60 protein-coding genes and 1 pseudogene (1 of these 61 running past the window's edge) are annotated in these 53,961 nt (G+C 60.5%); 27 read left to right on the forward strand and 34 right to left on the reverse strand.

What is annotated here, in order from left to right:
• The 4 genes in view from cysS to ACIPZC_RS16080 are tightly spaced (at most 50 nt apart) and all read right to left on the reverse strand, a layout consistent with a single transcriptional unit that may run on beyond the window.
• Positions 1 to 68, reverse strand: the beginning of a protein-coding gene (gene cysS, locus ACIPZC_RS16065; RefSeq protein WP_400628044.1) for a cysteine--tRNA ligase. The gene continues 1,363 nt to the left of window position 1, outside the view; the window shows 68 of its 1,431 coding nt (coding positions 1-68); its start codon is at positions 66 to 68; its stop codon lies off the left edge, out of view.
• Positions 61 to 972, reverse strand: coding sequence for a GTP cyclohydrolase FolE2 (gene folE2 / locus ACIPZC_RS16070; RefSeq protein ID WP_400628046.1), 912 nt, complete (start codon positions 970 to 972; stop codon positions 61 to 63). Before folE2 ends, cysS begins: the two co-directional genes overlap by 8 nt.
• A 50-nt stretch (positions 973 to 1,022) precedes the next feature.
• Entirely contained in the window at positions 1,023 to 1,160 is a 138-nt protein-coding gene (locus tag ACIPZC_RS16075; RefSeq protein ID WP_400628048.1) for a hypothetical protein, read from the reverse strand.
• A 46-nt stretch (positions 1,161 to 1,206) separates the two neighbouring features.
• Positions 1,207 to 1,608: a Fur family transcriptional regulator gene (locus ACIPZC_RS16080; protein ID WP_400628050.1), complete on the reverse strand. Its 402-nt coding sequence runs from the start codon at positions 1,606 to 1,608 to the stop codon at positions 1,207 to 1,209.
• 127 nt (positions 1,609 to 1,735) lie between these two features.
• On the opposite strand from ACIPZC_RS16080, the gene ACIPZC_RS16085 reads away from it, so the two are divergent.
• The gene (locus ACIPZC_RS16085) at positions 1,736 to 2,902 is read left to right on the forward strand and encodes an N-acetylmuramoyl-L-alanine amidase (RefSeq protein WP_400628051.1); all 1,167 of its coding nucleotides are present in this window, start codon (positions 1,736 to 1,738) and stop codon (positions 2,900 to 2,902) included.
• Positions 2,903 to 2,921: 19 nt separating this feature from the next.
• On the opposite strand, the gene ACIPZC_RS16090 is transcribed toward ACIPZC_RS16085, so the two are convergent.
• Positions 2,922 to 3,908, reverse strand: coding sequence for a helix-turn-helix domain-containing protein (locus ACIPZC_RS16090; RefSeq protein WP_349975460.1), 987 nt, complete (start codon positions 3,906 to 3,908; stop codon positions 2,922 to 2,924).
• Between the two features lie 131 nt (positions 3,909 to 4,039).
• Between ACIPZC_RS16090 and ACIPZC_RS16095 the strand changes: the two genes are divergently transcribed.
• Positions 4,040 to 5,245 (forward strand): S-(hydroxymethyl)glutathione dehydrogenase/class III alcohol dehydrogenase, encoded by a 1,206-nt coding sequence (locus tag ACIPZC_RS16095; RefSeq protein WP_400628053.1) that lies wholly within the window; start codon positions 4,040 to 4,042, stop codon positions 5,243 to 5,245.
• Between the two features lie 53 nt (positions 5,246 to 5,298).
• On the opposite strand, the gene hemB is transcribed toward ACIPZC_RS16095, so the two are convergent.
• Positions 5,299 to 6,318 (reverse strand): porphobilinogen synthase, encoded by a 1,020-nt coding sequence (hemB, locus tag ACIPZC_RS16100; RefSeq protein WP_400628055.1) that lies wholly within the window; start codon positions 6,316 to 6,318, stop codon positions 5,299 to 5,301.
• Positions 6,315 to 6,749: a DUF4440 domain-containing protein gene (locus ACIPZC_RS16105; protein ID WP_400628057.1), complete on the reverse strand. Its 435-nt coding sequence runs from the start codon at positions 6,747 to 6,749 to the stop codon at positions 6,315 to 6,317. The genes hemB and ACIPZC_RS16105 overlap by 4 nt, the downstream gene beginning before the upstream one ends.
• A 97-nt stretch (positions 6,750 to 6,846) precedes the next feature.
• Here ACIPZC_RS16105 and hisI point away from each other — a divergent pair, with 97 nt between their 5' ends.
• From hisI to ACIPZC_RS16125, 4 genes are all read left to right on the forward strand, one after another.
• Positions 6,847 to 7,260, forward strand: a complete 414-nt coding sequence (hisI, locus tag ACIPZC_RS16110) for a phosphoribosyl-AMP cyclohydrolase (RefSeq protein ID WP_400628059.1) — start codon at positions 6,847 to 6,849, stop codon at positions 7,258 to 7,260.
• Complete coding sequence (locus ACIPZC_RS16115) at positions 7,257 to 8,603, forward strand: dihydroorotase (RefSeq protein WP_400628061.1); 1,347 nt, start codon at positions 7,257 to 7,259, stop codon at positions 8,601 to 8,603. Before hisI ends, ACIPZC_RS16115 begins: the two co-directional genes overlap by 4 nt.
• Positions 8,604 to 8,639: 36 nt before the next feature.
• Positions 8,640 to 9,044, forward strand: a complete 405-nt coding sequence (gene dksA / locus ACIPZC_RS16120) for an RNA polymerase-binding protein DksA (protein WP_241806957.1) — start codon at positions 8,640 to 8,642, stop codon at positions 9,042 to 9,044.
• A 294-nt stretch (positions 9,045 to 9,338) separates the two neighbouring features.
• Positions 9,339 to 9,611 (forward strand): PepSY domain-containing protein, encoded by a 273-nt coding sequence (locus ACIPZC_RS16125; RefSeq protein WP_241806958.1) that lies wholly within the window; start codon positions 9,339 to 9,341, stop codon positions 9,609 to 9,611.
• Positions 9,612 to 9,763: 152 nt separating this feature from the next.
• On the opposite strand, the gene ACIPZC_RS16130 is transcribed toward ACIPZC_RS16125, so the two are convergent.
• The 5 genes from ACIPZC_RS16130 to ACIPZC_RS16150 all read right to left on the reverse strand — a co-directional run bounded on the left by ACIPZC_RS16130 (position 9,764) and on the right by ACIPZC_RS16150 (position 15,506).
• A complete protein-coding gene (locus tag ACIPZC_RS16130) occupies positions 9,764 to 11,743 on the reverse strand; it encodes a response regulator (protein WP_400628063.1) in 1,980 nt (659 codons plus the stop codon).
• Between the two features lie 109 nt (positions 11,744 to 11,852).
• On the reverse strand, positions 11,853 to 13,355 hold the full coding sequence (locus ACIPZC_RS16135; RefSeq protein ID WP_400628065.1) for an ATPase domain-containing protein: 1,503 nt from the start codon (positions 13,353 to 13,355) through the stop codon (positions 11,853 to 11,855).
• Positions 13,356 to 13,598: 243 nt separating this feature from the next.
• The gene (locus ACIPZC_RS16140; RefSeq protein ID WP_400628067.1) at positions 13,599 to 14,102 is read right to left on the reverse strand and encodes a CinA family protein; all 504 of its coding nucleotides are present in this window, start codon (positions 14,100 to 14,102) and stop codon (positions 13,599 to 13,601) included.
• 101 nt (positions 14,103 to 14,203) lie between these two features.
• The gene (locus ACIPZC_RS16145) at positions 14,204 to 14,896 is read right to left on the reverse strand and encodes a DUF421 domain-containing protein (RefSeq protein ID WP_400628069.1); all 693 of its coding nucleotides are present in this window, start codon (positions 14,894 to 14,896) and stop codon (positions 14,204 to 14,206) included.
• A gap of 184 nt (positions 14,897 to 15,080) precedes the next feature.
• The gene (locus ACIPZC_RS16150) at positions 15,081 to 15,506 is read right to left on the reverse strand and encodes a hypothetical protein (RefSeq protein ID WP_400628071.1); all 426 of its coding nucleotides are present in this window, start codon (positions 15,504 to 15,506) and stop codon (positions 15,081 to 15,083) included.
• Positions 15,507 to 16,572: 1,066 nt separating this feature from the next.
• On the opposite strand from ACIPZC_RS16150, the gene ACIPZC_RS16155 reads away from it, so the two are divergent.
• From ACIPZC_RS16155 to ACIPZC_RS16170, 4 genes and pseudogenes are all read left to right on the forward strand, one after another.
• Entirely contained in the window at positions 16,573 to 17,355 is a 783-nt protein-coding gene (locus tag ACIPZC_RS16155) for an EAL domain-containing protein (protein WP_400628073.1), read from the forward strand.
• 198 nt (positions 17,356 to 17,553) lie between these two features.
• A complete protein-coding gene (locus ACIPZC_RS16160) occupies positions 17,554 to 17,880 on the forward strand; it encodes a hypothetical protein (protein ID WP_400628075.1) in 327 nt (108 codons plus the stop codon).
• Between the two features lie 76 nt (positions 17,881 to 17,956).
• Positions 17,957 to 18,047, forward strand: a pseudogene (locus tag ACIPZC_RS16165) (IS5/IS1182 family transposase); the annotation flags it as partial.
• A gap of 204 nt (positions 18,048 to 18,251) precedes the next feature.
• The gene (locus ACIPZC_RS16170; protein ID WP_400628077.1) at positions 18,252 to 18,722 is read left to right on the forward strand and encodes a hypothetical protein; all 471 of its coding nucleotides are present in this window, start codon (positions 18,252 to 18,254) and stop codon (positions 18,720 to 18,722) included.
• Here the strand turns inward: ACIPZC_RS16170 and ACIPZC_RS16175 are convergent, their stop codons facing one another.
• On the reverse strand, positions 18,723 to 19,628 hold the full coding sequence (locus tag ACIPZC_RS16175; protein ID WP_400628079.1) for a polyprenyl synthetase family protein: 906 nt from the start codon (positions 19,626 to 19,628) through the stop codon (positions 18,723 to 18,725). It abuts the gene before it with no gap.
• A gap of 203 nt (positions 19,629 to 19,831) precedes the next feature.
• Here ACIPZC_RS16175 and fni point away from each other — a divergent pair, with 203 nt between their 5' ends.
• The 5 genes from fni to ACIPZC_RS16200 are packed head-to-tail and all read left to right on the forward strand — an operon-like array spanning position 19,832 to position 25,800.
• The gene (gene fni / locus ACIPZC_RS16180; protein WP_400628081.1) at positions 19,832 to 20,887 is read left to right on the forward strand and encodes a type 2 isopentenyl-diphosphate Delta-isomerase; all 1,056 of its coding nucleotides are present in this window, start codon (positions 19,832 to 19,834) and stop codon (positions 20,885 to 20,887) included.
• Positions 20,884 to 22,158 (forward strand): glycosyltransferase, encoded by a 1,275-nt coding sequence (locus ACIPZC_RS16185; protein ID WP_400628083.1) that lies wholly within the window; start codon positions 20,884 to 20,886, stop codon positions 22,156 to 22,158. The genes fni and ACIPZC_RS16185 overlap by 4 nt, the downstream gene beginning before the upstream one ends.
• On the forward strand, positions 22,155 to 23,321 hold the full coding sequence (gene crtY, locus ACIPZC_RS16190; protein WP_400628085.1) for a lycopene beta-cyclase CrtY: 1,167 nt from the start codon (positions 22,155 to 22,157) through the stop codon (positions 23,319 to 23,321). The genes ACIPZC_RS16185 and crtY overlap by 4 nt, the downstream gene beginning before the upstream one ends.
• A complete protein-coding gene (locus tag ACIPZC_RS16195; protein ID WP_400628087.1) occupies positions 23,318 to 24,808 on the forward strand; it encodes a phytoene desaturase in 1,491 nt (496 codons plus the stop codon). Before crtY ends, ACIPZC_RS16195 begins: the two co-directional genes overlap by 4 nt.
• Positions 24,805 to 25,800: a phytoene/squalene synthase family protein gene (locus tag ACIPZC_RS16200; RefSeq protein WP_400628089.1), complete on the forward strand. Its 996-nt coding sequence runs from the start codon at positions 24,805 to 24,807 to the stop codon at positions 25,798 to 25,800. The genes ACIPZC_RS16195 and ACIPZC_RS16200 overlap by 4 nt, the downstream gene beginning before the upstream one ends.
• Here ACIPZC_RS16200 and ACIPZC_RS16205 read toward each other — a convergent pair.
• The 6 genes from ACIPZC_RS16205 to ACIPZC_RS16230 all read right to left on the reverse strand — a co-directional run bounded on the left by ACIPZC_RS16205 (position 25,688) and on the right by ACIPZC_RS16230 (position 31,995).
• Positions 25,688 to 26,224, reverse strand: a complete 537-nt coding sequence (locus tag ACIPZC_RS16205) for a sterol desaturase family protein (RefSeq protein WP_400628091.1) — start codon at positions 26,222 to 26,224, stop codon at positions 25,688 to 25,690. The two genes, ACIPZC_RS16200 and ACIPZC_RS16205, sit on opposite strands and share 113 nt — an antisense overlap.
• 325 nt (positions 26,225 to 26,549) lie before the next feature.
• Entirely contained in the window at positions 26,550 to 27,752 is a 1,203-nt protein-coding gene (locus tag ACIPZC_RS16210; protein WP_400628093.1) for a zinc-dependent alcohol dehydrogenase, read from the reverse strand.
• Positions 27,753 to 28,858: 1,106 nt separating this feature from the next.
• Positions 28,859 to 29,035, reverse strand: a complete 177-nt coding sequence (locus ACIPZC_RS16215) for a hypothetical protein (RefSeq protein ID WP_400628095.1) — start codon at positions 29,033 to 29,035, stop codon at positions 28,859 to 28,861.
• A gap of 536 nt (positions 29,036 to 29,571) precedes the next feature.
• Positions 29,572 to 30,507, reverse strand: a complete 936-nt coding sequence (gene catA / locus ACIPZC_RS16220; protein ID WP_400628097.1) for a catechol 1,2-dioxygenase — start codon at positions 30,505 to 30,507, stop codon at positions 29,572 to 29,574.
• A 52-nt stretch (positions 30,508 to 30,559) separates the two neighbouring features.
• A complete protein-coding gene (gene catC / locus ACIPZC_RS16225) occupies positions 30,560 to 30,850 on the reverse strand; it encodes a muconolactone Delta-isomerase (RefSeq protein WP_014756783.1) in 291 nt (96 codons plus the stop codon).
• A gap of 23 nt (positions 30,851 to 30,873) precedes the next feature.
• Entirely contained in the window at positions 30,874 to 31,995 is a 1,122-nt protein-coding gene (locus tag ACIPZC_RS16230; protein ID WP_267815933.1) for a muconate cycloisomerase family protein, read from the reverse strand.
• Between the two features lie 148 nt (positions 31,996 to 32,143).
• Between ACIPZC_RS16230 and ACIPZC_RS16235 the strand changes: the two genes are divergently transcribed.
• Together ACIPZC_RS16235 and ACIPZC_RS16240 are read left to right on the forward strand one after the other, a co-directional pair.
• The gene (locus ACIPZC_RS16235) at positions 32,144 to 33,016 is read left to right on the forward strand and encodes a LysR family transcriptional regulator (RefSeq protein ID WP_400628100.1); all 873 of its coding nucleotides are present in this window, start codon (positions 32,144 to 32,146) and stop codon (positions 33,014 to 33,016) included.
• A gap of 186 nt (positions 33,017 to 33,202) precedes the next feature.
• Positions 33,203 to 33,373 carry a hypothetical protein gene (locus ACIPZC_RS16240; RefSeq protein WP_400628102.1) on the forward strand — a complete coding sequence of 57 codons (171 nt, stop codon included), beginning with the start codon at positions 33,203 to 33,205 and terminating at the stop codon, positions 33,371 to 33,373.
• Between the two features lie 35 nt (positions 33,374 to 33,408).
• Here ACIPZC_RS16240 and ACIPZC_RS16245 read toward each other — a convergent pair whose 3' ends face one another.
• The 3 genes from ACIPZC_RS16245 to ACIPZC_RS16255 all read right to left on the reverse strand — a co-directional run bounded on the left by ACIPZC_RS16245 (position 33,409) and on the right by ACIPZC_RS16255 (position 34,879).
• The gene (locus tag ACIPZC_RS16245; RefSeq protein ID WP_241803414.1) at positions 33,409 to 33,678 is read right to left on the reverse strand and encodes a DUF6555 family protein; all 270 of its coding nucleotides are present in this window, start codon (positions 33,676 to 33,678) and stop codon (positions 33,409 to 33,411) included.
• A gap of 265 nt (positions 33,679 to 33,943) precedes the next feature.
• Entirely contained in the window at positions 33,944 to 34,156 is a 213-nt protein-coding gene (locus tag ACIPZC_RS16250) for a general stress protein (RefSeq protein WP_046786214.1), read from the reverse strand.
• Positions 34,157 to 34,327: 171 nt separating this feature from the next.
• On the reverse strand, positions 34,328 to 34,879 hold the full coding sequence (locus ACIPZC_RS16255) for an ATP-dependent Clp protease proteolytic subunit (protein ID WP_400628105.1): 552 nt from the start codon (positions 34,877 to 34,879) through the stop codon (positions 34,328 to 34,330).
• A gap of 208 nt (positions 34,880 to 35,087) precedes the next feature.
• Here ACIPZC_RS16255 and ACIPZC_RS16260 point away from each other — a divergent pair, with 208 nt between their 5' ends.
• Genes ACIPZC_RS16260 through ACIPZC_RS16280 form a run of 5 tightly spaced genes read left to right on the forward strand, consistent with a single transcriptional unit; the run spans position 35,088 to position 39,403 of the window.
• Complete coding sequence (locus tag ACIPZC_RS16260; protein WP_400628107.1) at positions 35,088 to 36,005, forward strand: DUF72 domain-containing protein; 918 nt, start codon at positions 35,088 to 35,090, stop codon at positions 36,003 to 36,005.
• Positions 36,002 to 36,787, forward strand: coding sequence for an endonuclease/exonuclease/phosphatase family protein (locus ACIPZC_RS16265; protein ID WP_400628109.1), 786 nt, complete (start codon positions 36,002 to 36,004; stop codon positions 36,785 to 36,787). Before ACIPZC_RS16260 ends, ACIPZC_RS16265 begins: the two co-directional genes overlap by 4 nt.
• The gene (gene clsB, locus ACIPZC_RS16270) at positions 36,784 to 37,986 is read left to right on the forward strand and encodes a cardiolipin synthase ClsB (RefSeq protein WP_400628111.1); all 1,203 of its coding nucleotides are present in this window, start codon (positions 36,784 to 36,786) and stop codon (positions 37,984 to 37,986) included. The genes ACIPZC_RS16265 and clsB overlap by 4 nt, the downstream gene beginning before the upstream one ends.
• Complete coding sequence (locus tag ACIPZC_RS16275) at positions 37,986 to 38,945, forward strand: lysylphosphatidylglycerol synthase domain-containing protein (protein ID WP_400628113.1); 960 nt, start codon at positions 37,986 to 37,988, stop codon at positions 38,943 to 38,945. Before clsB ends, ACIPZC_RS16275 begins: the two co-directional genes overlap by 1 nt.
• A gap of 29 nt (positions 38,946 to 38,974) precedes the next feature.
• Positions 38,975 to 39,403, forward strand: coding sequence for a hypothetical protein (locus tag ACIPZC_RS16280; RefSeq protein WP_400628115.1), 429 nt, complete (start codon positions 38,975 to 38,977; stop codon positions 39,401 to 39,403).
• 83 nt (positions 39,404 to 39,486) lie between these two features.
• Here ACIPZC_RS16280 and ACIPZC_RS16285 read toward each other — a convergent pair whose 3' ends face one another.
• Complete coding sequence (locus tag ACIPZC_RS16285; RefSeq protein WP_400628117.1) at positions 39,487 to 39,717, reverse strand: metallothionein; 231 nt, start codon at positions 39,715 to 39,717, stop codon at positions 39,487 to 39,489.
• Positions 39,718 to 39,719: 2 nt separating this feature from the next.
• On the reverse strand, positions 39,720 to 40,172 hold the full coding sequence (locus ACIPZC_RS16290) for a phosphotransferase system, HPr-related protein (protein WP_349975358.1): 453 nt from the start codon (positions 40,170 to 40,172) through the stop codon (positions 39,720 to 39,722).
• Positions 40,173 to 40,323: 151 nt separating this feature from the next.
• On the opposite strand from ACIPZC_RS16290, the gene ligD reads away from it, so the two are divergent.
• The 5 genes from ligD to ACIPZC_RS16315 are packed head-to-tail and all read left to right on the forward strand — an operon-like array spanning position 40,324 to position 45,898.
• Positions 40,324 to 42,831 carry a DNA ligase D gene (gene ligD, locus ACIPZC_RS16295; RefSeq protein WP_400628119.1) on the forward strand — a complete coding sequence of 836 codons (2,508 nt, stop codon included), beginning with the start codon at positions 40,324 to 40,326 and terminating at the stop codon, positions 42,829 to 42,831.
• On the forward strand, positions 42,828 to 43,874 hold the full coding sequence (locus tag ACIPZC_RS16300; RefSeq protein WP_400628121.1) for an acyl-CoA dehydrogenase: 1,047 nt from the start codon (positions 42,828 to 42,830) through the stop codon (positions 43,872 to 43,874). The genes ligD and ACIPZC_RS16300 overlap by 4 nt, the downstream gene beginning before the upstream one ends.
• Complete coding sequence (locus tag ACIPZC_RS16305; RefSeq protein ID WP_400628123.1) at positions 43,871 to 44,626, forward strand: PIG-L deacetylase family protein; 756 nt, start codon at positions 43,871 to 43,873, stop codon at positions 44,624 to 44,626. The genes ACIPZC_RS16300 and ACIPZC_RS16305 overlap by 4 nt, the downstream gene beginning before the upstream one ends.
• Positions 44,627 to 44,636: 10 nt before the next feature.
• Positions 44,637 to 45,236, forward strand: a complete 600-nt coding sequence (locus ACIPZC_RS16310) for a class I SAM-dependent methyltransferase (protein ID WP_349975355.1) — start codon at positions 44,637 to 44,639, stop codon at positions 45,234 to 45,236.
• Entirely contained in the window at positions 45,233 to 45,898 is a 666-nt protein-coding gene (locus ACIPZC_RS16315) for a glycosyltransferase (protein WP_349975354.1), read from the forward strand. The genes ACIPZC_RS16310 and ACIPZC_RS16315 overlap by 4 nt, the downstream gene beginning before the upstream one ends.
• Before the next feature lie 104 nt (positions 45,899 to 46,002).
• On the opposite strand, the gene ACIPZC_RS16320 is transcribed toward ACIPZC_RS16315, so the two are convergent.
• From ACIPZC_RS16320 to ACIPZC_RS16365, 10 genes are all read right to left on the reverse strand, one after another.
• Positions 46,003 to 46,851 (reverse strand): Ku protein, encoded by an 849-nt coding sequence (locus ACIPZC_RS16320; protein ID WP_267815965.1) that lies wholly within the window; start codon positions 46,849 to 46,851, stop codon positions 46,003 to 46,005.
• A 10-nt stretch (positions 46,852 to 46,861) separates the two neighbouring features.
• Positions 46,862 to 46,999, reverse strand: a complete 138-nt coding sequence (locus ACIPZC_RS16325; protein WP_241803428.1) for a PSPA7_2676 family Cys-rich small protein — start codon at positions 46,997 to 46,999, stop codon at positions 46,862 to 46,864.
• 122 nt (positions 47,000 to 47,121) lie between these two features.
• Positions 47,122 to 47,712 carry a nucleosidase gene (locus ACIPZC_RS16330; protein WP_400628127.1) on the reverse strand — a complete coding sequence of 197 codons (591 nt, stop codon included), beginning with the start codon at positions 47,710 to 47,712 and terminating at the stop codon, positions 47,122 to 47,124.
• A 99-nt stretch (positions 47,713 to 47,811) separates the two neighbouring features.
• Positions 47,812 to 48,765, reverse strand: a complete 954-nt coding sequence (locus tag ACIPZC_RS16335; protein WP_400628129.1) for a methyltransferase — start codon at positions 48,763 to 48,765, stop codon at positions 47,812 to 47,814.
• On the reverse strand, positions 48,765 to 50,096 hold the full coding sequence (locus ACIPZC_RS16340; RefSeq protein WP_400628131.1) for an iron-containing redox enzyme family protein: 1,332 nt from the start codon (positions 50,094 to 50,096) through the stop codon (positions 48,765 to 48,767). Before ACIPZC_RS16340 ends, ACIPZC_RS16335 begins: the two co-directional genes overlap by 1 nt.
• Positions 50,097 to 50,114: 18 nt before the next feature.
• Positions 50,115 to 50,312, reverse strand: a complete 198-nt coding sequence (locus tag ACIPZC_RS16345; RefSeq protein ID WP_241803432.1) for a hypothetical protein — start codon at positions 50,310 to 50,312, stop codon at positions 50,115 to 50,117.
• A 60-nt stretch (positions 50,313 to 50,372) separates the two neighbouring features.
• Complete coding sequence (locus ACIPZC_RS16350; protein WP_241803433.1) at positions 50,373 to 50,591, reverse strand: general stress protein; 219 nt, start codon at positions 50,589 to 50,591, stop codon at positions 50,373 to 50,375.
• 110 nt (positions 50,592 to 50,701) lie between these two features.
• Positions 50,702 to 52,021, reverse strand: coding sequence for an NTP/NDP exchange transporter (locus ACIPZC_RS16355; RefSeq protein ID WP_400628133.1), 1,320 nt, complete (start codon positions 52,019 to 52,021; stop codon positions 50,702 to 50,704).
• A 4-nt stretch (positions 52,022 to 52,025) separates the two neighbouring features.
• On the reverse strand, positions 52,026 to 52,934 hold the full coding sequence (locus ACIPZC_RS16360) for an aldo/keto reductase (protein ID WP_400628135.1): 909 nt from the start codon (positions 52,932 to 52,934) through the stop codon (positions 52,026 to 52,028).
• An 86-nt stretch (positions 52,935 to 53,020) separates the two neighbouring features.
• Positions 53,021 to 53,902, reverse strand: coding sequence for a Dyp-type peroxidase (locus ACIPZC_RS16365; RefSeq protein ID WP_400628137.1), 882 nt, complete (start codon positions 53,900 to 53,902; stop codon positions 53,021 to 53,023).
• Positions 53,903 to 53,961: the final 59 nt, after the last annotated feature.

Below are 53,961 nucleotides of genomic sequence, written 5' to 3' on the forward strand. Positions count from 1 at the left end.
GGGCTTGCGGTGCGCAGCACTTCCTTACGCCGGGTAAGCGTGTTGTGCAGGTAGATCGGTTCAGTCATGTGCAGCGGCCTGCGGGGCGGACCAAGCCGAGGCATCGTGCGGGTGCAGGCTTTCCAGGTGGCGAACATGCACTTGGCTATCGCGGTAACCGTGCAGGCTGACCTGAATACGCCGCGCAGCGTCCTCGACGAACATCAGGTTCTGCCCGTTGAGGGCTGCGAACGCCTGTTCGTCAGCCCGCTTCACGGCGGTCTGAACCGGGGTGCGCAGGGCGCCTTCGACTTGGTCGATGAGGGCCAGCAACCCCAGATCAGGGGCATCGGCAGGCACCGCGACGCGCACCCGGGCTTCGCTGCGTTGGCTGTGCGGCGTGGCCAGCGATGCGTTGCTGCGCAGCCACTGCGCGACGGCGCTGGCTTCGAGCAGTGGCTGGTCTTTGAAGGCTCGCACAAAGCCGTCCTCGATCAATTGCCGGGACAAAGCGGCCGAGCAGGGGCACGTCGAGGAGTAGCCGATCCTGACCTCGATGCTCAGGTTCGGCACCCCACCGACCTTCGTGGCGAGCACATGAACCGGGTACGACTTCCAGCCAGAGAGGCCCTCGGTGACCAGTGCAGGGCGGCGAACCAGAAGGTCGAAATCCAGGCGCAACCTGGCATTGCGGCTTTCGCAGTCGTGATGGCTATCGATCATGTCCTGCAACAGCGCAAACAGGCTTGCCGGCGACACCGCTGCAGCCTCCCCCCAGGCGTCCAGCAGGCGGTACAGCCTGGACATGTGAATGCCTTTGACGTGCGGTGCTGGCAGGTCGACCTGGACATCCGCCCGGGCGTGCAGCTCGCGCTGGTAGGCCGGTTCTTCGATCCTTAGCGGCAGGTCGATACCTTGCATCCCGACCCATTGCAGCGGGCTGAGGGTAGGGGCGAGGTCGGTGACGGAAACGTCGGGTAATGCTGAGCTCATCATGTATATCCAGTGGTGGGAGCCTTGCACGTTGCAGCAAGGCGTATGAATCAGGTCCCGCGGGTAAACGGGTTGGGCAGCTTCATCCAGCCTTGCGGTCCCTGGGCCATTTCCTCATCGGTCAGCAGGCAGGCATCGACGCGCGGGCGCAGCGCGGCCTCGTTGCTATCGGGGATGGGGGTGCTCATCGGGACGCCTCTTGATAAAGGGTGGTGCGCATGCGTGCGGCTCTGCTCAGTCCTCGCCTGCATCACGGCGAGTGCAGAGGGCACATGTACCGTGCAACTCGATGACCGAGCTGCACAGCGAAAACACGTTCTGTTTCATCCAGAGCCCCAAGGCCTGGCTCAGGTGCGGCACGTTGAACTCATCGACGTGGCCGCAGCTATCGCAGATGGCGAACGCTCTGAAACCTGCTTCGCACTGGCCTGGGCAGGTGCAACTGACATAAGCGTTCAAAGACTCCAGCCGGTGAATCAAGCCGTGCTCGGCCAGGTGGCCCAGCGCGCGGTAGATCTGCGTCGGCGCCCTGACACCTTCATTGCGCAGGCTGTCCAGGATGGCGTAGGCACTGAGCGGCTTGTCGGCTTGCCGAAGCGCCGTCAGGACACGTTGCTGATTGCTGGTCAGTTGCATGCAGGCCTCCTTGCGTTTGGCAGGCAGTCTTCATTTTTATCTGGAAGTAGGATGTTATAAAGTAACATTTATAAAATGGCCAGCTAAATTGCCCGGGCCGCTGGTTCGCAGGACAACAGGAGTACGTATGGATCGACGCAGAGTGCTGAAATTAGTGCTTGCCTGCCTGGCATTGCCGCTGCCTCTGGCGGCGCAAGCCGGGCAGGCGGTGAAACGGGTCCGGGTGAGCCGGGCGGGCAGCGTGACCAAGGTGTCGCTGGAGTTGACCGGGCCGGTAGCCGCGAAGCACTTCAGCCTCACAGCGCCTGCGCGATTGGTGCTTGATCTTCCTCATGCCACGCTCGAGGCGTCACTGAACGAGCTCACCCTGGACGGCACTGCGGTCACGGCCGTGCGCAGTGGCATTACCGCCACGGGTGACTTGCGTATCGTGCTCGACTTGGCCGACTCGGCGGTGCGCAGCGAAGTGCGCTCGCTCAACACAGCGAGCCATGGCCTGGAGTTGCTGCTCACTCAGCCAGCGGTGGCCGTTGTGCCAGCGGTTGCCAAGCCCTCGCTGCGCCAGCGCGACCTGTTGATCGTGGTAGATGCCGGGCATGGCGGTAAAGATCCCGGCGCGCTGGGCGCCAAGGGGGAGCAGGAAAAACGCGTCGCGCTACAGATCGCCAGTTTGCTGGCCAAGCGCATCGATGCGCAGCCGGGCTACAAGGCGCGCTTGGTACGACGTGACGATGTATTCATTCCGCTGCGCAAGCGTGCCGAACTCGCTCAGCGGCTGAACGCGGACTTGTTCGTTTCGGTACACGCCGATGCTGCACCGCGGCTCACGGCGTCGGGGGCATCGGTGTTCGCCTTGTCGCAAGGCGGCGCTACGTCGTCGATGGCACGCTGGATGGCGCAGCGCGAAAACGGTGCCGACAGGGTCGGCGGGGGATTACCGATCAAGCTGCGCGAGCACGACCCTATGGTCGCGGGCGTGCTGCTGGACATGTCGATGAACTCGACGATCGCCACCAGCCTGGATCTCGGTCATCAGGTGCTCGCCCAGCTTGGGCAGGTGTCGGGCCTGCATCAAACGCGGGTGGAGCAGGCGGGCTTCGCCGTGCTCAAGTCAGCGGCGGTACCCTCGATCCTGGTCGAGACCGGTTTCATTTCCAATGCTGGAGATTGCCGGCGGCTGCATGATGTGCGCCATCAACGCAAGGTGGCGCAGGCGATATTCGACGGGCTGGACAGCTACTTCCGCCAGAAACCACCGGCTGGCAGCCTGATCGCGGCCAGGGGGCAGGCGTGATCCTTCATTGGCTCAGACGTCATTGAGCGCGGGATTGCTCCCTATAGCGCCGAGGGGTCAGCTTGAGGTTGCGCTGGAACACCCGGCGCATCTGTTCTTCGGAGCCGAAACCGCACTGGTCGGCAATGCGCTTGAGTGCAGTGTCCTCGTCCACCAGTAACCGCCTTGCCTTCTCCATCCGCGCCCGCTCGATGAATACCAAGGGTGAGCAGCCCGATTCCCTGTGGAACAACCGGCGCAAGTTCCGACTGCTCATGTTCGCGCGCTCGGCGAGCAACTCCAGGCTCAGCGGCCGATCAAGGTTCTGCAGGATCCACAACCGTAGGCGCCTGATCGCGGAGTGCGGGGTCATCTGGCTGTCCAGGTGCTGGCTGAACTGCGATTGGCCACCCGGGCGCTTGAGGAATACCACCAGTTCGCGGGCAATTTGCAGGGCCATTTCCTGGCCGAGGTCTTGTTCGACCAGCGCCAGGCTCAGGTCGATGGCAGCTGAAACGCCAGCACACGTCCATATGCGCCCCTGCTCGATGAAGATGGCATCGGAGTCGACATTGACCAAGGGGAAATCACTGGCCAGCTTACTGGCGACGCTCCAGTGGGTAGTGACATTCAGGCCGTCTACGACTCCCGCTTGGGCAAGAAAAAAGGCCCCCGAGCAAACGCCGACCAGCCGCTCGATGCGAGAGGCGGCCTGCCTGCACCAGTCGACGATCAACCGCTGCTCGACTATCGCCGTGCCAATGTCACGTGCGCCGACAACCAGTGCGGTGTGCGGGCGTGGGCTGCTACGAAGGTCGTCGGCTTGCAGGGTGACCAAGGTGTCCGAACCTACAAGCCCCGGTTGTGGTGCCACCAGATGCAGGCTGTAGGCCGCAGGTAACCCTTCGGCCGCCTGGCGTTTGTTGGCGTAGTCGAAGACGGTGAGGGCACCTACAGCCTCGATTGATTTGAAACCGGGGTAGATGACTATGTGCACCCTGCGTTCAGAAGAGGCTTGGTCAGACATTCGCGATCGAACTCCATGGGCGCTTGCGGACAGATTTCGTACGGATCCGGCCACTTTTGGCCGGGTGATCTGGCGCACGGAATCACGCAGGTTAATGTTCTCAAGCGTTATAACATTACATGGAGAGCCACATGAAAACACGTGCCGCTATCGCCTGGGGGCCCAATCAACCGCTTGAGTTCGAAGAGGTCGACTTGCAGGGGCCCAAAGAGGGCGAGGTGCTGGTTCGCATCGTCACCACGAGCCTTTGCCACACCGATGTATTCACCCTGTCCGGTCGTGACCCGGAAGGGAAGTTCCCCTGCATCCTCGGCCATGAAGGCGTCGGTATCGTCGAGGACGTTGGGCGGGGGGTGACCACGGTCAAGCCGGGCGATCACGTGATCCCGCTCTATACACCGGAAGATCCGAACTGCCCGTTCATCAAGTCCGGCAAGACCAACCTTTGCCAGACCATTCGCAAAACCCAGGGGGAGGGGCTGATGCCCGACGGCACCAGCCGCTTCTCCTACAAGGGGCGCACGATCTTTCATTACATGGGCACGTCCACATTCAGCGAGTACACGGTCCTGCCGGAAATCGCCGTGGCCAAGATCGACCCTGCGGCACCGTTGGCCAAGGCCTCGATCATGGGCTGTGCGATTCCTACCGGGATCGGTGCCGTGCGCAATACCGCCAAGGTACGCCCCGGTGACACGGTCGCGGTATTCGGCCTGGGCGCCGTCGGTATGGCGGTCATTCAGGGGGCGGTGTTACAGGGGGCGGGGCGGATCATCGGGATCGACGTCAACCCGAATAAGTTTCCGTTGGCCCTTTCCCTGGGGGCGACCGAATGCGTCAACCCAAGGGATTTTCGCGAGCCGCTGCAGAACGTGATCATCGATATGACCAACGGCGGCGTGGATTTTTCGTTCGAATGCGTCGGTAATGTGGAATTGATGCGTGCAGCCCTTGAGTGCTGCCACAAAGGGTGGGGCGAAAGCATCATCATCGGCGTGGCAGGGGGCGGGGAGGAGATCGCCACGCGGCCGTTCCAGCTGGTTACCGGCCGCGTCTGGAAAGGCAGCGCGTTCGGCGGGGTGCTGGGGCGTTCCGAGTTGCCGGGGATGGTGGACGAGTGGTTGCGCGGGGAAATAAATGTCGACCCCTACATCACGCATAACATGGACCACGAAACGCTGAATCACGCGTTCGATCTCCTCAAGCGCGGTGAAGCGATTCGCTCGGTCATTCATTATCGGGAGCATGAGACCCTGAGCCACGATTTGCCTGGGGTGATCCTTGACCGCGGCGGGCGCGTGATTGCCAAACCAGCGGTTTCCACCCCTTTGATATGAAGCGCTGAACGGACGCATTCACATCACCGATGTGAATGCGTCTATCAAGGCCGTCACCCCCGCCGCAGTCGCGTGGCGGCCTCCAGGGCGAAGTAAGTCAAAATGCCGTTGCACCCTGCACGTTTGAACGCCATCAATGCCTCCAGGATGACCGTGTCCGGATCCAGCCAGCCCTGGTTGATCGCGGCCTTGAGCATCGAATACTCGCCGCTGACCTGGTAGGCGAAGGTTGGCACGGCAAAGGTTGCCTTGACCCTTTGAATGATGTCCAGGTAGGGCATGCCGGGCTTGACCATCACCATGTCGGCGCCTTCTTGAAGGTCCAGCGCGACTTCACGCAGGGCTTCGTCGCTGTTGGCCGGGTCCATCTGGTACGAGCGCTTGTCGCCTTTGAGCATGGCCGCCGAGCCCAGCGCATCGCGGAACGGGCCGTAGAAGCCGGACGCGTACTTGGCGGCATAGGACATCAGCCGCACCTCGTTGAACCCGGCCAGGTCCAGCGCTGACCTGAGCGCGCCGATGCGCCCGTCCATCATGTCCGAGGGTGCCAAGGTGTCGATGCCGGCCTGAGCCTGGACCACGGCTTGAGCCGCCAGCATCTGCAAGGTCTCGTCGTTGGCCACGCGGCCTTGGCGCAGCACCCCGTCGTGGCCATGGTCGGTGTAGGGGTCCAGGGCGACGTCGCCGATCAGGCCAAGGTTGGGGAATGTGGCCTTGAGCAACCGGGCGGCGCGGCAGATCAGGTTGTCCGCGTCGAGGGCGTGGCTACCCTCACTGTCCTTGCGCTGCGCCGGGGTAGCGGGAAACAGGGCAATGGCCGGAATGCCCAGCTCGACCGCCCGGCCTACATGATCCGGCAGTTCGGCCAGGCTCACCCGTACCTGGCCCGGCATGGCGCTGATCGCCTCGCGTGTACCTGAGCCTTCTTTGAGAAAGACCGGCCAGATCAGGTCATCGCAAGACAGGCTGTTTTCAGCGACCAGACGACGCGTCCATTCGTCAGCGCGGTTACGCCGCATGCGCGTAGCCGGGAAAGCGCCCGTTGAGTGCGGGAAGTGGGCCACGGCCTTCATGCCTCGATGGAGGAATGGTGGCCGGTGATCAGCCACTGCTGCTCGATTCGTTCGAAGGTGAACAAAAAGCGCGCTGGCACTACCCGTTGCTCGCCGTCTTCACGGTAGACGAAGGTGTACTGGCCGCCGACCACCACGGTGCCCAGCTTGCGGCTGACGCGCTTTTTGAACAACTGGATGTCACAGACCAGCCCGTCGTTGGCGAGGAAATTTTCAAAATAGTTGCGACGGCTGTCGTCGCAGTCACGCACTTGGTTGGACAGGGTCGGCACCAGGATCGCATCCGGTGCGTACAGTGCCAGTACCTGATCAACATCACGGGTAGCCACGGTAGCGGCCCAATGGTAGAGCGCTGCTTTGGCACCTGCCAGGCAGGCCAGTTCGGTGTCGGCGTAGGTTTCGGTGCAAGGGCTGGTGCGTGTTTCGGTCATGGCGTTTTACCTGCGCGAGTCGAAAAGATGAACCGTAGGGGCGTTATCTGCTACGTTAACAGTGTTATAACATAACATTTACAGTAGGTCGCAAATCATGTTCCTTACCCTTGAGCAGGCAGTAGCGGATAGTCGCTTTGCCTTGACCGATGTGCTTCGCCACATTCCCTGGAGCCCCCAGGGGCTGATTCCCGCCATCACTCAGCAGCATGACAGCGGCGAGGTGCTGATGTTGGCCTGGATGAATGAAGAGGCGTTGCTGGAAACCCTCGAGACCCGGCGGGCCTGCTATTGGTCGCGTAGCCGCGGACGCTTGTGGCGCAAAGGCGAAACCTCGGGGCATGTGCAGCATGTCCATGACGTGCGGCTGGACTGCGATGGCGACGCGCTGTTGGTGTTGGTAGACCAGAAAGGGGCCGCTTGTCACACGGGGCGCCGTAGCTGTTTCTACAACGCGATCCAGGGTGATCAGGTAGTGGTGACGGGCAACCCGGCGCAGGTGGGCGCATGAGCCGGATCATCATTCGCAACGCCCGCCTGGTCAATGAAGGGGCCATACAGGAGGCCGATGTTCTGGTCGCCCATGGCCGTATCGAAAAAATCGCCCGCAGCATCACGGGCGTCAATGCGCCGATCGAAATCGACGCCCGTGGCCAATGGCTGCTCCCCGGCATGATCGACGACCAGGTGCATTTTCGTGAGCCTGGCGCTGCGCACAAGGGCAGCATGGCCAGCGAGTCGCGCGCCGCCGTGGCGGGCGGTATCACCAGCTTCATGGACATGCCCAACACCAACCCTGCCACGCTGGATCTTGCCGCCCTGCAGGACAAGAAAGCCCGCGCCGCCGCCACCTCGGTTGCCAACTACGGTTTTCATTTCGGCGTGAGCAAGGACAACCTCGATACCGTGGCGGCCCTCGACCCACGTGAGGTCGCCGGGGTGAAGGTGTTCATGGGCGCCTCCACCGGTGACATGCTGGTGGATGACCCAAGGGTGCTGGAACGGCTGTTCGCCAGCGTGCCGACTATCCTCCTGGCGCACTGTGAGCACACCCCGTCGATCCTCGCCAACGAAGCGCGCATGCGTGAGCGCTACGGCGACTTCATCCCGCCGGCCATGCACCCGATCATTCGTGATGCCGATGCCTGCCTGCGCTCTTCGAGCCTGGCCGTGCAGCTTGCCAAGCAGTTCGGCACACGGCTGCACGTGCTGCACCTGACCACCGCCCAGGAGCTGAAGTTGTTCCAGCCAGGGCCTTTGCAGGGCAAGCAGATCACCGCTGAAGTGTGCGCACATCACCTGCTTTTCGATGACCGCGACTATGCCAGGTTAGGCCACCTGATCAAATGCAACCCTGCCATCAAAAGCAGGGAAGACCGGGACGCCCTGCGTCAGGCGCTGCTGTGCGACCGCATCGATGTCATCGGTACCGATCATGCACCCCACACCTTGGCAGAGAAACAACGCCCGTATGCCTCGGCGCCTTCAGGTTTGCCGTTGGTACAGCATGCACTTGTGGCCCTCTTCGAGCTGGTGGAGGAGGGCGTGCTGACCGTTGCCCAACTGGTGCGCAAGACCAGCCACGCCGTCGCGGACCTGTTCGCCATCGCAGAACGCGGTTACCTGCGTGAGGGCTACTGGGCGGACATGACGCTGATCGAGCGTTTGCCCGAACCCCGCGCTGTCAGCCTCGATCCAGTCCTGGCGCACTGCCAGTGGACGCCGTTCGAGCACCATCGTTTCCATCATCGAGTAGCCACGACTTTGGTCTCCGGGCAACTGGCCTGGCATGAAGGCCGGCTAGTCGAGGGCTGCCAAGGCTTGCCTCTGGCCTTCAACGCACGACGCGGCTGAGCCCCATTTCTTTTCATTGACTTGAGAACACCTGCAATGACCGAACAAGAGCTGCTATCCCAACCTGCAGACGCTTACATGGACGCTGCGCAGCAACGTTTCTTCCGTGAGCTGCTGCATGCCCAGCGCAAGGAGCTTCAGCAACGCATCGCTGAAGAGTTCGAAGTGATCCGCGACTTCGAACCCACCAGCGATCCTTCCGATATCGGCACGGCGGAGGAGCATCGTCAATGGCAATTGAGGCTGCTGGAGCGGGAGAAAAAACTGCTGGACAAGATCGACGAAGCGCTGGAGCGCATCGCCCGTGGCGAGTATGGCTGGTGCAAGGAAACCGGCGAACCGATCGGCCTGCAGCGTTTGCTGCTCAGGCCAACCGCCACCCTGTGCGTGGAGGCCAAGGAACGCCAGGAGCGCAATGAGCGTCATATGCGCGACGATTGAGGGGGGCCACTGCTGCTAAAGCACCTCGACCGGCTTCACTCAGAAGTTTGCGAAAGGGTGTTCACCACCCTTTATTGCTCGAATGGGCGGGTGGAGAGCCTGGTTGGCTTCGATGAGCTGAGGGGCGCTGTAGCACCCAGTGCACAGCATCCTCATTTGCCTTGCGGGCACGCGCTTCTGCCGGAGCTCGTGCACCTTGATGATTTCTCAGTTTCAGTACAGCCCCCACACCAAGTGAACCCCGAGATCAGCGCCGGGGTCGGAACGGTAACTGTCACGAAAAAGGAAGGTAGCATGAAAGCGATGACTCGAGTGTTCACAGGCCTCGCCATGGTTGGCGCACTGGCAAGCTCTGCAGCATGGGCTGACCAGCCTGGCGCTGATTGGAAGGTGACCAAGGATCAGGCTGAAGCCACGTTGAAGGGCGCCGGCTACACGCAGATCACCAAGATCGAGGCCGATGACGGTCATTGGGAAGGTGAGGGCATGAAAGCTGACGGGAAGCAGTATGAGTTCCAGGTTGACCCGCACGACGGCAAGATCATCAAAGACGCGCTGGATAACTGATCATCCGGCATATGGAGGAGCCCGCGCTATAGGCGGGCTTTTCCAATCTTGGGAAGATATCTCAGATCTCGAAAGAAGCCATTGCTGGGTAGAACCACAGTCCTTAGCTAGCTGCTGGCTCCCCCTGCGGGAGAGGGGCGGCGTCGTGAGACTTAGTTATCCCTGGTGTTCGGCTCCAGCATCAAACTTACATTTTCAGCGAGCGCCTGTAGCGTGAAGGGTTTGGTCAGTAACCTCATGCAGGGGCCTAGAAACGCCTCTCTGTCAGATGCAGCCTGGGCATAACCTGTCAGGAAGAGCACTGGGAGGTTGGGATACCTCTGCTGCACGATCTCCGCCAATTGCCTACCGTTCATGCCTGGGAGCCCCACGTCGGTGACCAAAATGTCGACGCTCTCCAGGGTCTTGAGCACGTGCAATGCCTCTTCGCCATGGCTCGCAACGAAAATCTCATAGCCCAACTCGGTGAGCACCTCCTGATTCAGCATCCGGACTGACTGATCATCTTCAACCAGCAGCACTATCTGTCCGGTTCCGTGATTCGCTGCATGGGGTGTTTCAACAGGCTGATGAAGCTGGCCGTCAGCGGTTGGGAGGTACAAGGAGATCGTGGTTCCCTTATGTGGAATACTCGATATCTCCATTTTCCCGCGGCTTTGCTTGGCAAAGCCATACACCATCGAAAGCCCCAGACCCGTACCCTGGCCGATAGGCTTAGTGGTGAAGAACGGTTCAATCACTTTTGGCAGGAGATCAGCGCTGATCCCCGTCCCGGTATCCTCCACATCAATCCGGATATACTGCCCGGCTGCGAGCTCATCGGCTTCTGAGGACGCCTGCGCGACGATCACTTCGCGTGTCGATACTGTGATCGTTCCCCCATCCGGCATAGCATCGCGGGCATTGATGACCAGATTGAGTATCGCGTTTTCCAGTTGGTTGGCATCCGCCATGGCGTAGGGGAGGTGGTCGCCGAGTTTCATCAATACCCTGATCTGCTCGGTCGCCGAGCGCTTCAGGAGATCGTACAGGCTGACGATGAGGTCATTGGCTGAGAGCGGTCTTGTATCCAACGATTGCCTGCGGGAGAACGCGAGTAAGCGTTCCGTGAGGGACGCTGCGCGTTTTGCAGAGGTTTGAGCCGCATCGATATAGCGCTCCAGTGCGTCTAGGTTGCCCTTTTTGAGCCTCAATCGAAGCAGGTCGAGAGCGCTTAGAATCCCCGTCAGCATGTTGTTGAAGTCGTGGGCAATTCCGCCAGTGAGCTGTCCAACGGCCTCCATTTTCAGGGATTGTCGCAGTTGATCTTCAGCTCGCTCCCGCTCTGTGCTTTCCCGGTGGAGTTGCTCGACAGCTAGGGCAAGCGCTTGGGTGCGGCCAGCTACCTGCTCTTCCAATGCTTCATTAAACCCACGAAGCGTCAGCTCTGACTGCTTCTGGTCGGTGACGTCAACAATCACAATGGCTGCCCCCATGATCGTGCCATGGGCTCCCCAAAGCGGAACAGCGCTGACCCGTATCCAGGCCTCGTTTTGACCGGCAGGCTTGTGCTGGAACACCATGCCGTCGACAACTTCGCCTCTCAAGGCGCGTGCACCGGGGAATGATTCTGGCGTGACTGGCTGGCCATCAGCGCTTATCGAGACCCATTGCTCCCGGCCATTGATAGCCTTGGAGGGAATAACTCGATCCGGGACATATTGGTTATAAAGCGGGTTGCTGATCAACGACACGCCAAAGGCGTCGACGAAGCTGATGCCAACAGGCACATTCTCCAGAAGGATACGAAGCCGTTCACGCTCAATTCCCAATTCCGCAACACGATCGCGCATGTCGAATTGGCGTGCTCGAGATCGCCATGCCGCAGCAATGGCGCTCATCAAGGCAGAGGAGCTCATCGGGCGTTCCAGTACCACTACGTTGGAGGCACTGGAGGGAAGACGCCTGCGAACTTCATCATTGTCCTTCCCGGCGCGGTTTCGATTGGAGGTCAGCAGCAAAATCGGAATGTCGGACCAGGAAGACTGATTCGCTAACGCCTTTCCAAGGTCTGCGATGTCTCCGCTCAAGGCCTCTTCGGTGACCAAGATGATGCCTGTCTCATCACCAATGTTTTTTGCCAGAGCGGTCAAGTCACAATATGCCTGTACTCGGTAAAGTGTGCCGGCAACACGCTGGAGCACAGCCGCATCGCCTCGGAATGGCGCGACTACCAGCAACGACCGTTCTTGAGATCGGCGGCTAACGTCCAAAGGGGCGGCCTTCCAGCAAGGGTTCTTGGCTACCAAAATATTCAGGAGTACCCGTCAGCACGCCCTTGAACTTGGTCAGGGGCTCACCAACACGGACGCCTTGGCTATCTATATTCAGTTCGCGAATAGCATCTTCGTGGGCGCCACCACGGTTTTTCAGGACAGAGATCGCTTTGCGCAGACGGCCTTGAGCCTCAAAAAACCGTATGAGGATGACCGTGTCTGCGACGTAAGAGATATTGAGGGTGGTTGTCATCGTGCCGATCAGTCCGCTTTGAGCATTGATCAGGAACGTTGCCACACCATGCTGGGCGAGATAGGACAGCATTTCGTGCATCTGAAGTATCAGCTGTTGCTCCTGTGGCATCGCCGCCAAGTAGCCGTTTAGGCTATCGATCACGATCACCCGGGCATTCCTGGCCTCTACCTGAGTACGGACTCGCCATGAGAATTCGCCTGGCGAAATCTCGGCAGGGTTGATTTGCTCCACATTCAATAGGCCGCTGGCGATGTATTTTTGAAGCGCGAAGCCCATAGCCTCGGCTCTTCTCAACAGCGTGCCGACCCGCTCATCGAATTCATAGACGGTGCAGCACTCACCACGCTCACATGCCGCAGCCACATAGGCGAATGCCACCGTGGTCTTGCCCGACCCCGCAGGCCCGGTGATCAGCGTGCTTGTGCCTCTGAGAGGGCCTCCAGCAAGCAAAAGGTCAAGCGCTGCCACGCCACTGGCCACAGGTTCAAGCTGGAAGGCTGAGTGTTGTCCTCCCGCCATCATCCGCGGGAAGACATGCAATCCTCCCTTTACGATCACGAAGTCGTGATAGCCGGCAACGAAGTCGACACCCCTCAGCTTCTGAACCTGCAACCGCCGCCGAGCCGCGCCGAAATCAAGCGTTAGTCGCTCCAGCGTGATCACCCCATGGCAGATGCTATGGAGATGGTTGTCATGCTCACCATGGGATGTAGTCAGGTCGTCCACCAGCAAGACTGTGATGTTTCGTCCCGCAAAATACTGTTTCAGTGCCAGGACCTGACGGCGGTATCGAAGGGGGTCTTGTGCCAGCAGCCTCATCTCAGAAAGGCTATCGAACACTACCCGAGTGGGCTTGGACTGCTCCACGCGCTGCTGGATAAGCTTGATAGTGTTTCCGAGCTCAGCCTCCCACGGATGCAGGATGGTCTGCTCTGCGGCCTCGCCGAAAATCTCGTCCGTCTGGGACAGCTCGAACACCTCGATGCCGTCCAGGCTCCATCCATGTGACCTGGCAACACTCTCAAGTTCATCCGCAGTCTCGGAGAGGGTGACGTACAGCACCGGCTCCTGGTTGGTCACACCACTCAACAGGAACTGAAGCCCCAATGTCGTCTTGCCAGCTCCTGGCGTGCCCTCTACCAAGTAGAGCCTATGCACCGGCAGCCCGTCTTTGAGGATTAGATCCAATCCTTCGTTGCCAACAGATAGCGTTGCGGATGTCTTATGGGGCATTCATTTTCATTCCTGAACTGGATGGCCCTGCTTGGGGCAGTGGGCGTCAAGACTGCCGGCGTATTAGCTGAATCTAGCAAACGCGCCTTCACTGCATAAGGTATTGGCGCTGCAGATTCGCGCGGTACTTCGCAGTGATACTGATGATTGATCGCAGGGTGCCACCAAAGGTTCATCAGGCGTGGGTTGCTTGAATCGGATGGTCATCGTAGTTCTTGACTAATGCGCCAATGAAAGAAACAGTCAGGCGCGCTCGCCTTGCAGCCATCGCTGGTGATAATGGGAAAGTCGGGTGAGTCCAAAAAGTGCGCCCTGACGCATCACGTCGGCACGTTCACCAAAGAAGCGCTGAGTTCGTGTAAACACGGCTACCGGCTCGCCGGCGAATGCCCAAGCGAAGCACAAGGTGCCTGGTGGTACGCTAGATTCGGGAGTTGGCCCAGCCACGCCGGTGATGGCGATCACCACATTGGCATCGCTGTCTCTCAATGCGCCCAAGGCCATTTCCCACGCGACTGCTTCGCTGGTGAGGCCATAGCGCTCGATAGTTTCGGCGCTTACGCCGAGCAAGCGCTGCTTCGCACGGGGTGAGTAAACGACATAACCACTCTCCACTACCTCCCCGGCACCGGGTACCCCTGCTAGGAGGGCCACCATGCAACCTGCCGTGCACGACTCCGCGGTCGTCAGGACTAACTGATTGTCTTTGAGATAGCCGAGGGCGGCCAGTACAGCGTCGGTTGCCATTGAAGAATCGACTCGCTTGTTCTTTTGCGGTGGACGCAACCCATCAGGTTTTGGTTCATCGCAGTTTACGTCCGACGTGTCCCACGTCAGTGGCTGGAGCCTTAACGGTTGCGTAAGGTACCAAGGGCAGGTGACCAGACGTTATGACCGCAGCGTTCACACACGACTGAGTCCAGTGGTTCGTGGAAGGTCGTGAAGCCGCAACTCACGCAACAGTACAGACCGGCCTTCGGCGGCGCCTGGTACTCTGGACGATGTTCGACTGGCAGCACTGACAGCCCTGGCCGGGTGTCATCAGGCCCGTAGAAATACAGACTGAGATCGCCATCGGTTTCCAATAAACCGAGTCGAACCTGGCCGAGGTGCTCCACACCTTGTTGCCGCAGTTCCATGAACAATTCATTGGACGAGATGTTCAAATTCTGCAGCGAATGAATTTCGTACATCCCGTCCTTTACTACCGTGATGGGTAGCCCATCGATCCAGGCTTCGCATGTTCTGCTGCGCCTCATCAAGGAGATGGTTCCGCGATAGAGCATCAGGAGCGTCAGGAACACCAATCCGACGGGGAGTAGAGGTACATCTTCGTAAAAGGTGACATCACCTGCGGCTGAGCCCAGGGTCAGGATCACCACAAGCTCGAATCGAGACAGTTGCCTGATTCCACGTCGACCACTGAATTTCAAAAAGAAGAACACGGCCAAAAAAGCCGCTGAAACGCGCAGGGCGACCTCCAACAGAAAGGTCGGCGGGAGTTCGCCAATGAGCATCCTGTGCAGATCAAACGAAACCATTGGGTGTGTCCCACATGTCGCAATCGCCGGTTAAAGATGGACCGGCTAAATTCGACGCTAGTTCACGAGGTGACGCCAAATGGCGACATGACCTGAGAGGATGATCATTGGAAAAGCAGGATGCTCACGCCCTAGGGATTTGGCTCACTCGAGACCATCGATGCCCCTCAGCTTGGAAAAACCGCTAGCGCCACAACCGGTCCCATTGATGCATGACGAATAGCCCAGCACTGGCCAGCCAAGCCATCCATGCGATGGTGACCTCCCAATGGCTGAGCACGGCCAGCGCTTCGCCCATGAAAAACACCGTCGCGGTCAAGGAGAGCAGCAGCGCCATGCCCGCAAGTGGCACACGCAACACTGCGGACAACCAGCGCGCAAGCCCCCACCTGGTCAGCAGGGTGAGGCCACCCAGCAGCAATGAGACAGCGATCAAGATCAATGGGATACCAATCAGAGCCATTGCCGGCTCTGCTTCTCCGCCATCCTCCCCAGGTAGGTAGTATTTCGCGTACCAGATTTCGCGGCACATGACCTGGGTGAAATAGATCACGGCAATTGGCGCTAATGGGAAGATCAGTAGGCTGATTATGAGGGTGCGAGGAACCATGGAGATCACTTCCTTGTTGACTGCCGTCCAGCTTACATTGGAGCGGTGAAGGAGGGCAGTACTTCGGTCGAGTGTTGCAGTCAAAGTCAAGCAATCTACGGCGATCAGTGCGAGCCTGCCTTGCGGACGAAGCGCGTTTCTTCGACGGCCAAACGGCCCAACAGCAACGCCCACGCGGTGACAGGGCGGCGACACTGGCGTTGTTCAAGTTCTTAGGCTTGTGCCCGACGTTGTCGATCTACGGCACAGGCGTAGAACACTTCGGATGACGGAGGAGAGGCCACCCTAGGCCGAGATGAACGCAGCGATGTGACTTGCCGCCGCCTCAGGCTGCTGCATGTGAGCCCCGTGGTCAGCGCGAGGGAAGCTCACCAGCATCAGCGTCGGAGGCCGATAGGGTGCCAAGCGGATGGCACTGGGGCGGGCGACTTTTCTAAGCCCGCTAAGCCACCATCACGCTCCAGGTTCTCTATTTGCAAGCGAAGATCATCGATAAGCTCCGCTGAGGATCGGCCAGATTCCAAGCTCAAGGTCAGTGTCAGTAGCGTCAGTGAGCTCACCCCTAGCCGCTGACTGACCTGCTCGAGTTTATCTAACGTCAGGCTGGCTTTGCCCCCCTCCAGCTTAGAAAGAAACGTCCGACTGGTGTCACCAAAGTCACGCTGCGTGATTTTGCGCTGACTGCGTAGCGCCCGGAGGACAAGGGCGAAAGACGATTTCAGTGACATATGCGACCTCTCCGCTTGAGCGTGTCTTCGGTGAAATCCACATGGGATTTCTGCGTAACCTCGAAGCCTGTCGGCTGGCCCGGCCTTGCGGTCAGGAGGAGCTACCGTTCCAGTGAGACACTGTAGATGCATCCAGTGTATCTCGCTAAGCTCGTGAGGAGAACATTTGTACTACACGCGGTGATGAGCGTATGAACCAGCCAGACCAGCCCTGTTGGTGTTGATGTGGACGGGCGTCCAAGCTGAGCTGCAGCAAGCAGAGTCATGGGAGGAGGTTGGCTTATATTGCATATTCAAGCATCCTGCATAGCCATCCTCTTCAAGCTCGACGATAGCCCATGAGCAACTCTGTTTTCCCCCAGCCCTTTTCAGCGATGGGCTGCTCCCAGTGCCGTGACCTGGCCAGGCTGGATTTCGAAATTACTATGGCGTTCCAGCCGATAATCCATGTTCCTTCAGGCAGGCCGTTCGCTTATGAGGCGCTGGTTCGCGGTCTGGCCGGTGAAAGCGCTGCGGAAATTTTGGCCAAGGTATCTCCCGACAATCTGTACCGCTTTGATCAGGCCTGTCGCGTCAAGGCCATTGAACAAGCGGCTGCACTCGGCTTGGGGCGGCAGAGAGAGTGCAAATTGAGCATCAATTTCCTGCCCAATGCCGTCTACAGTGCCAGCACCTGCATCCGGGCTACCCTAGAAGCCACTCGAACATTCGACTTCCCCGCCAATCGGCTCATGTTCGAGGTGACCGAGGGCGAGCGGATCGAAGACACCGAGCACTTGAAATCAATCTTCAAGGAGTACGAGCGACAGGGCTTTACCACTGCAATAGATGATTTTGGCTCGGGGTACTCGGGGCTGAATCTACTGGCAGAATTTCAGCCGGCTGTGCTCAAACTGGACATGGCACTCACGCGGGGAATCTGCAAGGATTCAGTTCGCCAAGCCATTGTCGCCGGTATCGTTCTGGTGGCCGAGCGGTTGGGCATTACGCTTATCGCCGAAGGGATTGAGACTGACGAAGAGTGCCAAGCGTTGGCGACGCTGGGGATTGAGTTGATGCAAGGGTATCTGTTCGCCCGACCGCAGGTGAATGGCTTGCCGTTGATTGAGCGGCTTTCTTGATGTTGCTCTAATAGAGTCCCTTCTTGCTAAAAGCGGCATCAAGCCGTATTCGAAAGAGAACTAACCAGAGCCACCAAGCGGAGGGCGCTGGGCTGATGGAAGGTCCCTGGTAGGGGAGACTTCAACCTATGTCCCTCTGGCATGCAGCCAATGCGTCATCTTTGGTGTCCTTGGTGTATCACTCAAGAGATCTGCGTTATGCATCCAACGACACCAGACAGACGCTATTTTGCTGTCAAAGGTCAGCTCTGGCGCTGCACGAACCCGTCACTTAGTGAATGCGAGCGGCAACGCCTTGTGCATGACCTGATGGATGCTCGACGAGATGTCAAAAGGGCCAAGCGCGCTGACGATTCGAAAATGCTCAAAACTGCGCGTGCGCGAGTGAATACCGCCAAAGTGGGACTGGGCGAGCGGGGGCCTGTTTGGTGGGACGACGACAGTCCCGACTACAATCGTTGTCGGGTGGAACATACGCCCTACGCTGATTGGTACGACGCTTTGGATGCCACTAAGGCTGAGTAATGTACGTCGAAATGACTTGGCCGGGGGCGACCTCGACTGAGCGACCCACTGATCTCGACTGAGCGACCCACTGATTGAGCAAGGCTTGATTGATCTGCAAACCTGGATGATCGACTCAACCGCAGTACGCGCAACCCGAGCGTCTTCTGGCGCCGGTAAAAAACGGAGAGTGACGAGCCTGCCGAGATGCCTGGGGCATCGTGAGGCGAACCTTCGAGAAAGACTTTTCTGCAGCTCAACTGCTAAAGCTCTATCGCTTAACCAAGTGATTACGGGCACTCACTTGAAACGTTGCGCGATTCCTATTTATCTCGATCGTCTTCAATTTGCTGTAAAGTAAAAGTCCTTCTGGCTTACCAAGGTCTTGATCGATGCGCCATCTTGTTTTGCTCGCAGGGGCTCTGCTGAGTTTCAGTGCTTTGGCCGACAGCGCGATTATTGAGCCTGTCAAGAAGTGGACATTGCTGGATCAGAACGATAAAGCCTACACCCTCGATGACGATGCTCAGGTGCTGCTGGTGGCACGAAGCATGGCGGCGGCTAAATTGGTGAACTCGGCAATTGAAGATGAGCCTGCAGGCTATCTGGAGTCACGTCGTGTGATTTATGTCGCAGACATCGAAAAGATGCCATCGGTGATCAAGCTAGTGGCCGTGCCTGCTATGCGTTCCGCCAAATACCGAATCTTGTTGGACCGCGACGGCCGAGTCGCCAGTGCCTATAAAGGCGATCGTGAGTCCGTTCAATGGTTGGCCTTACAGGGCGGCGCCGTTGTGCAAGAGCAGCGGTATACAGACAGCGAGGCGCTCAAAGAGGCCATTGCTCAGCGTTCGCAGCGGTGATCAGCTGGTCACCGCCGCTTTCTTGAACATCGAGGCAATGAAGCCTGCGATCACGTCAGCATCAACGAATACAGTGCGCAGTTCTATTTCGGCATTGGAAAGATGCATTTGCAGATTCGCTTGCAGCTCTTGTTCACCGTAGATCGACAGGAATGTCGACTTACCGCGGTCTTTGTTCGAGTCCTTGCCGGTATCACAGCGGACGTCACATAGGTCGTCGTACATCTGAAACGCCTGGCCTAGCTCCATGGCGAATCGTTGCAAGCTTGAACGAGTGCTTTCATCGCTGTCACTGATAAGCCAGGCCATGTCCACAATGGCACCGAACAAGACCCCTGTCTTGAGGTTATTGGTGATGGCAATGTCTTCGGGGCTCCGGGGTTGCTGACCGTCCCTCAAATCCTGAAACTGGCCACGCACCAGGCCTTGCATGCCTACAGCATTTGAAGCCAGTTCGACCAGTTCGCTCCTGATCGCAGGTGGCACTTCACGGGTAGCCGCGATGATACCGAAGGCGCGGCTCAGCAGTGCTACCGCAGTTAGAATTGCGACATCCTCGCCAAATTTCAAATGCACCGTGGGCCGGCCTCGCCTAAGCGAGGCGTTGTCCATGCACGGCATATCGTCGAGCACCAGTGAGGCGGCGTGGATCAGCTCCACTGCGCAGCCCAGGTCAAGGGCTGCCGAGCCCTCGTGGCCCAGGCCACTTGCAATGAGCATTAGCAACATGGGGCGCATTCGCTTACCCGGAGCCAGCGTCGATTCGCGCATGGCGAGCGCGACGAGATCACGTTCGTTACCTGTGTCGGGCAGTAACTCATCCAGGCGTTGTTCGATCGAAACCCGTATCTGCGAAAGGCGGTCAGTGGAGCCGAGGTCGGAAAAAGCTACGAGGGCGGTGGTCATCGTGATGTATGCCTCTGCTGTGGCCAAATTAGTCGAATGTTTTTTTGATCTGCCACACTGGAATTCGGGGAACGACTCAACCCCGCAGCTGCCTCAGTCTCAATCAATCTTGTACAAAACCAGCGCCGCTGCCAATGTTGTATAAGTTTTATTCGTAGAAGACCACGCTGGGTACGAAATGATTCAAGCAACCGGAGCTTGATATGAGCGACAGCGAATTGAGTAAACGCAAGGACGACCACCTCGACATTGTGCTGAGTAGGCGCACAGATCCACGTGGCATGGGCACCGGTTTCGATGCGTTGCAATTGGAGCACTGTGCTTTGCCAGAGCTGAATCTGGACGCCATCGATCTGGGTAGTGCGCTGGTCGGGAGATCGCTTCGGGCGCCGATAATGATCAGTTCCATGACCGGGGGGGCAGCCCGCTCGACTGCGATCAATCGCCACCTGGCCGAGGCTGCACAGGCACTGGGGATCGCCATGGGGGTGGGTTCGCAGCGCGTTGCTCTGAGAAGTGGCAATGACCAAGGTCTGACGCGAGGTCTGCGCCAACTGGCCCCGGATATACCTTTGCTCGGCAATATCGGCGCTGCGCAACTGCTGGAAAAAGACGGCCTCGACCTGGCGCACCGGTGTATCGAAACGCTGCAAGCCGACGCGCTGATCATTCATCTCAACCCTTTGCAGGAAGCGGTTCAGCCTGAGGGTGATAGGAACTGGTGCGGGGTTCTGGAGGCTATTACCCGCACGGTGGCAGCGGTAGGTGTACCGGTTGTTGTCAAAGAGGTCGGCGCCGGGATATCGGCGCCGGTCGCATTAGCCCTCAGCGAAGCTGGCGTACAAGTCATTGATGTTGCGGGCATGGGCGGCACGAGCTGGGCGGCGGTCGAAGCAGCTCGGGCGGTGCGTCCGCTGGATCGTCGCGTAGCTGAAGCTTTCAGTGGCTGGGGTATACCGACTGCCATCAGCCTGCAGCGCATCAGACGTGCGCTGCCACAGATACCCTTGATTGCTTCGGGCGGGATTCGAGATGGCGTCGATGCAGCCAAAGCCATTTGCCTGGGCGCCGATGTGATCGGTCAAGCGGCGGGTGTTCTCCACGAGGCGACTCAGTCGACGTCGGCGGTCGTCGAGCATTTCGAGATGCTCATCCGGCAGCTGCGCATAGCTTGCTTCTGCACGGGCTCGGCCAACCTGGCAGCGTTGCGCAGCGTGCACGTGCTGCCATCCGGCCCCACTGCGTCGGTTTTCCCATGAGCCGTTTCGGCGTGGTCGCACCGGCGTTCTATAGCCATTTTCAGGCTTTTCAGGCACTGGCATCGGAGTTGATAGACCGCGGGCACGGTGTCACTTTCTTTCAGCAGGTCGATGCGCGTCGCTGGCTGACTGATCCACGCATCGGTTTCGTCGCAGTGGGTAGTGACAGTCATCCCCTTGGCAGCCTTGACCGGTCATTGCAGCGTGCTGCAACGTCCAATCACCCGCTGCGCCTGCGCGGCGTAATCCGTGATTTATGCGCCAACACTGGGATGCTGTGCCAAGCCTTGCCGCCAGCGCTGAACCAAGCCGGGGTCGATGTGGTGCTGTGCGACCAGATGGAAGCGGCTGGCGGCCTGGTGGCCGAAGCGTTGGGTATGCCGTTCTTGTCCGTGGCCTGCGCACTCCCGGTCAACCGCGAGCCTGGCATTCCGTTGGCGGTCATGCCGTTCGCGTACGGGGAAGATGAGCGCCAGCGACGGCTTTATGAAGGCAGCCAGCGTGTATATGACTGGCTGATGCGCCCTTTGCGCGATGTGATTCGCCAGGCTTGTCGGCGGTTCGGCATTGAGCCGCGCGATGGCCTGCACCAGTGCCTGTCATCTTATGCCCAGATTAGCCAGACGATCACCGGGTTCGATCTTCCTCGCCAGCAGTTACCTGCGCATTACCATGCGGTGGGCCCGTTGCGAGCGCCGTTCTCTGGCGGGGTAGGGCAGTGGCCGATCGACCCAGGGCGCCCCTTTGTGTTTGCCAGTCTCGGTACGTTGCAAGGTGATCGCGTGGGTATGTTTCACCAGATAGCCAAGGCTTGCGCACGGCTTGACGCTCAGCTGCTGATCGCCCACTGCGCAAAACTCGGCCCGGCTCAGGAAGAGCGCCTGCGCAGGGCCGGGGCGACTTGGGTAACCAGCTACGCGCCGCAGCAATGGGTGCTCGACCACGCCCATGTCGTGGTGACTCACGGCGGCCTGAACACGGTCATGGATGCGATCAAGGCGCGGACCCCCGCATTGGTGATGCCCATTGGCTTCGATCAGCCCGGTGTGGCAGCGCGGGTCGTGCACGCGGGTATCGGGTTGCAGGTCAACCGACGGGCGAGGGCGAGCACCATCCATGATGCGCTGAAGCGGCTGCTGGAGCATCCGGTTGAACGGCTGCAGCGGCTGGCGGCTGAATTGGAGCGAGCGGGGGGCACGCCGCGGGCTGCCGATATCGTTGAAAGGGTTGCCCGAACCGGCTGCGCTGTACTTGGGGGGCCTGCCCAATGACTTACGACCTGATTCTGGCCGGTGGCGGGTTGGCCAACGGCCTGATCGCCTGGCGACTGAAGCAGCTGCGGCCCGCATGGCGTGTGCTGTGCATCGAAGCGCAGAAGCTTATCGGCGGCAATCACACGTGGTCGTTCCATGACGGTGACCTGACACCCGAGCAACATGACTGGCTAGCCCCGTTGGTGGTCAAGCGCTGGCCGTGCTATGACGTGCATTTCCCAGCCCGCTCGCGCCGCCTGAACTCGGGGTACGCTAGCATCACCTCTGAGCGATTTGCCGAGGTGATCGGCGCCGAGCTGGGTGACGACCTGCGCGTAGGCCAACGTATCATCGACCTGACCCCCACGTCGGTAACGTTGGCGAACGGCGAGCGCGTGCAGGCGCGTGCTGTCATCGATGGTCGAGGTGCTCGGGCTAGCGCGCGGATGGTGCTGGGGCAGCAGGCATTTGTGGGGCAACTGTTGAGATTGCAGGCGCCCCATGGCTTAGTCGCGCCAATCATCATGGACGCGCGGGTGGCACAAGGGCAGGGGTACCGGTTCGTTTACGTCCTGCCCTTCAGCCCAGACACCGTGCTGATCGAAGATACCCACTATGTAGATCGACATACCTTGTCGCCCGACCAATTGCGTGCGCACATCGCCGAATATGCCGAGGCGCAAGGTTGGGCGGTGCAGGCATGTCTGCGCGAAGAAACCGGCGTGTTGCCGATCACCTTGGCGGGAGATTTCGAGGGCTTCTGGAGCGAAGCCCAGGGGCACCCGCTTTCCGGACTGCGCGCAGGCTTGTTCCATTGCACCACGGGCTATTCGCTGCCCCATGCCGTGCGCCTGGCCGACTGGGTCGCGCAACAGCACGAGCTTGACGCAAGCGTCCTGGCTGCCGGCATACGATCGATCGCCTATAAGATCTGGCGGAGCCAGCGTTTCTACCGCCTGCTCAACCGGATGCTGTTCCTGGCCGGGCGGCCCGAGCACCGGTGGCAGGTCATGCAGCGTTTCTACGGCCTCTCCGACGGTTTGATCTGCCGCTTTTATGCAGGCCAAAACAGCTTTTCCGACAAGCTGCGGGTGCTGTCGGGCAAACCACCGGTGCCGCTCGGCGAAGCCGTGCGCGCGATGCTCCGGTATCACCCCAGACACTATGGAATTCGAGAATGACCGACGCAAAGAAAGCCATCGTGATTGGTGCCGGGTTCGGCGGGCTGGCCTTGGCCATCCGGCTTCAGGCCGCTGGGGTGCAGACGACCCTGCTGGAAAAACGCGACAAGCCGGGCGGCCGCGCTTATGTCTATCACGAGCAAGGATTCACGTTCGACGCCGGCCCGACTGTGATCACCGACCCGACAGCGATCGAGGCTCTGTTCACACTGGCGGGGCGCTCGATGGCCGATTACGTGGAACTGCTGCCGGTAGCGCCGTTTTATCGGCTGTGCTGGGAAGATGGTACGCAGTTCGACTACGCCAACGATCAGGCCGCGCTCGACCGCCAGATCGCACAATTCAACGCAGCCGATGTCGCTGGCTATCAGCGTTTTCTGGCCTATTCCAAGGCGGTGTTTCGTGAAGGGTACCTGAAGCTGGGCGCTGTGCCGTTTCTGTCGTTTCGCGATATGGTCGCCGCAGGCCCGCAACTGGCGCGGCTGCAGGCTTGGCGCAGCGTGTATGCCAAAGTCTCGGCGTTTATCGAGGACGACAAGCTGCGCCAGGCATTTTCGTTCCATTCCTTGCTGGTGGGGGGCAACCCCTTCGCCACCTCCTCGATCTACACCCTCATTCATGCGCTCGAGCGCGAGTGGGGGGTGTGGTTTCCCAGAGGAGGAACCGGCGCGCTGGTGAACGCTTTGGTGAAGCTGTTCGAAGATCTTGGCGGCTGCCTGCAGCTCAATGCCGATGTCGCCCATATTACTACCGCGGGCCGGCGTGCCACTGGAGTGCGCCTAGTGGATGGGCGGCACTATGAGGCTGACAGCGTGGCGTCCAATGCGGATGTGGTGCACACTTACAGCCAGCTGTTAAGTGGGCATCGCAGAGGCGTGCAGGAAAGCGCTCGGCTCAAACGCAAGCGCTTCAGCAATTCGCTGTTCGTCATTCATTTTGGGCTAAAGCGACCGCAACCTCAGTTGCAACACCATACAGTGTGCTTTGGGCCGCGTTATCGGGCGCTTATTCAGGACATTTTCCAGGGGCAGGCGTTGGCCGACGACTTTTCCCTGTACTTGCACGCCCCTTGTGTCACCGACCCCAGCCTCGCCCCCCAAGGCTGCTCCAGCCACTATGTGCTGTCACCGGTACCACACTTGGGCAATGCCCCGATTGACTGGAAAGTCGAAGGCCCGCGTTACCGGGAGCGTATTTTCGACTACCTCGAACAGCACTACATCCCCGGGCTGCGCAAGGACTTGGTGACCTGCCGGATCTTCACCCCCGCCGACTTCGAAAGTGAGCTCAACGCGCACCTTGGGTCGGCATTTTCCCTCGAACCGATCCTCACCCAAAGTGCTTGGTTCCGGCCACACAACCGCGATGCGATGCTCACTAACCTTTATTTGGCCGGTGCCGGCACGCACCCAGGCGCGGGGGTTCCGGGTGTGATAGGGTCGGCGCGAGCCACCGCTGGGCTGATGCTGGAGGACATGCAGGGATGATGACAGTTGAAGGCAGTGACCAGACCCTGTTCGACCATGCGAACCGCAGCATTGCCGTAGGCTCGAAGAGCTTCGCCGCCGCCGCGCGGCTGTTCGACCCCGCCACCCGGCGCAGCGCGGTCATGCTCTATGCCTGGTGCCGGTATTGCGACGATGTGATCGACGGGCAGGTAGCAGGCCATGCTGCTACCTCTGTAGGGCAGGATGAAGTCGAGCGGCGCTTGGCCAGCCTATTTGCACAAACCTATTCGGTATATGCCGGGCGGCCGGTGCAAACGCCCGCATTCGCGGCTTTCCGCGAAGTGGTGCGCCGTCATTGCATTCCTGAGCCGTACGCCTTGGCGCATCTTTCCGGTTTCGCGATGGATGCCCAGAACCGACACTATCACCGCATCGAAGACACATTGGATTACTGCTACCACGTTGCGGGTGTGGTTGGTCTGATGATGGCGCGTGTCATGAGGGTGAGCGACGAAAAGACCCTCGACCGGGCGTGCGATCTGGGCATGGGGTTCCAATTGACCAATATCGCCCGGGACATCATCGAAGACGCAGGCGTTGGCCGATGCTATCTGCCCCAAGAATGGCTGCAAGCGATGTCGATTCCAGAGCACGACATTGCCAACCCTAGGTACCGGGATGCTGTGGCCATACTGGCTCAGCGACTGATCTACATGGCAGAGCCATTCTACATCAGCGCCCAGGCAGGGTTGACGGCGTTGCCATGGCGCTCGGCCTGGGCGGTGGCAACGGCTGGCGGCGTGTACCGGGCGATCGGGTTGAAGGTCAGACAGCGGGGCAGCCGGGCATGGGACGAGCGGGTCTCTACGTCGAAGCTGGAAAAGGTCTGGCACATTGTTGCGGGGCTATGGCGCACCGTCATGTCCCGTGGCCGTCGCTGGCCTGACCGCGCTGCTGGCTTGTGGCAGCGCCCTCATCACGTCTGGCCAACGGCCCACCGTGCAAAGCACGAAGCTGGGCGCGAAGTTTAGAAACCGATGGTGCGTACAGAAAGCCGAACGCCACGCACCCCTCCTTTCCGGCAACGGCATGGTGCAGCAGGTGCGCCTGGTAAAGGCGCTTGAGGTAGCCGTGCCGGGGGATAAATCGCAATGGCCATCGCTTGTGTACCAGCCCATCATGGGCCAGGAAGTACAGCAGTCCATACGCGGTCACGCCGGCACCGATCCACTCCAGCGGGTGTACGCCTAGATTGCCGAGGGCGATCAGCGCGACGGCGAAACCCGCGAACACGACGGCAAACAGGTCGTTCTTCTCGAACCGCCCAGTTCTAGGCTCATGGTGCGAACGATGCCAGCCCCAGCCCCATCCATGCATCACGTACTTGTGGGCGACGAACGCCAATCCCTCCATGCCAATCAAAGCCATCAAGAACACCAGTGCGTTGACAATCATGCGAAGTACCTTGGTAAGCAAGCTTTTAAGACCCGTGTCACCGGTGGATGTTCGAGTTCGATCATATCTCAAGATGAGATTGCGATCTGGATGGGGGGTGTACGACGTTGTTTTCGGACGCTGCTAAGGCCTTGCTGCTGTTGCGCCAAGTCGCAGGGCAGTAGTCGCCACTGCCGGCCAGCAGTTTCCACCCAACGCCTGGCCCCAGTCGTCTTGAGAAACTCATCCTAGGCCACTAAAGCTGCGCTTTCGAACCTTTGAGGCATTGACGACCGCGATCCAGAAGTACATACCAAGGGCGTTCATAGGTTTGTGCTCCGATGGCTTACACGTAATCACTCCCTAACGTTCCAGCGGCCGCTCCTGGAACGAGGATCACTTTCCGGCAGTTATCCTGTTTTTGATCGAACATTTTGTAGCCCATGGCAGCCTCTTCCAGGGCGAGGCGGTGAGTCACGATCAGTTCCGGTTCCAGGCGCCCGGCTTCTATGTGTTCGAGCAGTTCCGGGAGGTATTTCTGCACATGGGTCTGGCCCATCTTGAACGTCAGCCCCTTGTCGAACGCATCGCCAAACATGAAGGCGTGAATGAAGCCGGCATAGACGCCGGGCACGCTAACTATGCCGCCACGCCGCACTGCAGCAATGCTTTGGCGCAGGGCCTTGCCGCTGCTGCCTTCCAGTTTCAAGGCCGTCATCACGGTTTCCGTGGTGCTGCCTTTGGCTTCAAACCCGACCGCGTCGATGACCGCGTCCACGCCACGCATACCCGGTGTATGGCGGATGATGCTATCGGCTGGGTCATCATTCTTTTCGAAGTTGATCGGGATAACGCCATAGGCTTGCTGGGCATAGGCCAGCCGGTAATTGTTGTCATCCACCATGAAGATGGTGTGAGCGCCCAGCATCTTTGCGCAGGCGGCACTCAACAGGCCCACTGGCCCCGCGCCATAGATCGCTACCGATGAACCTTCGCCGATCTCGGCATTGATGACCGCTTGCCAAGCGGTGGGAAGGATGTCTGATAGGAACAGCACTTTGTCATCCGCGAGCGAAGTCGGAACTTTGAATGGCCCGACATTGCCTTTGGGCACCCTAACGTAATCGGCCTGGCCTCCAGGGATCCCTCCATACAGATGGCTGTATCCGAACAGCGCCGCGCCTGGTGGTATGCCCTTTTTGTTGATGATCGATCCGCGCCCGGTATTGGTGGTTTCACAGGCAGCGAAGAGATCATGCTGGCAGAAAAAGCAACTTCCACAAGCGATGACAAATGGAATCACCACTCGGTCGCCAACCTTAAGGCTCGTCACGTCCCTGCCAACCTCCTCCACGATGCCCATGAACTCGTGGCCGAAGATGTCGCCTTGCTCTGTTTCCGGGATCTTGCCCCGATAGAGGTGGAGGTCGGATCCGCAGATGGCGGTGGCCGTCACCCTGAGGATGATGTCGTCTGGGTCTTGGAGGATGGGGTCTGGGACAGTATCGACCCGCACATCGTTTGCGCCGTGGTAAGTCAGTGCTCTCATCGTGCTTGCTCCTGCTGCGGTAAATTTACGAGCATATGCAGGGGGGAGCCTGGAGTAGCGCCAAAGTTCAGGCTGACTGGTTCAATGGTCATCGGAGAGCCGTAGCGTCGAACAGCACGGCCTCATCGGCGTGCATTTCATTGAATGCCCCTAAGAAACCTGCATCGCTGCCAGGGAACGACGCTGACGGTACGGACACCGCTAAAGCGCAAAACGTTTACCCGACCGGCAAACTCAACGGAGCCGGTTTCAGTGTTTTTGCTCTAGGTGTGCAAACGGCTAGCGCTTGTGCGGATAAGGGCGAGGGTAGGGTGCCTGGTGCGGGCGTGGCCTACCGAATACTGTATATGCGTACAGTTTTACGTGTGGCCTCGAGAATCTGCCACCTGGATGACCTAATTAACGATGTCGAGCATGGCGGTTGGTCGCGAGACTGGCGGTGGCTCCAGGATGGCCAGGTGGGCTTATCATCGGCGCGGTTTCTGATACTGAAGACTGAACAATCAGATGAGCAGAGCCGTGTTGCAGCTCGATTCTATTGTGCGAACTGGAGGGGAGTTGGCGGCGGTTGGGCTACGAGTCTCACGATTTCAAACTGTGCGTGATCAGGTTCGCCCGTTGGGAGTTTCGCCAGCCACGCATGAACACGGTCTTCCCAGCCGGCTTCGTAGAAGCGCGTGGCAGGCCTTTGGTTCGAGCGCGGGTGCATGAGGTGGTTTTTGTGACGGGCATTTAAATGCCTCCATTTGGCGCATTCGGTTTTAGGGTGCAAGCGACATGTTATGAACCAGTACCAAGATACACTATTTAACATAATATGCATTATGCGCACCCTCGTATGGAGCTACCGGGGCCGTGGGTGGGCAGATTTGGAGCCAGACGCTGGCCTTCATCACACGCGCTGCAGCTCGGGCCTGGACCTCAGCGATGTAATTCACCACAAACTGATCCTGCGAGCCTCGTTGCTTGCAATCGCCAACCACGTTCGCCGACGTCCACCGCAGCAATCTCATCAGCGCCGGATTGGAAAACTTTCAACTAGTCCACTCGTACTGATACCGGCTGTTGGTGACACCTCCCAATAATGTTCGAACGAACCTTCCTGGCTATCCAGGGCCAAGGTCTTGCGAATCGCTGCGGGCATATTTGGGTGGATTATTGCCGATTGACTGCAGGTGCTGGTGAGCCGCTTTGAGTGCTAACACGTCGAGCTTGTGGGTTTCGCCGGACGTAACTCGGTGCTGATCAGGCGCGGAAATAAAGCTTTTCAGCAGGATTTCCATACCGATCGCTGCAGTTACCACCACATCAGGACGTTTCGGGCCTCCACAAGCTCAGTGCTTGACCTATTTATGGGCGCTTTCAAGCATCCAGCCTGGAAAGTGAGTCATTGAATGCTCTCCTTGATGGTGACGGCCGCCGAAGGTAGCCCACCAATTGAGCTACCCGTAGCTCAATTTTGAACGCTATCGTGAAAACGTAAGCGTTAGCGATCACACGTGAGCTACCCCTAGCTCACCAGATCAGCTACCCTGCCCTTATGATATAAATCTAAGGAATAACTACACTAAATATTCATTTAGTTTAGTTATATCAGGACGACCATGATCTACCAGCCCTTGCTACATGCTAATGGTGGTACCGCCTTGATTAATATTAATTAGATCAAGGCGATTTCCCCCTCTATGTCAGACGACTCGTAAGCCTCCCGGGCAGCGCCAACGCCCCTGCCCGGCTATCAACTTCAACTCACAATCGAATCCCTTTGGGCAATGACGAATCCTGGATCTTCGGCCAAAGACCGACACCCCGCTCTGCTTCAAACCTGCAGCGCCCGCGGCCTCAAGCTCCGTTGTTCTTCACCCGTCTCAACCGCAGGCTGCAGTTGGAAGTCAAAGCACAATTCGGCAAAACGCCCTTCCACGCCTCGTTTGGCCGCCAAGCCAGCGTCTTCGATGAACTTCACTTCGCCGACGAGCCCTTCGCGTGTGGCATAGGCAAAGTCATCCCACAGGTACTTATCCCCTGACAGGTTGATTTGCGTCGTCAGATGGCGGTACCCCGGTGCCGAGATGAAGTAGTGGATGTGCGCGGGTCGCTGCCCATGACGCCCGAGCAAGTCAAGGCACTCCTGAGTCGGCCCCTGCGGGTCACACCCATACCCCGAGGGCACGATACTGCGGGCACGGTAACGGCCTTCGGCATCGGTCACGATGCGGCGGCGAAGATTGAACGCCGACTGCGATTTGTCGAAGTACGAGTAGTTGCCTTTGGTATTGGCTTGCCAGAGGTCAACGATTGCCCCGGCAATCGGCTTGCCTTGCAGGTCGACGACTTGGCCCTCGATAAACAACGTGGTGGCAACGCCGTCCTCCGTACCATCATCCATGCGTGCCTCGCCCTCGCACAGCGGAGCCCCGGCAACGTACAAAGGCCCCTCGATGGTACGCGGGGTGCCGCCGGTGTGGCCGGCCTGTGTGTCGCGGGCGTCGTTGAGCAAGTCCAGGAAATGCTCGAGGCCCAGGCCGGCGATCAGCAGCGCGGCCTCTCCACGGCCTCCCAGGCGGTTGAGGTAATCGATGGCGCGCCAGAATTCGTCATCGGTGATCTCGAGGTCTTCGATCAGGCGTGCGCTGTCCTGCAGGATGCGCAGCAGGATCTGCTTGACCCGAGGGCTACCCTGATCGTTATCCAACCCGGCAGCTTGTTTGAAGAACGCCTGCAGGTCGGCGGTTTGGGAAATTTTGACAGTCATGATGGGATCCTCATCTTGTTCTTATGATTCACAGCAGCGAGCGTGGCGACGCTCAGCGATCATCTTCATGAATCGACGAAGGATGACGGCACAGGCCGGTCACTTCGATGTCCATGTAGGGGAACAAAGGCAGTTGCATGAGGGTGTCGTGCAGCGCTTCGACACTGTCCACATCGAATACACTGAAATTGGCGTAGTGGCCGGCGATGCGCCACAGGTGACGCCATTTACCCTCACGCTGCAGGCGCTGGGCCAGTTCCTTTTCATCAGCCTTCAAGCGGGCAGCCACTTGCGGGTCCATGTCCACTGGCAGCTTTACAGTCATCTTTACGTGAAACAGCATTTGCCCAATCTCCTATAAAGGTTTCAAGTACGGCGGAATCTGGCCAGGCGCTCTTCATCGAGCGTCAGCCCCAGGCCCGGCGTGGCAGGAACGTGTAGCTGGAAGTCGCGGTACACGGGCGCCTGGGTCACGATTTCTTCGGTGAGCAGCAGCGGGCCGAACAGCTCTGTGTGCCATTGCAGCTGATCCAGGGTAATGAACGCGTGTGCCGATGCCAGGGTGCCCACAGCCCCTTCCAGCATGGTCCCGCCATACAGCGCAATGCCGGCTGCCTGGGCGATCTGGGCCGTGCGCAGCACCGCGCGGGGGCCGCCATTCTTGGCGATCTTCAGCGCGAAGATGCTGGCAGCACCATCGGCCGCCAGGCTGAAAGCGTCCTCGACACTTTCGATGGATTCGTCCGCCATGATGGGCGCAGGGCTGCGCTGATTCAGGCGCACCTGCCCTCCCCGGTTGATCCGCGAAATCGGCTGTTCGATCAAGTCGATACCGTTTTCACCCAGCACCTGGCAGCCCTTGATGGCCTGCGACTCGCTCCAGTATTGGTTGACGTCGACACGGACGCTGGCGCGGTCGCCCAGGGCTTTCTTGATGGCCACCACATGGGCAAGGTCATGCGCGAGTGCGTTGGCGCCAATCTTGAGTTTGAAGATGCGGTGGCGACGTTGCTCGAGCATACGCTCGGCTTCTTCGATATCCTTGCCGGTGTCACCACTGGCCAGGGTCCACGCCACTTCCAGCGCGTCACGCACCCGGCCGCCCAGCAACTCGCTGACCGGTAGCCCCAGGCGCTTGCCTTGGGCATCGAGCAACGCCGTTTCCACTGCAGAACGGGCGAATGTGTTGCCCTTGATGGCTTTGTCCAGGCGCTGCATTGCCGCATTGATGTTCTCCGCGTCCTGGCCGATCAGTAAAGGCGCGAAGTAGCTGTCCAGGTTGCTTTTGATGCTTTCCGGGCTTTCGTTGCCATAGGCGAGCCCACCAATGGTGGTGGCCTCCCCGATACCCTCGATGCCATCGCTGCACAGCAAGCGAAGAATGACCAAGGTTTGGCCGCGCATGGTGTGCATCGCCAATTTGTGTGGCCGAATGGTCGGCAGGTCGACAATGATCGTCTCAAGTCGCTCGATCCGGGCTGCTGTCATTTCAGGTTCCATCTCGCAAGGTTAGAGGTAAGGGGCGCCACTAAGGCTTCAATACCCATAGGATCTTGTTTCATGTACCGTAGGATCGACCCAGGACATTCATTGTGTCCAATATTGTTTCCATCTCGCACCATACCTAGGGGGTATTGTGGAGCTCAGACATATTCGTTATTTCCAGGCCGTTGCGCAGACCCTGAATTTCACCCGCGCAGCAGAGCGCCTGCATATCGCCCAGCCGCCCCTGAGTCGGCAGATTCAACAATTGGAAGAGCATTTGGGCACCGCATTGCTGGAGCGCAGTCGACCGTTGCAGTTGACCGAAGCCGGCCGCTTTTTTTATGAGCAGAGCGGCACCTTGCTCAAGCAGCTTGAGCAACTGTGTGAAAACACCCGGCGCATAGGCCAAGGTAAACGCCAGTGGCTTGGCATAGGCTTCGCGCCGTCAACCCTGTATGCCGTGCTGCCGGAACTGATTCGAGAACTTCGGCGCGATGCAGACCTGGAACTGGGGCTGCAAGAGATGACCACGTTGCAGCAGATCGAGGCGCTCAAGAGCGGCCGCATCGATATAGGGTTTGGCCGGATTCATTTCGACGACCCGGCTATCCATCAGGAGGTGTTGCGTGAAGACCCACTGGTCGCGGTGTTACCCGTTGGGCACCACTTGATAGGCCAACCGATAACGCTGGAACGTTTGTCGAAGGAACGCTTTGTACTGTACCCAGCGAACCCTCGGCCCAGTTACGCCGACCATGTACTGGCGCTATTCGCCAACCATGGCATGGGCATACAGGTATCCCAATGGGCCAACGAGTTGCAGACCGCCCTGGGTCTGGTGGCGGCAGGGCTTGGCATTACCCTCGTCCCCGCCTCGGTCCAGCAGCAGCACCGCGCCGACTTGACCTACGCACGGCTGGAAGAAAGCCAAGCCGTCTCTCCAATCATCCTCAGTCGCCGAGCCAGTGACATCAGCCCGATCGTTCAGCGTTGCCTGGCAATCATCTCGACCATCAATCAATGAGCATTCAGAAGGCGTCCTGCAGTAACGAGCGGGACAAACACCCTGCCCCACTTGGTAACGCTGGCAAAGTCGGCCGATAACACCGTGCTGCGGTCGTGATCCATCTGTCGGTTTTCCCATTACGCCGGCTGATCATCTGTCGCTCGATCGCACTCCAACGTGCATCTGACGCCAAGGAGAACCGTGATGAACCCACTACTGAAAATGGGGGGCGGTAATGCCCAAGATGACTGGCCTGAACTGGATCCGGACCAGCCTGACGATCGAGTGGACGACCCGGATGCTGACCCGAATCTCACCGATGATGAAGAGCAGCATCCAGGCGTACCAGCAAGCGACCCCGAATCAGGCGCCTGACGCTAGGGAGCGGGCGAGGACCCGCTCCCTTTCCCTCAACTGCTAATTGCAGAGTCACTGACCGGTTGGTTGGGTTTACCCCCAGACAGCCGCCAACTCACTGCGGTAATGCCATAGCGTTCAGCCATGGGTTTACTGACTTTCTTGATTTTTTCGCGGCCGAACTTAGGAATGATGCCAATACCCGCATCACAACTGGCCCAATGCCAGGCTTCGGTATTATCCATCCGCTCCATGCGGATGATGAAACTGCGTGGCTGGCCATGCAGTTGGTAGTCAATGATATACAGCTGGGGATTAGGCATCACGGGGCCCTCCTCTTCTCCATGGATGACTCATTCATTGAGTGATGCCCATCGGGAAAGATTCAAAATAATTGTCCAACAATTTTTCTCCCGCACCACCTCGCAAAGCAGCGGGTTAGATGCATCGCCAGATAGCAGGATTCCCTTGCGGCAGCGCCCTGCTGATCATCGAACCCTAGGCCGCTGCGCGGATGCTTGAGTATCCCTGCGCGGGTGGAGGCCGAGGCCGCTGGTAGTACCGACAGGCCTCGACGACGGCGACCCTTCAATTCGGCTGGCGCCCCCCGCCATGGCTGTTCTGCCCGCCCTTGCGGCCAGCTTGCGAGGCGCGCTCTCTATCGTTGGCAAAGTTGCCACCCGACGCCTGCCCGCCCTTCTGGCCTGCCCGGGAAGCCCGTTCACGGTCATTGGCAAAGTTGCCCGGGTTGGTTTCCTTGGTGCCGCCACGTTGTCCAGTACGCTCTTGATCACGAGCCATGCCGTTTCTCCTTGCGATGGGATGGTGGGACGCATGAATCTCTGCCATGCCCTTTTTCCGAACCGTCGACGCACAGGAATACTCAATTCGATCGTGGGCAGTTGACCGGTGGCACGAAACACCGCCCGGGAAAATATTTGCGTACCAGCCTATTTGCCCGTGCTCCGGGTGTCAGGCATGCACACTCCACTGGGTCACCTGCGAATCGATCGGCAGCTCATCGACGGCATGAATCAGGCCGCTATCGAGTGCCTCCTGAGGGTCCAGTATCCGCGGGTAAGCCATCAGGTAGCGTTGAACGTCCAGCGTTTCGGCACTGCCTGCGGTTCTTTCGGCAACGATCTGGGCATACAGCCGCAAATCGTAGTCCAGGCTCATCGCGTATTCGGCCATACGCGCGTGGTCGACCGCACCGTGTAATGTCCAGTGAAACGGGTGAAACAGGAACTTGCTCATCGCGCAGGCGGTGCGGCGCTCGCCCGCCAGAAACAGGATGTTACCCATCGATTCCACGGTGCCGAGGTTGTGCGTGTGCACAGGTACCGGCAGGGCGCGCAGGAAGTTGTACAAGGTAAACCCATAGCTGCATTCGCCGCCCATCGTAGCGATGTTCAACTGAAGCACATCGCCACCCTGGTGCATCACTTTGGAGCAGGTGCTGATCAGGTTGCCACAGGTGGACGAATTGATCGGGCCGGTGAAGTGAATGATGTGTCGGGCCATGCTTACCTCCAATGTGGGGGTCATTCCCGTAGGGTGAACAGGCCTCCCTTTGCGCCAGCGCAAGGTATTCTTCAGGCCTGGTTTGCGGTGGAAACGTGAGCGGGAGCAAAGTTCCCTGGCGCGGGCCAGATCGCCACTGGTCAACCATCCTGAACCGTTTGCGGTCGCTGCGTGTCGCTAATAATGGGACAGCAATGAGGACCACAGTGTGAGCGAGATCCGCATCGGCATATCCGGATGGCGCTATGGCCCCTGGCGCAAGGACTTCTACCCCAATGGCCTGCGGCAGGATGATGAATTGGCTTTTGCCTCGCGCGCCGTTAACAGCATAGAGATCAACGGGTCGTTCTATAGCCTGCAGACCCCGGAACGTTATGAGCGCTGGCGGGACGATACGCCGGACGACTTCGTCTTTTCAGTCAAAGGGCCCCGCTTTATCACCCACGGCCGACGCCTGAAGGACATCGAACAGCCGCTGGCCAACTTCTTTGCATCTGGCCTTCTATCGCTGGGCGATAAGCTTGGGCCGGTTTTGTGGCAGTTCCCCCCGAACATGAAATTCGACGCCGACCGCTTCGAGCGTTTCCTGGCGCTGTTGCCTCACGACCACCAGGCGGCGAACGCCTTCGCCCGCAACTGTGCAGAACGTTTACAGCACAATGTCGGCAGTGCCATCGACGGCAATACCCGCCTGCGTCACGCGGTGGAAATTCGAAATGAGAGCTTTCTGTGCGAGACGTTCGTGCAGTTGCTGCGCAAGTACCGGGTGGCGCTCGTAGTCGCCGACAGCGCGGGTAAATGGCCTTATGTCGAAGACGTGACCGCTGACTTCGTGTACCTGCGCCTGCATGGCGATGTCGAGCTTTACAGCAGCGGCTACACCGCCCGCGCCTTGCGCCGTTGGAAGCAGCGTATCGAATGCTGGAGCCGCGGCGAGCAGCCGGATGATGCACACCTGATCGTCGATCAGCCACCACCCCGGCGTGCTTCACGGGATGTGTACTGCTACTTCGACAACGACCAGAAGGTGCATGCGCCGTACGATGCACGCCGCCTCCTGGACAAGATGGATCTCAATGGCCACTTGGTGACAGAACCGGGTGTCACACCGCAGGTGGAACTGTGAACAAGACATTGCCTACACCTACCAGCGTCATCGACCGGATCACCACGGTGCATCGTCTCAATGTACTGACGATCAACGTGCACAAAGGCTTCACCGCGCTCAACCGGCGTTTCATCCTGCCCGAATTGCGCGAGGCGGTGCGCGCCACCGATGCCGATCTTGTGTTCCTGCAGGAAGTCCACGGCAGCCATGAGCACCATGCCCTGCGCCATGCCGAGTGGCCCGACACCCCGCAGTACGAATTTCTCGCAGACAGCATGTGGCCGCAGTTCGCCTATGGCCGCAACGCCGTTTACCCGCATGGTGACCATGGCAACGCGCTGCTGTCCAAATTCCCAATCGCCGAGCACCACAACCTCGATGTATCGATCCATGGCAACGAACAGCGCGGCCTGCTGCATTGCCGCCTGGACGTGCCAGGCCACGAGTCGGTTCATGCCGTGTGCGTGCATCTGGGGTTGCGTGAAGCCCACCGGCAGCGCCAGGTCAGCCTGCTGCTCGACTTGCTCGACAGCTTGCCTGCCGACGCACCTGTGATTGTCGCCGGGGACTTCAATGACTGGCGCCTCAAGGCCGATGCCGTGCTCTCGCAACGCCTCGTGGAAGCGTTCGGAGAGCACTTCGGTAGCCCTGCCCGCAGCTTTCCGGCGCGCTTGCCGCTGCTGCGGCTGGACCGTATCTACTTGCGCAATGCCAAACCAAGCAAGGCGCAAGTGCTGTCTCATTATCCCTGGTCACACTTGTCTGACCATGCACCGTTGGCTGCGGAGATCGATCTGTGAACAAACCTTGGGTAGAGGGCAACAGCGTCGAGCTGTTGATCAATGGGGAAGGCTATTACCCGCGTGTGTTCGAAGCGATGGCCCAGGCGCGCGAAGAGATCCTGCTGGAAACGTTCATCATCTTCGACGACAAGGTCGGCCAACAGCTGCAGCAGGTGCTGATCGAGGCGGCGCGCCGCGGCGTACGGGTGGAGCTGGCGGTGGACGGTTACGGCACAGCCGACCTGCCGGATGCGTTCATTGCGGCCATGACAGAAGCAGGTGTGCGGTTTCATGCATTCGACCCGCAACCGCGGGTGGCCGGCATGCGGACCAACTTGTTCCGCCGCCTGCACCGCAAGATCGTCGTTATCGATGGCGAGCTGGCGTTCATTGGCGGGATCAACTACAGCGCCGATCACCTTGGCGATTATGGGCCGATGGCCAAGCAGGATTATGCGGTGCAAGTGCGCGGGCCGGTGGTGGCGCAGCTGCACGCCTCCAGCCGCCAGCTGATGGCCCCGGTGCTTGAACCGCCTAGCCAGGTGCGCCCGCTTACCCAGCCCGCTGGCCAAATCAGCGCTGTGCTGGTCGAACGGGACAACACGCGCCACCGCAGCGATATCGAGGCCTGCTACCTGCAAGCCGTGCGCGCGGCACGTCACCGCATCGTGATTGCCAATGCCTACTTCTTTCCCGGTTACCGCCTGTTGCGTGAATTGCGCAATGCGGCGCGCCGCGGTGTACAGGTCACTCTGATCCTTCAGGGCCAGCCGGACATGCGCTGGGTCCGCGCGCTGTCGCGGCTGCTCTACAACTACCTGCTGCGTGACGGCGTACGCATACACGAGTACTGCCAACGCCCCCTGCATGGCAAAGTCGCGTTGGTGGACGATGAATGGTCGACGGTAGGCTCCAGCAACCTTGATCCGTTGAGCCTTTCGTTCAACCTCGAAGCCAACCTGCTGATACGTGATCGGGCATTCAACCAGCACCTTTACCAACACCTGACCTCGCTCGCCAGCGACCACTGCAAGGCGGTGACGCTGGAGCGCATGATCCGTGGCTACTGGTGGCGGGCGCCGCTGATCTTCATCGGCTTCCACCTCACCCGCTACTTCCCGCGCATTGCCGGCTGGTTCCCGGCACACCGGCAACGCCTGAAATCTGTCCAGCCTGAAGTCCAGGCCCAGGGCGACCTGCACGAGGGCAATACCTGATGAAGCACAAAGACTGGCATATCTGGGGCAAGCGCCTGCTGACCCTGTTGTTCATCGTGCTGATTCCGGCGCTGCTGTACATGCTGGCGCGCAACCTTGACTGGAACGAGGTTCGCCAGTCACTGGTGGACTACAAGCCAAGCACGTTGATTATCGGTTTGGGTCTGGCGGTGTGCAGTTACCTCACATTCGCCAGCTACGACCTGCTGGCACGCGCCTACACGGGCCACCACCTGCCGGCGCGGCAGGTGCTGCCGGTGGCCTTCGTCTGCTATGCCTTCAACCTCAACTTCACGACCTGGGTCGGCGGCGTTGCCTTGCGTTATCGGCTGTATGGGCGGTTGGGCCTGGACACCGGCACCATCACCAAAATCCTGACCCTGGGGCTGCTGACCAACTGGATGGGTTACATGCTGTTGGCCGGCACGGTGTTCGCCTTGCGCCTGGTCAAGTTGCCGGACAGCTGGGCGGTGGGTGTGACCGGGCTGCAGTTGATCGGTTTTCTGCTGCTGGGTGTGGCGCTGGCCTATCTGCTGGCCTGCGGTTTTGCCAAGCGTCGTACATGGCGTGTGCGCGACCATGAAATCACCCTGCCCTCGATGCGCCTGGCGCTGTGCCAAGTGGCGCTGGGTGCCAGCAACTGGGCATTGATGGCCGCACTGATTTACTGGCTGCTGCCCGGTGACCTGTTCTACCCCTCGATACTCGGCATCTTGCTGATCAGCTGCGTGGCTGGCGTTGTCGCCCATATTCCCGCCGGGCTGGGTGTGCTCGAAGCCGTGTTCCTGGCGCTGCTGCACGGCCAACTGGGCCAGGGCAGCCTGGTGGCAGCATTGCTGGGCTACCGTACCCTCTATTACCTGATCCCGCTGCTGCTGGCGGTGATCACCTACCTGGTACTGGAAAAACGCGCCCGCGCCATGCGCCAACGCGGTGAAGCGACCCTACGCAAGACTTGACCACGGGCCCTGAGCCCGGGAGGTGGTACATGCGTTTATCTCTGCTGATGGTGGTGTTGGGCGTCCTGGCCAGCACAGAAGTGCTGGCTGAAGCGTGCGAAGTGATCACGCGGTCCTCCAGCGAAGCGGTCAAGCCCGTTGAGGGACGGACCTGCTACAGCTTCAGCGACATGCCGGCTGAAGCGATCAACTGGTCGTGCAGCAATGAAAGTAAAGAGATGCTCAGCACCGAGAAGCGCAAGGTGCCGCGCTGCGCCGATGGCAGTGTGGGTAGCTGCATCGCACCGTTGACCCAGGAAACCCTCGCCAACCCGAAATCGGCAGGGCGTGACGAGCCCTCCACAAGCCCGGCGCTGCCCAAGGAAGCCCGGGTGATGACGTACTACTACGACACCCCAAGCCTTGGGCAGGCCCGTGCCGATTGCGAGCGTAATAACGGGATCTGGCAAACGCATTGACGGTCGGGCATAGCTGAGCCCCAGCAGCTGGTATGGCCAGCCCTGGGGCGTGTGCTGCAGCCGTTAACTAGCTATTGAAGCCGTCACGGGGAAATCGGGTCGCTGGCTGGGAAAGTTTCGTCCAAGGCATTGTCAACCTTGCTTTCATTGGGCTGAGCCGCTTCACCACATTTGCAATCACTCATGCGGCACGGTTCACCGTTACGGTGCCCGGACGCACAGGCTTCACAGCAGTAGGCCTTTTCGTTCTGCATGCGGGCATTGTCGTCCACCATGCACGAACAGTTCCCACAGGCACATCGTCGCTCATTCATGGTCAGTTCCTCGGCTCGTCATCAACCACTTCATCAGTCCAAGGTTCACCGTCCAGCGGCGCGGACCGTGCCAACTCGGCTTCATCCAGGCCAATGCCACCACCGATCTCCTGCGCATCGACTTCACGCAGGTTCTGGTCTGCCGGGCCTTCGTCATCACCCGGTTCGTAAGGGTCCCGCGCGCCGGTCTCATCCAGCAGGGTACCAGGGCTCAGGTCGTCGTCGGTGACGTTGTCTTCATGCACGCTGTCGGTCAGTGTCTCACCGCCGGTCATGCCGCCTTCAGCGACGCGCCGCGCCGGGAAGTCCTTCGCCACTTCAGCGGCTGGGCGTTCATCCCCTATACGCCCCTCCGGGCGGTCACTGAAGTCCAGCTCGTGCACGCTGCCCATGCGGTCCTCGGTGTCATCGATTTCGCTGGGGGTGTAAGGCTGGCGATCATCGGGTCGGCTCATTTGGGCTCTCCATCAGGGGGTGTGTTCGGTCGACTGCGAGTGGGCCTGGAAAATTCAGAGTTTTTTGCCCGCCCGCGGGCAATCGATTTTTTGAACTCCCGCCCTGCCCGCTGCCTCCCAAATGAGAGACAGCCACCCCTGGGAGCCTTAGATGAAGGCCAAGCCCCTGCAGGAATATGAGCGCAAGCGCGACTTCAATGCCTCGCCCGAACCCAGTGGCAAGCGCGACCGTGCAAAACGTCACCAGGCCCTGCAGTTCTGCATTCAGAAGCACGACGCCAGCCACCTGCACTACGACTTCCGTCTCGAACTGAACGGTACGCTGAAAAGCTGGGCCATCCCCAAAGGGCCCTCCCTGGACCCCAAGGTGCGGCGCCTGGCGGTGCATGTAGAGGATCACCCGCTCGATTACGCCGATTTCGAAGGCAATATCCCCCAGGGGCACTATGGCGCCGGCGATGTGATCGTCTGGGACCGTGGCATTTGGGAGCCAGAAGGCGACGCGGACCAAGCCTACAGCAAGGGCAAGCTGCGCTTTCGCTTGAAGGGTGAGAAGCTCAATGGCGTGTGGAACCTGTTCCGCACCCGTCTTTCAGGCAAGAAAGAGCAGTGGATGCTGGTTAAGTCCGCCGATGCGCAGGCACGCAGCGAGGCCGACTACAGCATTGTCGACGCGCAGCCTGACAGCGTGATCAGCGATCGAACGCTCGTGCCGCGGCAAAGTCCCAGCGCCAAACCTGCCAAACCTGCCAAACCGCCCAAGCGCAAACCAAGCGGCGCTGGCAAGAAAACAGCCTTGCCCGGGCAACTGCAACCGCAGCTTGCGACCCTGGTCGATTCACCTCCCGCTGGCGACTGGCGCTATGAGGTCAAGTTCGACGGCTATCGTGTGCTCGCCCGTATCGAAGGCGAAGACGTGCGCCTGTTCACCCGTAACGGCCACGACTGGAGCCACAAAATGCCCCGGCAGGTGGCTGCGCTGCGTGCTTTGGGCCTGGACAGCGCTTGGCTGGACGGCGAGATGGTGGTCAACGGCGAGAACGGCGTGGCCGACTTCCAGGCATTGCAGAATGCCTTCGATACCGAGCGCGACGAGCAGATCGTCTACTACCTGTTCGACCTGCCCTTCCTGGGTGGCCAGGACCTGCGCGCATTGCCTCTGGAAGACCGGCGCAACGCATTGAGTGACCTGCTTGAGCATGATCAGTCCGATGTTCTGCAATTTTCCGCCGACTTCGAGCAGCCTGTCGAGTCGCTCCTCGACAGCGCCTGCCGCCTTGAACTCGAAGGGTTGATCGGCAAGCGCGCCGGCAGCCCCTACACAGGGCGGCGCAGCGCGGACTGGATCAAGCTCAAGTGCAAGCAGCGCCAAGAGTTCGTCATCGTTGGCTTCACGGATCCGAAGGGGAGCCGCAGTGGCTTCGGTGCCCTGTTGCTCGCCCTCCATGACCCAGACAGCGGCGAGCTCCGTTATGCCGGAAAAGTCGGTACCGGCTTCAGCGCCACCACGCTCGAGAGTATCCATGCTCGTCTCAAGCCTTTGGAGATCCGCAAGCCAGCCCTGCCCCGGCCACCCACCGGGGCGGAAGCTCGGGGTGTTCACTGGCTCCAGCCAGAACTGATGGCCGAGGTCGCGTACGCGCAAATGACGCGCGACGGCGTAGTACGGCATTCGGTTTTCCACGGGCTGCGCGACGACAAACCTGCCAGCGCCATCGACCTGGAGCGCGCCATGCCAGCCAAGACCCTGCCCAAAACCAGGCGTAGCAAAGCGCCACAAGACCTGGGCGACCTGCGCCTGACGCATCCGGACCGGATCATCGACGCCAGCATTGGCGCAACCAAACGCCAGGTTGCCGAATACTACGCCGGCGTCAGCCAGTGGATTCTCCCGCAGCTCAAGGACCGGCCGGTCGCGCTGGTACGGGCGCCAGAGGGCCTCAACGGCGAACTGTTCTTCCAGAAAAACGCCGACCAGCTGCCTATCGCCAATGTGCTCAGTTACGACAAAGCCGAGGCCGGCCAAGCGGCGATGGTCATCAACCGCGCTGACACGCTACTGGGCGCGGTGCAGATGAACATGCTCGAGTTGCACACCTGGAATGCCACCGATAAGGACTTCGACAAGCCCGACCGCTTCGTGCTCGACCTCGATCCGGACCCGGCACTGCCCTGGAAGGCCATGATCGAAGCCACTCAGCTGGCCCTCACCCTGCTCGACGAACTGGGCCTGAGGGTGTTCCTCAAGACCAGCGGCGGCAAAGGCATGCACCTTGTAGTGCCGTTGACCCGCCGTGCGGGCTGGGACGAGGTGAAAGACTTCAGCCATGCCATCGTCAATTACCTGGCCAAGTTGTTCCCCGACCGGCTGAGCGCAGTGTCTGGCCCGAAGAACCGGGTCGGGCGGATCTTCATCGATTACCTGCGCAACGGTAAAGGCGCCACCACAGCCTGCGCCTACTCCCTGCGGGCCCGGGAAGGCTTACCGGTGTCTGTGCCGATCTGGCGCGAGGAACTTGCCCAGCTCAAAGGCGCCAACCAGTGGCATATCGGCAACCTGCACGAACGCTTGGCCGAGGTCGATGACCCTTGGGCGGACATGGGCAAGACCCGACAGTCGATCACAGCGCGCATGCGCAAACAGATGGGGATGACATGAGCATCACTCAGGATGTTGACCTGAACACCCTCGATAGCCTGCTGCGTACGTTCAGCGAGCGCGCGCAGCCTTTGAACCTGGACAACAAGCTGTCGCAACTGATGCAGGCGCTGAAGGCGGACCATCTCGACCAACTGCCGCTGCCGGGCCAAGGGCATACCTTGCAGCGCTGGCAGACGCTGGCACGCATTGCCGGTTGCGACCTGGCGCTGGCCAAAGTGTACGAAGGCCATACCGACGCACTGGCGATCCTTGCCGAATGCGGCGCCGCACACCTGGCGGGCAACGCAATATGGGGTGTGTGGGCCGCCGAGCCCCCTGATGCGCGGGCTCGGATCATCGAGCGTGACGGCGACCAGGTGCGCCTTGCCGGCAGCAAGGCCTGGTGCTCAGGTGCCTTGCAGATCGACCGCGCGCTGATCACGGCCTGGGCCGAGGATGACGACCAGCCGCAGTTGGTGGCGATCGAGCTGGCCCATCCCAGCCAGGGGGTGCAGGTCGAGCATTGGCAAGCGGTGGGCATGGCGACGACCGCCAGCATTGAAATCACCTTCGAGGATGCGCCCGGGATCGCCGTAGGCCAACCCGGGCAGTACCTGTCGCGCCCCGGTTTCTGGCACGGCGGCGCGGGCATCGCCGCCTGCTGGTACGGCGCAGCGCAGGCGCTGGCCGATTACTTGCGTGAGCGTTGCTGCAAGCCAAACTCGGATCCCCACGCCCAGGCACACCTGGGGGCAGTGGATGCCGTGTTGTACGGTGCCCGTGCGGCACTGCGCGAATGCGCCACGTCGATAGACTGCCAGCCCAACGCCGACGCCAGCTTCGAGGTACGCCGTGTGCGTGCCCAGGTAGAGCAGGCTGTAGAGCAGGTGATCCACCATGTGGGCCGTGCGTTGGGCGCAACGCCGTTCTGCCGCAGTAGCCACTTTGCACGGCTGAGCGCCGACCTCCCGGTCTTTCTGCGCCAAAGCCACGCTGAACGTGACCTGGCCGCACTTGGCCAACAGCTGGCCCAGGTGCCGGCAGGAGCCTGGCAACTATGAGTGAGAACCTGATCAAGGCCAGTGAAGGCAGGCCGTGGGCCGAGTGGCAGCAGTCTGCACACCTGGCGCGGGCGAGCTGGATCACGCCGGAGCAATTACTTCCCGCAGGCCGGCGCTTGGTACTGCTGGCGCCCCACCCCGATGACGAGATCCTCATGGCCGGTGGACTGTTGTCAGGACTGCACGGCCGCGAACAGGACGTGCTGCTGATCTCCGTCACCGATGGTGAAGGAAGCCACCCAGAATCGGCGACCTGGACCGAGCACCGCCTGCGCCGTCAACGGCCACTTGAAAGCCGGCACGCCCTGCAGCAGCTGGACCTGGACCTCAACCGGCTGGACTGGCGGCGCCTGCACCTCAAGGACGGGGCGCTGTCACGCGACGAAGCGTTCCTGGTCAATCACCTTAACCAACTGCTCAAGCCCGATGATGTGCTTATGACTACCTGGCGCGGCGACGGCCACTGCGACCACGAAGCGCTTGGCCGGGCGGCAGCGCAGGCTGCCCTCGCGCGCCAGGTGCAACTGGTGGAGGTGCCTGTGTGGGCCTGGCATTGGGCACAGCCTGACGACCCGCGCCTACCCTGGCAACGGGCACATCGCATCGAGCTGGACGAAACACGGGTTGCGCGCAAGCGTCAGGCCTTGGCGGCGTATCACAGCCAGCTGGAGCCCGACCAAGGGCGGGCGCCGGTGCTGCCTGCCGACCTGCTCGATTGCATGCTGCAACCCTTCGAACTGGTATTCCTGTGAAGGAGTTGTCATGAGTATCGATGCGCAATATTTCGCCGACCTGTATTCCAGCAATGACGACCCCTGGGCGTTTCGCACCCGTTGGTACGAACGCCGCAAGCGTGACCTGCTGATGGCCAGCCTGCCGCGCCAGTGCTACCAACGGGTCTTCGAACCCGCCTGTGCCAATGGCGAGCTGAGCGCAGCGCTGGCCGATCGCTGTGCCGAGCTGCTGTGCCAGGACCTTGACCCTACTGCAGTTGCCCTGGCCCGCCAGCGCCTGGCGGGGTTGCCCAATGCTTCGGTCGTCGCTGGCCGCTTGCCGGCGGACTGGCCGGGCGGCAGCTTCGACCTGATCGTGCTCAGCGAAGTGGGTTACTACCTGAACCCTACCGACTGGTTGCAGGTGATCGAGCAGTCGGTTGCGAGCCTGACCTATGACGGTGGCCTGCTGGCCTGTCACTGGCGCCATCCGATCGCAGGCTGCCCCCAGGATGGGCGTGAGGTGCACCAGCTGTTGGCCAAGCACGTACCGTTGTACCCGGTGTTTCGCCATGAAGAGGCGGACTTTTTGCTGGAATACTGGTCAGCCGAGCCCAGCGTGGTCGACCTGGACGAGACATGCTCATGATTGCCGTCGTCATTCCTGCCCATAACGAAGCGCGACGGCTGGGGCGCTGCCTCAAGGCCATGGCAGCGGCGGTAGCCTTGGCCGAGCAGGCAGGGCATCAGGTTGAAGTGTTGGTGGTGCTGGACCGTTGCCGTGATGCCAGTGCGGCGGTGGCCGCGCGCTTCGGTGTACGCACGCTGGCGGTGGAAGCTGGCAGTGTCGGCATGGCCCGCCGGCTTGGCGCGGCCCTGATGCTGGAGCGCGGCGCCCAGTGGCTGGCCTGTACCGATGCCGATAGCCAAGTGCCCTCGCACTGGCTCCTGTGGCAACTGGCGTGCACTGCCGAGGTGGTCTGCGGCACGGTACATATCGAACACTGGCAGCCGTGGCAGCGTGCGGCGCTGCGCAAGCTGTACCGCAGCGGGTATCAGGCTTGTGAAGGCCACCGGCATATTCATGGGGCCAACCTGGGGGTCTGTGCCCGCGCTTATGAACGTGTGGGCGGCTTTCAACCGCTGGCGGCGCACGAGGACGTGCAGCTGGTCCGCGACCTGGAGGCTAGCGGCGCGCAGATCGTCTGGACCGCCAAGCACAGTGTTGCGACCAGCAGCCGAAGGGACAGCCGGGCGCGTGAAGGATTTGGGGATTTTCTGGCAGGGCTGCAGGTGCGTTTGGGTGGTTGACCAGCTGCGCCATGCTCTTCGGAATTCTTCAGATGGAGCGCCGCGTGGATGGCGCTCTATCTGAATGATGCCGTGCTATCAAGGCAGGCAACCCGCCCAAGCCTTCATGAAGCCTTACGCGTACGCTTGGCAGGTTTCTTTTCGGCAGGTGCTTTTTTCGCAGCTTTGCCCCCGAGGCTGCGCTTGAGCAGTTCGGTAAGGTCGATGATATCGGCGCTTTTTTCGGCTTCGCCCCCCTCGCCCTTGTCCACCACACTGATCTTGCCTTTGCTGGCCTTCTCTTCCACCAGGTCCATGATGGTCTGGCGGAACGCATCATGGTAGTCGTCCGGAGCCCACGAACCGCTCATGTCCTCGACCAGGCGCTTGGCCATGGCCAGTTCGCGCTTGTCGAGCTTGGTGTCGGTCACGCTTTTGTCCAGCTCCAGCGTATCCAGCCCCCGTACTTCTTCCGGCCAGCGCAACGTGATCATCACCAACGCATCGTCCAGCGGCCGCAGCAATGCCAGGTGTTGACGTGTGTGCAACACCACGGTGGCCAGCGCCACCTTGCCAGTGCTCTGCAGTGTTTCGCGCAGCAAGGCGTAGACTTTGCCGCCGCGGCGGTCCGGGCTCAGGTAGTACGGCGTATCGAACTGCTGCAGCGGTATTTCGCTGGCAGCCACGAACGAAAAGATATCGATCGTCTGGGTCGCTTCTGGGCGCGCCTTGCGGATCTCTTCTTCGCTGATCACGACATAGCGGCCTTTTTCGTATTCCACGCCCTTGACGATGTTGTCCTTGTCGATTTCCTTGCCGGTTACCTTATTGATCCGTTTGTAGCCGACCGGCTCCATGCTGCGCTTGTCCAGCCAGTCGAAGTCCACGCGCTCGGTGCGCACCGCCGTGTTCAGTGATACCGGGATATGCACCAGGCCGAAACTGATCGCACCTTTCCAGATTGCCCTGGCCATGACGTGCCTCCTAGGGTTGCAGGGGATGACCGGGCTGGCAGTAGCGCAGCGCGCCACAACGCTCGCAAAGCTGGCACTGCAGCCCGGGCACTTCGGGTTTGACCATGGCACGCCAATGGCAGCCACGCAGTAGGCAGACAAAGGTCATCAGCCACCTCCTTGGCCCGCAAATGTCGGGCACTTACCTGAAATGACTGCGCGGCGGGCGGAAGGTTTAGCCCAAGTGCCCTACGGCTTTGCTGCCGACACTGGCTTGGCCGTCATGCCTGATCAGGTTTCGCTGTTGAACAGCACACGCTTGAACGCCGCGGCGGCCAGATGTACCTGCACGGACCAGTCCTGGGCCGCATCGCTGCCGGCATCATCGGAAATGTATTTCAGGCACACGAACGGAATGCCTTCGTTACGGGCGATCAGCGCTAAAACGTAGGCTTCCATGTCGACGATGTCGTACGGGGCATCACCGTGGCTGACCTCAAAGCTGTCGCCGCTGCCGCAAGTGCCCAGTGGCAGCCCCTCTATCGCGTGGCCATGTTCGAGCAGCACCGGAACGTCCGACAGCGGCGTCTGGTAGCGGGCGAAGCCCAGCGCAGTCACATCCATGTCGCGTTGCACGAAGCGCGTGCAGCACACCACCTCCCCCTTGCCGTACCGCTGGCTGCCTGCCGACCCAAGGTTGACGATCAGCTTGGGCCGCTGGCGCTCGATCGCCCTGGTCAGGGCGATGGCAGCATTGACTTTGCCGATGCCGGTGAACACGGTATGGACGTCAGCGAATACGCTGCCGGCTTCCGCCTCAAGGGCAAATACGAACAGGGTGTCGGCCAAGGTAATGGCGGGAAATTGCTGGGTCAGCATCATGGCGCAGGGCGTTCCGAATGGCTTGCTAAGGGCGCTGCCATTGTCGGTGAACGCTAACTGATTGCAAGCCCCGCAGTGGTGGCAAGGCGCACTAGCGCGTCACGCACTGCGGTTGACCGTCAGCGCCACGGCAGCGATGCGCTCGACATGCTCATAACCTGGCTGGAGCAATTGTTCACCGAATACGTCCGGGTCGACCTCACGGTACACCCAGGCCCACTCAGGCCCCGCCAGGCGCAGGCGAATAGCCTCGAGCAGAGGATCACGGCCTTCGACCATCGCCACGCCGGTGTACAGCAGCAGTGACCCGCCAGGGCTCAGACGCTCGCACGCCTGCTCGATGATGCGCAACGACAGGTCGGCGCCCAGAGACCCGCCACCGTGGCGATACGTACGCTCGCCGTCATCGAGCATGTAGGGTGGGTTGGCCACGATCAGGTCGAAATGGCCACTGATGCCCGCAAGCAGGTCACTGTGGGCAATGGATACATTGCTGACCCCCGCCAGCGCTGCATTGATCGCGGTGTACCGCAGTGCCAGGGGGTTGATGTCCACAGCGCTGACCTGGGCATGTTGCAACGCGCGCGCGATCAGCAAGGCACCGATGCCGCTGCCGCAGCCAATGTCCACCGCGTGTTCGACCCGTACCGGGCTGCGTTGTAGATGGTCATGGATGACCTGGGCGAAGCGATAGCTGTCAGGGCCGAAGAACACCGCATCAGCCGCCTCGGTCGGGTAGGCGGAATGCACCAGTAGCAGATCATCCAGGCTGGACCAACGTACCCGGCTGCGCAGCAGGTCACCGTCCTCGTACAGCACGTGCGCGGTGCTGAGCTGGTCCAGCTCGTCGGCACTGATCAATGAGGCTGGGAATGGGCGGCTCCAACCAAACACGTCACGCAGGTTGGCGGCCCGCTCTGCGCCGGCGCGGGCATTGTTGTAGGCATGGGTGGCAGGCGTCACGCAGGTGAACCGGTAACCGTCAGCGCGCAGGCGCCGGCCGAGTTGAAGCAGGGCTTCGTCGGCCCGGGTTTGTTGCGGGTCAAGCGTCATCAGTGCGGTCCCTCCTCGCCAAGGCCTGTGGCACGCAGGTACGCCCGAGTGGCGGCAAGCCCCTGCGGCAAGGCGTGCTGATTGCCTGCCATGCGCTCTATCAAGGTCTCGATATCAATCACTTCGTGGCGTTGTTCGCCATTGGGCTGCTGGTGCAAGGCAGCTTCCCAACTGCCCGGCGGCACACGGCGCACCGCGCTTTGCCAGTCGCCGGCAATCCAGTCGTGCCACAACTGCTTTTCGTAGGCATTGAACACCCCGAACATCGGCGCACCTGGGCCATCAATCAGCGACCACCAGCGGCTGTCGGCTGGGTTCTGCCCGCGTTTGATCCAGCCCTGCGCCACCAGCGCTTGCAAGAAACCCGGTAGCGCCGAGGGTTCACTAAGCCATTGGTTGACCGTGCGCTGCTGCAGTCGGCAACGGTCAGCGTGCATGAACTGCCCGAACACGCGCTTGCGCTCCAACGCAGCCAGCAATTGGGCTTCAAGGTCGAAGGTGCTGATCAGCGTCGGCGTGTCGGTGCCTAGATCATTGAGGCGGTAGCCGTGCCTGACTCGGCGGTAGAGCACCTCGGCATCCTGTGCCGGGCACAGTTGCTGAACCGCCTGAATGGCCTTGCTGGAATGGCCACTGGCAGCATTGTCGATCGTGACGTGAAGCTGGAAATAATGGCCGTCGATGCCCAGCTCAGCCAGTTCGTGGGTGGTGATCAGCAAATGTAGAGGCGGTTGCTCATAACCCAGGTTGTACCCAATGATTTCGGGCAGGAACCATTCCACACAGCTGCCCAGCGCCAGTTGAACGGCCCCTTGCAAATAGCGCTCGTCCTCCAGAGGCAAGCCCTCCAGGCAGCCGAGCCTGCCCAGCAACCGCTGGTAGATCAGCACATGATTGCAATGCGGATCGCCGTCGCCCAACTCCTCGAGGTAGGTGCGGATCAGGCCGTGGTAGCGCGGGTCTTGCCAGTGGCGCAGGGCCCCATGAAGCCAGGCGCCATCGACGACCTTGGTCGGTGCAACCTGTTGCAGGAACCACAATGCGTGGGCGCGGTTGGCAAAATACCGCCGAGGCGCGCCTTCACGGCGCTGGGCCAGGTAGGCGGCGTGTTCGGCTGCAACCTGTGCGGCGTGGCGCGCGCTCCATGCCTGCAACTGATCAGGCGTGTCCGGCAGGTCATCGGCCATGGCGTTCGCCTTCGCAAACTGCTCGGCGAGCCACTGGCGGGCAGTGGTGTAATCACCGGATAAAAACGCATGGTAGCGGCTGCTCAGCGGCTGTGCGGGTGGCGCCGGCGTCTTGGCGGGGTTGCTGCGCGTCAGAACCGTCATGCCTCGCTCCTTTGTCGACTATTGGCTCTGGCCTTCGCGTGGCATCGGCTCAGGGCCAGGTGCAGGTTGTGGCGCAGGCTTGTCATCGGGCTGCTGCATTTGCAGCGAAGGTTTGCTGTGGTCGGCATCCTCCGCCGCGTGGTCGGGGTCACGATCGAAACAACCGCCGAGCAGCGTCAGGCTGCTCAAGGCAATGATGATGGCTGTGGTGCGCATGGGGCGTCCTCTTTCTAACTGAACGCGGTGCCGAAGCGTCCGGCACCGCGCTCTGGTCACTTACGAGCGGCCGCCTTTCTGGCCCGACTCGCGGTCTTTGTGCATATCGGCATCCTTGCGGCCCGACTCACGGTCGTGGGCCATGCCGGAGCCTGAGGACTGCCCGCCCTTGCGGCCAGCTTCGGAGGCTTTTTGCCGGTCGTTGGCGAAGTTGCCGGGGTTCTTGGTGCCACCCTGGCCGCCCTGGCTGCCGGTGCGGCTGTTGTCTTTGTTTGCCATGGTCTGAAACCTCATGTGACTTCTGGATGCACGGCAAGCGCCGTACATAGGTTCGGAGTTTGGCGATAGCGAGGGATTCGTTTTATTGCCGCGCGTTCGGACCGGTGGCGTTAAATAACCGGTGGCGGTGTATTTTGCGCGCCAGCCGGTTGGGTGCCGTGGGCATCCAGCGTGCGCTGCCGCCGCCCCAGCCACCCACCGGTGAGGCCCCAGCCCAGGGCAATGGCTGCCCCAATCATCATGGCCAGTTGCGGATGGTCGCCGAGCACATCCAGTGCACGCTTGACCCAGCCGCTCAACGCATCGCCCCCTCGGTAAACCACGGTGTCGATGAAGTTCTTGGCCTTGTATTTGTCCTCGGCGGGCAACACCGTGAACAGCATCTCCCGCCCCGGCCGGACCAGGGCGTATTCGCCTGCGCGGCGAACCACCATCACCACCACGAACACCGCAAATGCCGGTGCCAGGGCCAGCCAGACGAAGCCTGCCGCCATCACCAGCGGCACTGCCACCAGCAACACCCCTACCCCCAGGCGTTTGGCCAGCCGACCGGTGATGAATACTTGGGTGAGGATGGCCAGGGCTTGGACCACTGTGTCGATCAGGCCGAACACCTGCGTCTGGCGTGTACGGTCGGTGAAGGTTTCGCTGACGATGCGCGCCTGCTCGAAATACAAAAAAGTACTGACACTGGCCAACAGCACCACGAACAGGGCGATGCCCAAAAGGTACGGCGAACGCAGTACAGCCGTCGCACCGGCAAATGGGTTACCGCCCAGTGGCCGCGACGCGGGTTGTTGGTTCTGCACAGGCAGTGGTTGGCGATCGCGCCAGCGTTGCAGATAGACGGCGGCGGCGATGCTGCCCAGCAAGAACAAAGCGGCCAGCAACACCAGCCCGGCATGCCCCAGCGGGGCAACCAGCAGCGTACCCAGTACCGGTCCGCTCAGCCCGCCCAGGCTGGCCCCGGCTGCCAGCAGCCCGAACAGGCGCTTGCTCTGCTCTGTGGAAAACAGATCGGTCAGCACGCTCCAGGCCAGTGAGATTGTCAGCAGGTTGAATACCGATAGCCAGATGTAAAAGGCCCGTGCGGTCCATAGGTCGTCCGGCTGGCGAGCAAACAACATGGCAAACAGCAACAGGTTGGCCGTGAAGAAGCCGTAGGTCCAAGGCAGGATGTGCCGTCTGCGTACCCTGGAGGCCAGCCAGCCGAACAGCGGCAGGCAGGTGAGCGTAGCGATGAAGGTGCCGGTGAACAGCCATTGCAGGTTGTCGACACCTCCCGCCACGCCCATGGTCTCGCGCACCGGCCGCAGCATGAAATACCCGGTGAACAGCAGGTAGAACAGGGCCAGACCGCCGATCACGGCCGGGCCTTCGCCAGGCTGGATATTCAGCCCGTGGTCCAGGCGTTTGCGCCAGCCGGTCATGTTGTCAGGCGAACTGTTCGATCAGCGCTTTTTGCTGCGCAGCGGTGAACAACGGCTCATGGCCGGCCTTGAGCTGGTCGAGCTGGCGATCGGGGCGGCCGGTTGCCGGGATGACCGTGGTCACCGCCGGGTGGCTGAAGGCAAACTTGAGGAAAATCTGTGCCCAGCTGCTCACCCCCGCTTCTGCAGCCCAGGCAGGCAGTGGCTGGCCCTTGACCTTGGCAAACAGGCGACCGTCATCGAACGCCCGGTTGATAAGCACTGCCACCCCCTTGTCCTGGCACAGCGGTAACAGTTCGTCTGCTGCGTTGGGCGCATTGACCGAATAGTTGATCTGGATGAAGTCCAGTGGTTCGGAGCGCACGATGCTGGCGACTTCGTCATGGCCGCTGTTCAGGTAATGCGTAATGCCCACGTAGCGGGTCTTGCCCTGCTGCTTGAGCTGGCGGGCATAGGGCAGTTGGGTCTTCCAGTCGCGCAGGTTGTGGATCTGCAGCAGGTCAACCTTGTCTGTGCGCAGGCTTTTGAGGGTGCCCGCCCATTGCGCTTCGGCGTCGGGCCGGCTGTCGGCGGCGATTTTGGTGGCGATAAAGCAATGCCGGTGCCAGCCGCCCTCCTCCAGCAACTGGCCAAGAATACGGTCTGCCCCGCCGTAGTTTGGCGACGTGTCGATGACTTTGCCGCCGCCTTCGAAAAACGCTTTCAGTACGGCCTTCAGTCGCTGGTAATCGGCCGAGCCGGCCTCGACCTCGAAACTGCCAGAGGTCCCCGCGCCAATGACCGGCAAGGCCTCGCCGGTGGACGGCACCTTGCGGGTCAGCAGCCCGGAGCGGGACTCAGCGCGTAGCCAAGGGCTGGCAGCCAGCAGCCCCAAAGTCGCGCCGGCGCGTAGGACATCGCGACGTGCATACATGGCAAAGCTCCCGTCATTAGTCGGAAACTTCCAAGACTAGCCGCTCGACCCCGGCCTCGCAGATGATTCTGTTTCTGGATATTTGCTCAAGCCTTCAGCAGCAGGCTCAGGTCCAGATGTGCGTCGGTGATCGGCGGGCACCAGTAGTAACCCCCCGTCAGCGGGCGGCTGAAGCGGTACAGGCCGTCGATGATGCCATCTTCCAGCCCGCTCATGCGCCGCAGTTGCACTTCGAACGCATCGAAGCTTCGGCCCAGCGCGACAAAGGCCAGGCCCGCGCCACGGTGGTCGGCCCAGGAAACCGAGCGCCGCACCATGAAGGCTTCAGGTGCGAAGCTTTCCTGGGCCGTGCGCTTGACGTGTGCCGACTCCGGCGCATCGTCCAGCTCCTCGTTATCGCTCAGCCGCCGGCCGATGATGTTGTCCTGGTCCGCCTGGGGCAGCGACTTGAAGTACTCCAGATCATGCTTCCACAACTGGAAAACCGCAAAACTGGAGCCTCCCATGCCCGGCTGCTCGCCCGCGACGATGGCCGCGTCGACTGCGTCCTGGTCAACCGGGTTTTCGGTACCGTCCGCATAACCGGTCAGGTCGTGGCCGCCACGGTGCAGGAAGCCGTCGATGCTGTCGGCCAGGCGCAGAGCCGGTGCCAAGGCCTGTTCCAGCGCGTGGGCCTGCAGCAGCAGGTCACCACGTTCTTCGCCGCGCAGCCACAGCCACAAGGCGTGCTGGGTGCTTGGGTTCTCCACCGCTGCATCCAGTTGGGGGAACGCGCGCAGCCCAGGCACTTCTCGGCCCAAGGCCTTCGCCAAGGGGGCGCCTACGCCCATGATCAGGCGTTCGCCATCCACATGCGGCAGCAGCGCATCCAGTGCTGCAGGCAAACCCTCGGGGGATTGCAGGGTGAAGAACAAGTGACGGGCCTGGGTAGGCACCGGGGTGGCAAGCAGCCCTTGCTGGAACGGCATGACAGGCGAATCCTTGGTAAAAGCGCGAATGCTACTGCGCGCAGCGGCCGGTCGCAACG

The organism is Pseudomonas sp. NPDC089743 (genome assembly GCF_044748785.1).
Classification (GTDB): domain Bacteria; phylum Pseudomonadota; class Gammaproteobacteria; order Pseudomonadales; family Pseudomonadaceae; genus Aquipseudomonas; species Aquipseudomonas putida_X.

Excerpts from the sequence above, each read along its gene's own strand:
- ACIPZC_RS16340 (WP_400628131.1), bottom strand. The coding sequence starts at position 50,096 with ATGACGGTTCTGACGCGCAGCAACCCCGCCAAGACGCCGGCGCCACCC.
- ACIPZC_RS16290 (WP_349975358.1), bottom strand. The coding sequence starts at position 40,172 with ATGAGCCGACCCGATGATCGCCAGCCTTACACCCCCAGCGAAATCGAT.
- fni (WP_400628081.1), top strand. The coding sequence starts at position 19,832 with ATGAGCGACAGCGAATTGAGTAAACGCAAGGACGACCACCTCGACATT.
- ACIPZC_RS16145 (WP_400628069.1), bottom strand. The coding sequence starts at position 14,896 with ATGGTTTCGTTTGATCTGCACAGGATGCTCATTGGCGAACTCCCGCCG.
- ACIPZC_RS16350 (WP_241803433.1), bottom strand. The coding sequence starts at position 50,591 with ATGGCAAACAAAGACAACAGCCGCACCGGCAGCCAGGGCGGCCAGGGT.
- ACIPZC_RS16080 (WP_400628050.1), bottom strand. The coding sequence starts at position 1,608 with ATGCAACTGACCAGCAATCAGCAACGTGTCCTGACGGCGCTTCGGCAA.
- hisI (WP_400628059.1), top strand. The coding sequence starts at position 6,847 with ATGTTCCTTACCCTTGAGCAGGCAGTAGCGGATAGTCGCTTTGCCTTG.
- ACIPZC_RS16230 (WP_267815933.1), bottom strand. The coding sequence starts at position 31,995 with ATGACAGCAGCCCGGATCGAGCGACTTGAGACGATCATTGTCGACCTG.
- ACIPZC_RS16160 (WP_400628075.1), top strand. The coding sequence starts at position 17,554 with ATGCATCCAACGACACCAGACAGACGCTATTTTGCTGTCAAAGGTCAG.
- ACIPZC_RS16090 (WP_349975460.1), bottom strand. The coding sequence starts at position 3,908 with ATGTCTGACCAAGCCTCTTCTGAACGCAGGGTGCACATAGTCATCTAC.
- folE2 (WP_400628046.1), bottom strand. The coding sequence starts at position 972 with ATGAGCTCAGCATTACCCGACGTTTCCGTCACCGACCTCGCCCCTACC.
- ACIPZC_RS16115 (WP_400628061.1), top strand. The coding sequence starts at position 7,257 with ATGAGCCGGATCATCATTCGCAACGCCCGCCTGGTCAATGAAGGGGCC.
- ACIPZC_RS16245 (WP_241803414.1), bottom strand. The coding sequence starts at position 33,678 with ATGCCTAATCCCCAGCTGTATATCATTGACTACCAACTGCATGGCCAG.
- ligD (WP_400628119.1), top strand. The coding sequence starts at position 40,324 with ATGAAGGCCAAGCCCCTGCAGGAATATGAGCGCAAGCGCGACTTCAAT.
- ACIPZC_RS16075 (WP_400628048.1), bottom strand. The coding sequence starts at position 1,160 with ATGAGCACCCCCATCCCCGATAGCAACGAGGCCGCGCTGCGCCCGCGC.
- ACIPZC_RS16365 (WP_400628137.1), bottom strand. The coding sequence starts at position 53,902 with ATGCCGTTCCAGCAAGGGCTGCTTGCCACCCCGGTGCCTACCCAGGCC.
- ACIPZC_RS16215 (WP_400628095.1), bottom strand. The coding sequence starts at position 29,035 with ATGGAAATCCTGCTGAAAAGCTTTATTTCCGCGCCTGATCAGCACCGA.
- ACIPZC_RS16125 (WP_241806958.1), top strand. The coding sequence starts at position 9,339 with ATGAAAGCGATGACTCGAGTGTTCACAGGCCTCGCCATGGTTGGCGCA.
- ACIPZC_RS16095 (WP_400628053.1), top strand. The coding sequence starts at position 4,040 with ATGAAAACACGTGCCGCTATCGCCTGGGGGCCCAATCAACCGCTTGAG.
- catA (WP_400628097.1), bottom strand. The coding sequence starts at position 30,507 with ATGACTGTCAAAATTTCCCAAACCGCCGACCTGCAGGCGTTCTTCAAA.
- ACIPZC_RS16255 (WP_400628105.1), bottom strand. The coding sequence starts at position 34,879 with ATGGCCCGACACATCATTCACTTCACCGGCCCGATCAATTCGTCCACC.
- ACIPZC_RS16360 (WP_400628135.1), bottom strand. The coding sequence starts at position 52,934 with ATGTATGCACGTCGCGATGTCCTACGCGCCGGCGCGACTTTGGGGCTG.
- ACIPZC_RS16105 (WP_400628057.1), bottom strand. The coding sequence starts at position 6,749 with ATGACCGAAACACGCACCAGCCCTTGCACCGAAACCTACGCCGACACC.
- ACIPZC_RS16275 (WP_400628113.1), top strand. The coding sequence starts at position 37,986 with ATGAAGCACAAAGACTGGCATATCTGGGGCAAGCGCCTGCTGACCCTG.
- ACIPZC_RS16170 (WP_400628077.1), top strand. The coding sequence starts at position 18,252 with ATGCGCCATCTTGTTTTGCTCGCAGGGGCTCTGCTGAGTTTCAGTGCT.
- ACIPZC_RS16185 (WP_400628083.1), top strand. The coding sequence starts at position 20,884 with ATGAGCCGTTTCGGCGTGGTCGCACCGGCGTTCTATAGCCATTTTCAG.
- ACIPZC_RS16135 (WP_400628065.1), bottom strand. The coding sequence starts at position 13,355 with ATGCCCCATAAGACATCCGCAACGCTATCTGTTGGCAACGAAGGATTG.
- ACIPZC_RS16300 (WP_400628121.1), top strand. The coding sequence starts at position 42,828 with ATGAGCATCACTCAGGATGTTGACCTGAACACCCTCGATAGCCTGCTG.
- ACIPZC_RS16285 (WP_400628117.1), bottom strand. The coding sequence starts at position 39,717 with ATGAATGAGCGACGATGTGCCTGTGGGAACTGTTCGTGCATGGTGGAC.
- ACIPZC_RS16330 (WP_400628127.1), bottom strand. The coding sequence starts at position 47,712 with ATGATGCTGACCCAGCAATTTCCCGCCATTACCTTGGCCGACACCCTG.
- ACIPZC_RS16355 (WP_400628133.1), bottom strand. The coding sequence starts at position 52,021 with ATGACCGGCTGGCGCAAACGCCTGGACCACGGGCTGAATATCCAGCCT.
- ACIPZC_RS16280 (WP_400628115.1), top strand. The coding sequence starts at position 38,975 with ATGCGTTTATCTCTGCTGATGGTGGTGTTGGGCGTCCTGGCCAGCACA.
- ACIPZC_RS16250 (WP_046786214.1), bottom strand. The coding sequence starts at position 34,156 with ATGGCTCGTGATCAAGAGCGTACTGGACAACGTGGCGGCACCAAGGAA.
- ACIPZC_RS16305 (WP_400628123.1), top strand. The coding sequence starts at position 43,871 with ATGAGTGAGAACCTGATCAAGGCCAGTGAAGGCAGGCCGTGGGCCGAG.
- ACIPZC_RS16315 (WP_349975354.1), top strand. The coding sequence starts at position 45,233 with ATGATTGCCGTCGTCATTCCTGCCCATAACGAAGCGCGACGGCTGGGG.
- ACIPZC_RS16210 (WP_400628093.1), bottom strand. The coding sequence starts at position 27,752 with ATGAGAGCACTGACTTACCACGGCGCAAACGATGTGCGGGTCGATACT.
- crtY (WP_400628085.1), top strand. The coding sequence starts at position 22,155 with ATGACTTACGACCTGATTCTGGCCGGTGGCGGGTTGGCCAACGGCCTG.
- ACIPZC_RS16320 (WP_267815965.1), bottom strand. The coding sequence starts at position 46,851 with ATGGCCAGGGCAATCTGGAAAGGTGCGATCAGTTTCGGCCTGGTGCAT.
- ACIPZC_RS16085 (WP_400628051.1), top strand. The coding sequence starts at position 1,736 with ATGGATCGACGCAGAGTGCTGAAATTAGTGCTTGCCTGCCTGGCATTG.
- ACIPZC_RS16200 (WP_400628089.1), top strand. The coding sequence starts at position 24,805 with ATGATGACAGTTGAAGGCAGTGACCAGACCCTGTTCGACCATGCGAAC.
- ACIPZC_RS16335 (WP_400628129.1), bottom strand. The coding sequence starts at position 48,765 with ATGACGCTTGACCCGCAACAAACCCGGGCCGACGAAGCCCTGCTTCAA.
- dksA (WP_241806957.1), top strand. The coding sequence starts at position 8,640 with ATGACCGAACAAGAGCTGCTATCCCAACCTGCAGACGCTTACATGGAC.
- ACIPZC_RS16345 (WP_241803432.1), bottom strand. The coding sequence starts at position 50,312 with ATGCGCACCACAGCCATCATCATTGCCTTGAGCAGCCTGACGCTGCTC.
- ACIPZC_RS16150 (WP_400628071.1), bottom strand. The coding sequence starts at position 15,506 with ATGGTTCCTCGCACCCTCATAATCAGCCTACTGATCTTCCCATTAGCG.
- ACIPZC_RS16240 (WP_400628102.1), top strand. The coding sequence starts at position 33,203 with ATGAACCCACTACTGAAAATGGGGGGCGGTAATGCCCAAGATGACTGG.
- ACIPZC_RS16205 (WP_400628091.1), bottom strand. The coding sequence starts at position 26,224 with ATGATTGTCAACGCACTGGTGTTCTTGATGGCTTTGATTGGCATGGAG.
- ACIPZC_RS16175 (WP_400628079.1), bottom strand. The coding sequence starts at position 19,628 with ATGACCACCGCCCTCGTAGCTTTTTCCGACCTCGGCTCCACTGACCGC.
- ACIPZC_RS16195 (WP_400628087.1), top strand. The coding sequence starts at position 23,318 with ATGACCGACGCAAAGAAAGCCATCGTGATTGGTGCCGGGTTCGGCGGG.
- catC (WP_014756783.1), bottom strand. The coding sequence starts at position 30,850 with ATGCTGTTTCACGTAAAGATGACTGTAAAGCTGCCAGTGGACATGGAC.
- ACIPZC_RS16155 (WP_400628073.1), top strand. The coding sequence starts at position 16,573 with ATGAGCAACTCTGTTTTCCCCCAGCCCTTTTCAGCGATGGGCTGCTCC.
- hemB (WP_400628055.1), bottom strand. The coding sequence starts at position 6,318 with ATGAAGGCCGTGGCCCACTTCCCGCACTCAACGGGCGCTTTCCCGGCT.
- ACIPZC_RS16310 (WP_349975355.1), top strand. The coding sequence starts at position 44,637 with ATGAGTATCGATGCGCAATATTTCGCCGACCTGTATTCCAGCAATGAC.
- ACIPZC_RS16140 (WP_400628067.1), bottom strand. The coding sequence starts at position 14,102 with ATGGCAACCGACGCTGTACTGGCCGCCCTCGGCTATCTCAAAGACAAT.
- ACIPZC_RS16325 (WP_241803428.1), bottom strand. The coding sequence starts at position 46,999 with ATGACCTTTGTCTGCCTACTGCGTGGCTGCCATTGGCGTGCCATGGTC.